54 protein-coding genes and 3 pseudogenes (2 of these 57 running past the window's edge) are annotated in these 56330 nt (G+C 71.1%); 36 read left to right on the top strand and 21 right to left on the bottom strand.

The features are described from left to right. Positions 1 to 83, bottom strand: partial view of a UbiA family prenyltransferase gene (locus tag OG788_RS03730; RefSeq protein ID WP_406369079.1) — the 5' portion only. It extends 790 nt beyond the left edge of the window; only the first 83 of its 873 coding nucleotides appear in the window; it begins with the start codon at positions 81 to 83; the stop codon falls past the left edge of the window. A gap of 144 nt (positions 84 to 227) precedes the next feature. On the opposite strand from OG788_RS03730, the gene OG788_RS03725 reads away from it, so the two are divergent. The 5 genes from OG788_RS03725 to ligD all read left to right on the top strand — a co-directional run bounded on the left by OG788_RS03725 (position 228) and on the right by ligD (position 4599). Next, positions 228 to 1286 carry a type III polyketide synthase gene (locus OG788_RS03725; RefSeq protein ID WP_406369078.1) on the top strand — a complete coding sequence of 353 codons (1059 nt, stop codon included), beginning with the start codon at positions 228 to 230 and terminating at the stop codon, positions 1284 to 1286. Positions 1287 to 1325: 39 nt separating this feature from the next. Beyond that, positions 1326 to 1859 (top strand): isoprenylcysteine carboxyl methyltransferase family protein, encoded by a 534-nt coding sequence (locus OG788_RS03720; RefSeq protein WP_406369077.1) that lies wholly within the window; start codon positions 1326 to 1328, stop codon positions 1857 to 1859. Beyond that, positions 1856 to 2869, top strand: a complete 1014-nt coding sequence (locus OG788_RS03715; RefSeq protein ID WP_406369076.1) for an NAD(P)/FAD-dependent oxidoreductase — start codon at positions 1856 to 1858, stop codon at positions 2867 to 2869. The genes OG788_RS03720 and OG788_RS03715 overlap by 4 nt, the downstream gene beginning before the upstream one ends. A gap of 266 nt (positions 2870 to 3135) precedes the next feature. Next, entirely contained in the window at positions 3136 to 3504 is a 369-nt protein-coding gene (locus tag OG788_RS03710) for a DUF6479 family protein (protein ID WP_406369075.1), read from the top strand. A 189-nt stretch (positions 3505 to 3693) separates the two neighbouring features. Next, on the top strand, positions 3694 to 4599 hold the full coding sequence (gene ligD / locus OG788_RS03705) for a non-homologous end-joining DNA ligase (RefSeq protein ID WP_406369074.1): 906 nt from the start codon (positions 3694 to 3696) through the stop codon (positions 4597 to 4599). A 30-nt stretch (positions 4600 to 4629) separates the two neighbouring features. On the opposite strand, the gene OG788_RS03700 is transcribed toward ligD, so the two are convergent. Genes OG788_RS03700 through OG788_RS03690 form a run of 3 tightly spaced genes read right to left on the bottom strand, consistent with a single transcriptional unit; the run spans position 4630 to position 6489 of the window. Further along, positions 4630 to 5592 (bottom strand): iron-containing redox enzyme family protein, encoded by a 963-nt coding sequence (locus tag OG788_RS03700; protein WP_406369073.1) that lies wholly within the window; start codon positions 5590 to 5592, stop codon positions 4630 to 4632. Positions 5593 to 5624: 32 nt separating this feature from the next. After that, on the bottom strand, positions 5625 to 5834 hold the full coding sequence (locus tag OG788_RS03695) for a CDGSH iron-sulfur domain-containing protein (protein WP_406369072.1): 210 nt from the start codon (positions 5832 to 5834) through the stop codon (positions 5625 to 5627). Continuing rightward, on the bottom strand, positions 5818 to 6489 hold the full coding sequence (locus OG788_RS03690; protein WP_406369071.1) for a HemK2/MTQ2 family protein methyltransferase: 672 nt from the start codon (positions 6487 to 6489) through the stop codon (positions 5818 to 5820). Before OG788_RS03690 ends, OG788_RS03695 begins: the two co-directional genes overlap by 17 nt. Before the next feature lie 132 nt (positions 6490 to 6621). Between OG788_RS03690 and OG788_RS03685 the strand changes: the two genes are divergently transcribed. After that, the gene (locus tag OG788_RS03685; protein ID WP_406369070.1) at positions 6622 to 7158 is read left to right on the top strand and encodes an isochorismatase family cysteine hydrolase; all 537 of its coding nucleotides are present in this window, start codon (positions 6622 to 6624) and stop codon (positions 7156 to 7158) included. A gap of 38 nt (positions 7159 to 7196) precedes the next feature. Here the strand turns inward: OG788_RS03685 and OG788_RS03680 are convergent, their stop codons facing one another. The 4 genes and pseudogenes from OG788_RS03680 to OG788_RS03665 all read right to left on the bottom strand — a co-directional run bounded on the left by OG788_RS03680 (position 7197) and on the right by OG788_RS03665 (position 11967). Then, positions 7197 to 8381: an alcohol dehydrogenase catalytic domain-containing protein gene (locus OG788_RS03680; RefSeq protein ID WP_406369069.1), complete on the bottom strand. Its 1185-nt coding sequence runs from the start codon at positions 8379 to 8381 to the stop codon at positions 7197 to 7199. 866 nt (positions 8382 to 9247) lie between these two features. Beyond that, positions 9248 to 10267, bottom strand: coding sequence for an SDR family NAD(P)-dependent oxidoreductase (locus OG788_RS03675; protein WP_406369068.1), 1020 nt, complete (start codon positions 10265 to 10267; stop codon positions 9248 to 9250). Between the two features lie 130 nt (positions 10268 to 10397). Beyond that, positions 10398 to 11530: pseudogene (locus OG788_RS03670) on the bottom strand (complex I subunit 5 family protein); the annotation flags it as partial. Next, complete coding sequence (locus OG788_RS03665; RefSeq protein WP_406369067.1) at positions 11503 to 11967, bottom strand: monovalent cation/H+ antiporter complex subunit F; 465 nt, start codon at positions 11965 to 11967, stop codon at positions 11503 to 11505. The pseudogene OG788_RS03670 and the gene OG788_RS03665, both read right to left, overlap by 28 nt. A gap of 605 nt (positions 11968 to 12572) precedes the next feature. Here OG788_RS03665 and OG788_RS03660 point away from each other — a divergent pair. The 12 genes and pseudogenes from OG788_RS03660 (at position 12573) to OG788_RS03605 (ending at position 20292) form a co-directional block, all read left to right on the top strand. Then, a complete protein-coding gene (locus OG788_RS03660; RefSeq protein ID WP_406369066.1) occupies positions 12573 to 12848 on the top strand; it encodes a hypothetical protein in 276 nt (91 codons plus the stop codon). Positions 12849 to 12929: 81 nt separating this feature from the next. Then, positions 12930 to 13667, top strand: a pseudogene (locus tag OG788_RS03655) (formate dehydrogenase); the annotation flags it as partial. A gap of 322 nt (positions 13668 to 13989) precedes the next feature. Next, positions 13990 to 14334 (top strand): hypothetical protein, encoded by a 345-nt coding sequence (locus tag OG788_RS03650; protein ID WP_406369065.1) that lies wholly within the window; start codon positions 13990 to 13992, stop codon positions 14332 to 14334. A gap of 99 nt (positions 14335 to 14433) precedes the next feature. Then, a complete protein-coding gene (locus tag OG788_RS03645) occupies positions 14434 to 15399 on the top strand; it encodes an LLM class F420-dependent oxidoreductase (RefSeq protein ID WP_406369064.1) in 966 nt (321 codons plus the stop codon). A 19-nt stretch (positions 15400 to 15418) separates the two neighbouring features. Next, positions 15419 to 16090 (top strand): HAD family hydrolase, encoded by a 672-nt coding sequence (locus tag OG788_RS03640; protein WP_406369063.1) that lies wholly within the window; start codon positions 15419 to 15421, stop codon positions 16088 to 16090. 174 nt (positions 16091 to 16264) lie between these two features. Further along, a complete protein-coding gene (locus OG788_RS03635; RefSeq protein ID WP_406369062.1) occupies positions 16265 to 16636 on the top strand; it encodes a phage holin family protein in 372 nt (123 codons plus the stop codon). Beyond that, positions 16633 to 17103 carry a DUF3618 domain-containing protein gene (locus tag OG788_RS03630; RefSeq protein ID WP_406369061.1) on the top strand — a complete coding sequence of 157 codons (471 nt, stop codon included), beginning with the start codon at positions 16633 to 16635 and terminating at the stop codon, positions 17101 to 17103. Before OG788_RS03635 ends, OG788_RS03630 begins: the two co-directional genes overlap by 4 nt. Positions 17104 to 17362: 259 nt before the next feature. Then, positions 17363 to 17689, top strand: a complete 327-nt coding sequence (locus OG788_RS03625) for a plasmid stabilization protein (protein ID WP_351545163.1) — start codon at positions 17363 to 17365, stop codon at positions 17687 to 17689. A 293-nt stretch (positions 17690 to 17982) separates the two neighbouring features. Further along, on the top strand, positions 17983 to 18492 hold the full coding sequence (locus OG788_RS03620) for a DUF6328 family protein (protein ID WP_406369060.1): 510 nt from the start codon (positions 17983 to 17985) through the stop codon (positions 18490 to 18492). Positions 18493 to 18603: 111 nt separating this feature from the next. Next, positions 18604 to 19227 (top strand): dihydrofolate reductase family protein, encoded by a 624-nt coding sequence (locus OG788_RS03615; protein ID WP_406369059.1) that lies wholly within the window; start codon positions 18604 to 18606, stop codon positions 19225 to 19227. A gap of 448 nt (positions 19228 to 19675) precedes the next feature. Beyond that, positions 19676 to 19915, top strand: coding sequence for a hypothetical protein (locus OG788_RS03610; RefSeq protein WP_406369058.1), 240 nt, complete (start codon positions 19676 to 19678; stop codon positions 19913 to 19915). After that, a complete protein-coding gene (locus OG788_RS03605) occupies positions 19915 to 20292 on the top strand; it encodes a fic family toxin-antitoxin system, toxin component (protein ID WP_406369057.1) in 378 nt (125 codons plus the stop codon). The genes OG788_RS03610 and OG788_RS03605 overlap by 1 nt, the downstream gene beginning before the upstream one ends. 28 nt (positions 20293 to 20320) lie before the next feature. On the opposite strand, the gene OG788_RS03600 is transcribed toward OG788_RS03605, so the two are convergent. Next, positions 20321 to 21109, bottom strand: a complete 789-nt coding sequence (locus tag OG788_RS03600; RefSeq protein WP_406369056.1) for an SAM-dependent methyltransferase — start codon at positions 21107 to 21109, stop codon at positions 20321 to 20323. A 64-nt stretch (positions 21110 to 21173) separates the two neighbouring features. Continuing rightward, positions 21174 to 23330, bottom strand: a complete 2157-nt coding sequence (locus OG788_RS03595) for a CASTOR/POLLUX-related putative ion channel (protein ID WP_406376659.1) — start codon at positions 23328 to 23330, stop codon at positions 21174 to 21176. A gap of 228 nt (positions 23331 to 23558) precedes the next feature. Between OG788_RS03595 and OG788_RS03590 the strand changes: the two genes are divergently transcribed. Next, complete coding sequence (locus OG788_RS03590; RefSeq protein WP_406369055.1) at positions 23559 to 25010, top strand: MFS transporter; 1452 nt, start codon at positions 23559 to 23561, stop codon at positions 25008 to 25010. A 51-nt stretch (positions 25011 to 25061) separates the two neighbouring features. Here OG788_RS03590 and OG788_RS03585 read toward each other — a convergent pair whose 3' ends face one another. Continuing rightward, positions 25062 to 25961, bottom strand: coding sequence for a LysR family transcriptional regulator (locus OG788_RS03585; protein ID WP_406369054.1), 900 nt, complete (start codon positions 25959 to 25961; stop codon positions 25062 to 25064). 137 nt (positions 25962 to 26098) lie between these two features. On the opposite strand from OG788_RS03585, the gene OG788_RS03580 reads away from it, so the two are divergent. From OG788_RS03580 to OG788_RS03570, 3 genes are all read left to right on the top strand, one after another. Then, positions 26099 to 26917 (top strand): inositol monophosphatase family protein, encoded by an 819-nt coding sequence (locus OG788_RS03580; RefSeq protein ID WP_406369053.1) that lies wholly within the window; start codon positions 26099 to 26101, stop codon positions 26915 to 26917. 42 nt (positions 26918 to 26959) lie between these two features. After that, complete coding sequence (locus OG788_RS03575) at positions 26960 to 27556, top strand: NADPH-dependent F420 reductase (protein WP_406369052.1); 597 nt, start codon at positions 26960 to 26962, stop codon at positions 27554 to 27556. A 173-nt stretch (positions 27557 to 27729) separates the two neighbouring features. Continuing rightward, the gene (locus OG788_RS03570; protein ID WP_406369051.1) at positions 27730 to 28683 is read left to right on the top strand and encodes an Ig-like domain-containing protein; all 954 of its coding nucleotides are present in this window, start codon (positions 27730 to 27732) and stop codon (positions 28681 to 28683) included. 18 nt (positions 28684 to 28701) lie between these two features. Here OG788_RS03570 and OG788_RS03565 read toward each other — a convergent pair whose 3' ends face one another. Then, positions 28702 to 29583 (bottom strand): YegS/Rv2252/BmrU family lipid kinase, encoded by an 882-nt coding sequence (locus OG788_RS03565; protein WP_406369050.1) that lies wholly within the window; start codon positions 29581 to 29583, stop codon positions 28702 to 28704. Between the two features lie 134 nt (positions 29584 to 29717). Further along, positions 29718 to 31307 (bottom strand): FAD-binding oxidoreductase, encoded by a 1590-nt coding sequence (locus OG788_RS03560; protein WP_406376658.1) that lies wholly within the window; start codon positions 31305 to 31307, stop codon positions 29718 to 29720. A 74-nt stretch (positions 31308 to 31381) separates the two neighbouring features. On the opposite strand from OG788_RS03560, the gene OG788_RS03555 reads away from it, so the two are divergent. Both OG788_RS03555 and OG788_RS03550 read left to right on the top strand, forming a co-directional pair. Then, the gene (locus OG788_RS03555) at positions 31382 to 31981 is read left to right on the top strand and encodes a TetR/AcrR family transcriptional regulator (RefSeq protein WP_356758351.1); all 600 of its coding nucleotides are present in this window, start codon (positions 31382 to 31384) and stop codon (positions 31979 to 31981) included. After that, on the top strand, positions 31978 to 33576 hold the full coding sequence (locus OG788_RS03550) for a glycerol-3-phosphate dehydrogenase/oxidase (RefSeq protein WP_406369049.1): 1599 nt from the start codon (positions 31978 to 31980) through the stop codon (positions 33574 to 33576). Before OG788_RS03555 ends, OG788_RS03550 begins: the two co-directional genes overlap by 4 nt. A 173-nt stretch (positions 33577 to 33749) precedes the next feature. Here the strand turns inward: OG788_RS03550 and OG788_RS03545 are convergent, their stop codons facing one another. Continuing rightward, on the bottom strand, positions 33750 to 34175 hold the full coding sequence (locus OG788_RS03545; RefSeq protein WP_406369048.1) for a hypothetical protein: 426 nt from the start codon (positions 34173 to 34175) through the stop codon (positions 33750 to 33752). A gap of 239 nt (positions 34176 to 34414) precedes the next feature. Between OG788_RS03545 and OG788_RS03540 the strand changes: the two genes are divergently transcribed. After that, entirely contained in the window at positions 34415 to 35152 is a 738-nt protein-coding gene (locus OG788_RS03540; protein WP_406369047.1) for a YoaK family protein, read from the top strand. A gap of 78 nt (positions 35153 to 35230) precedes the next feature. Here the strand turns inward: OG788_RS03540 and OG788_RS03535 are convergent, their stop codons facing one another. After that, a complete protein-coding gene (locus OG788_RS03535; protein ID WP_406369046.1) occupies positions 35231 to 36625 on the bottom strand; it encodes a PhoX family protein in 1395 nt (464 codons plus the stop codon). A 299-nt stretch (positions 36626 to 36924) separates the two neighbouring features. Between OG788_RS03535 and OG788_RS03530 the strand changes: the two genes are divergently transcribed. Beyond that, positions 36925 to 38646, top strand: a complete 1722-nt coding sequence (locus tag OG788_RS03530; protein WP_406369045.1) for a PASTA domain-containing protein — start codon at positions 36925 to 36927, stop codon at positions 38644 to 38646. A 146-nt stretch (positions 38647 to 38792) separates the two neighbouring features. Beyond that, on the top strand, positions 38793 to 39602 hold the full coding sequence (locus tag OG788_RS03525; protein WP_406369044.1) for a hypothetical protein: 810 nt from the start codon (positions 38793 to 38795) through the stop codon (positions 39600 to 39602). Between the two features lie 27 nt (positions 39603 to 39629). Here the strand turns inward: OG788_RS03525 and OG788_RS03520 are convergent, their stop codons facing one another. Both OG788_RS03520 and OG788_RS03515 read right to left on the bottom strand, forming a co-directional pair. Continuing rightward, positions 39630 to 40487: a ribonuclease BN gene (locus OG788_RS03520; RefSeq protein ID WP_406369043.1), complete on the bottom strand. Its 858-nt coding sequence runs from the start codon at positions 40485 to 40487 to the stop codon at positions 39630 to 39632. A 111-nt stretch (positions 40488 to 40598) separates the two neighbouring features. After that, entirely contained in the window at positions 40599 to 42500 is a 1902-nt protein-coding gene (locus tag OG788_RS03515) for an arabinofuranosidase catalytic domain-containing protein (protein WP_406369042.1), read from the bottom strand. Between the two features lie 495 nt (positions 42501 to 42995). Here OG788_RS03515 and OG788_RS03510 point away from each other — a divergent pair, with 495 nt between their 5' ends. From OG788_RS03510 to OG788_RS03480, 7 genes are read left to right on the top strand one after another with little or no spacing between them, the layout of a single operon-like run. Beyond that, positions 42996 to 45761: a phosphoenolpyruvate synthase gene (locus OG788_RS03510; protein ID WP_406369041.1), complete on the top strand. Its 2766-nt coding sequence runs from the start codon at positions 42996 to 42998 to the stop codon at positions 45759 to 45761. Continuing rightward, positions 45758 to 47410 (top strand): hypothetical protein, encoded by a 1653-nt coding sequence (locus OG788_RS03505; RefSeq protein WP_406369040.1) that lies wholly within the window; start codon positions 45758 to 45760, stop codon positions 47408 to 47410. Before OG788_RS03510 ends, OG788_RS03505 begins: the two co-directional genes overlap by 4 nt. 55 nt (positions 47411 to 47465) lie before the next feature. After that, positions 47466 to 48557: an SDR family oxidoreductase gene (locus OG788_RS03500; RefSeq protein WP_406369039.1), complete on the top strand. Its 1092-nt coding sequence runs from the start codon at positions 47466 to 47468 to the stop codon at positions 48555 to 48557. After that, positions 48554 to 49498, top strand: a complete 945-nt coding sequence (locus OG788_RS03495) for a nucleoside-diphosphate kinase (RefSeq protein ID WP_406369038.1) — start codon at positions 48554 to 48556, stop codon at positions 49496 to 49498. The genes OG788_RS03500 and OG788_RS03495 overlap by 4 nt, the downstream gene beginning before the upstream one ends. 10 nt (positions 49499 to 49508) lie before the next feature. Then, positions 49509 to 50489 carry a ScbA/BarX family gamma-butyrolactone biosynthesis protein gene (locus tag OG788_RS03490; RefSeq protein WP_406369037.1) on the top strand — a complete coding sequence of 327 codons (981 nt, stop codon included), beginning with the start codon at positions 49509 to 49511 and terminating at the stop codon, positions 50487 to 50489. A gap of 46 nt (positions 50490 to 50535) precedes the next feature. Further along, a complete protein-coding gene (locus OG788_RS03485; protein ID WP_406369036.1) occupies positions 50536 to 51435 on the top strand; it encodes a hypothetical protein in 900 nt (299 codons plus the stop codon). Continuing rightward, positions 51432 to 52076 carry a nitroreductase family protein gene (locus OG788_RS03480; protein WP_406369035.1) on the top strand — a complete coding sequence of 215 codons (645 nt, stop codon included), beginning with the start codon at positions 51432 to 51434 and terminating at the stop codon, positions 52074 to 52076. Before OG788_RS03485 ends, OG788_RS03480 begins: the two co-directional genes overlap by 4 nt. A 529-nt stretch (positions 52077 to 52605) precedes the next feature. Here OG788_RS03480 and OG788_RS03475 read toward each other — a convergent pair. Beyond that, entirely contained in the window at positions 52606 to 53148 is a 543-nt protein-coding gene (locus OG788_RS03475) for a type 1 glutamine amidotransferase domain-containing protein (RefSeq protein ID WP_406369034.1), read from the bottom strand. A gap of 413 nt (positions 53149 to 53561) precedes the next feature. Here OG788_RS03475 and OG788_RS03470 point away from each other — a divergent pair, with 413 nt between their 5' ends. After that, positions 53562 to 54299: an ANTAR domain-containing protein gene (locus tag OG788_RS03470; protein ID WP_406369033.1), complete on the top strand. Its 738-nt coding sequence runs from the start codon at positions 53562 to 53564 to the stop codon at positions 54297 to 54299. A gap of 102 nt (positions 54300 to 54401) precedes the next feature. On the opposite strand, the gene OG788_RS03465 is transcribed toward OG788_RS03470, so the two are convergent. From OG788_RS03465 to OG788_RS03455, 3 genes and pseudogenes are all read right to left on the bottom strand, one after another. Next, positions 54402 to 54989 carry a DUF2231 domain-containing protein gene (locus OG788_RS03465; protein ID WP_406369032.1) on the bottom strand — a complete coding sequence of 196 codons (588 nt, stop codon included), beginning with the start codon at positions 54987 to 54989 and terminating at the stop codon, positions 54402 to 54404. 282 nt (positions 54990 to 55271) lie between these two features. Beyond that, positions 55272 to 55462 (bottom strand): annotated as a pseudogene (locus OG788_RS03460) (YhjD/YihY/BrkB family envelope integrity protein); the annotation flags it as partial. 156 nt (positions 55463 to 55618) lie between these two features. Continuing rightward, positions 55619 to 56017 carry a helix-turn-helix transcriptional regulator gene (locus tag OG788_RS03455; protein WP_406369031.1) on the bottom strand — a complete coding sequence of 133 codons (399 nt, stop codon included), beginning with the start codon at positions 56015 to 56017 and terminating at the stop codon, positions 55619 to 55621. A 97-nt stretch (positions 56018 to 56114) separates the two neighbouring features. On the opposite strand from OG788_RS03455, the gene OG788_RS03450 reads away from it, so the two are divergent. Next, positions 56115 to 56330: the beginning of an STAS domain-containing protein gene (locus OG788_RS03450; RefSeq protein WP_406369030.1), read on the top strand. The gene runs 570 nt beyond the window's last position; the window shows 216 of its 786 coding nt (coding positions 1–216); the start codon lies at positions 56115 to 56117; its stop codon lies beyond the right edge, outside the window.

Genomic DNA, 56330 nt, shown 5'->3' with positions numbered 1-56330 from the left:
TGGCACGCTCGCCCCAGACCACCCGCCCGGACGGTCCAGCTCCCAGCCGGGCCACCGGTCGTCGCGTGCTCGGGAGTACCCACCCGGCGATGGTAGGAGGTGTGGTCCACCCGGCTGGAGCGCGCCACGGGGGGAAGGGCCGGACGGGGGATCCCTGGTGGCGGAATGCCGGTCCGGGGAAGGCCTGCTGAGCAGCCCACCCCAGTCGGCGTTCGGACGGGAGCCCTATGACGCGGATCGCCGCCGTTCACGGTGCACTCGCGCCGCACCGCCACACCCAGCCCGAGATCACGGACATGGTGGCCCGCACCTGTCTGCCCGAGGGCTCCGACCGCCGTGTGCTCGACCGGCTGCACCGCAGCGCGAAGGTCGGCACGCGCCATATGACGCTGCCGCTCGAACAGTACGAGGAACTGGACGGGTTCGGCGCCGCGAACGACGTCTTCATCACGGCCGCCACCGACATGGGGGCCAAGGCCGTTCGCGAGGCACTGCGCACGGCCGGTCTGTCCGCGGCGGACGTGGACCTGCTCGTCTTCACCTCCGTCACGGGCATCGCGACACCCTCCATCGACGCCCGGCTCGCGGGCCGCGTCGGACTGCGGCCGGACGTCAAGAGACTGCCGCTGTTCGGCCTGGGGTGCGCCGGGGGTGCCGCCGGCCTCTCCCGGATGCACGACTACCTGCTCGGCCGGCCCGACCACGTGGCGGTGCTGCTGTCGGTCGAGTTGTGCTCGCTCACGTTTCAGCGCGACGACGCCTCCTTGGCCAACCTGGTCGCCACCGGTCTGTTCGGTGACGGCGCCGCCGCGGTCGTGGCCTGTGGCGCGCGCCGCACGGGCGAAGCCGACGGGCCCACGATCGTGGACACGCGCAGCCGGCTGTATCCGGACACCGGCGGCATCATGGGCTGGGACATCAAGGACTCGGGCTTCCAGGTCGTACTGGATCCGGAGATCCCCGACGTGGTGCGCCGATTCCTCGCCGACGACGTGCAGGGATTCCTGGGTGACCACGGACTGAAGCCGAAGGACGTGACCGCATGGGTGTGCCACCCCGGAGGGCCCAAGGTCCTGGAGGCCGTCACCGAGTCCCTCGAACTGCCCGACGGGGCACTTGATGTGACCTGGCGTCACCTGGCGGACGTGGGCAACCTCTCGTCGTCGTCCGTGCTGCACGTGCTGCGCGACACGCTGGCCACCCGCCGCCCGCCCACCGGTACTCCGGGTCTGCTCCTGGCGATGGGTCCGGGCTTCGCATGCGAGCTGGTGCTGCTTCGCTGGTAGGCGACCGGCGTACGACATGGAACGGTGGGACACGGACACATGATCTGGTACGGACTGCTGGTGGCCGCCGTCGCCGCCGAGCGCGTCGGCGAACTCTTCGTCGCCCGCCGCAACGAGCGGTGGAGCCTTGCGCGCGGGGCGGTCGAGGCGGGCCGGGGCCACTACCCGGCGATGGTCGCGCTGCACACCGGGCTGCTGGTCGGCTGCCCGGCCGAGGTGTGGCTGGCCGACAGGCCCTTCGTCCCGGCCCTGGCCTGGCCGATGGTCGCCGTACTGGCCGGCGCCCAGGCGCTGCGCTGGTGGTGCATCGTCACCCTGGGATCCCGATGGAACACCCGGGTGATCGTCGTGCCCGGCCTGCCCCTCGTGGCCCGCGGTCCCTACCGGGTGCTGCGGCACCCGAACTACGTGGCGGTCGTCGCGGAAGGTGTGGCGCTGCCGCTGGTGCACACCGCCTGGGTCACGGCGATCGTCTTCACCCTGGCCAACGCCGCGGTGCTGACCGTGCGCATCCGGTGCGAGAACCGGGCACTGGCCGCCGTTCCCGCCTCGCTCACCTCCGCTGCCGCGTGATCGACGTCCTGGTGGCCGGCGGCGGACCGGCCGGGCTGGCCGCCGCCATTCACTGCGCGCTGTCGGGCATCGACGCCGTGGTCGTCGAACCGCGGACAGCGCCCGTGGACAAGGCCTGCGGGGAAGGGGTCATGCCCAGCGGGGTCGCCCAGCTGCGGGCGCTGGGGATCGAGGTCACCGGCAGGGAATTGCGCGGTATCCGCTACGTCGACGGCGCCGTGAGCGCCGAAGCGCCCTTCCGCGGTGGCAGAGGGCTGGGAATCCGCCGTACGACGTTGCACCAGGCGCTGCACGAGCGCGCCCTCGGTCTCGGCGTGCGGATCGTGCCCGGCAAGGTGGGGGAGGTGTGTCAGACCACGGACACCGTCACCGCGGCCGGTCTCACGGCGCGTTGGCTGATCGCCGCGGACGGCCTGCACTCCGGTGTCCGCCGCGGCCTGGGACTGGAACTGCCGAGCGGAGCGCACCGGCGCTACGGGCTGCGTCGGCACTACCGGGTGGAGCCGTGGACGGACTTCGTGGAGGTCCACTGGTCGGGGCACGGCGAGGCCTATGTGACACCGGTCGCCGACGACCTGGTGGGAGTCGCGGTCCTCAGCCGCATGCGTCGCGGATACGACCGGCATCTGGCCGAATTCCCCGCCCTCACCGCGGCGCTGCGCGGGACCGCCGCGACGGAAGTGCGGGGCGCCGGGCCGCTGCTGCAGCGCGTACGGCGCCGAGTCGCCGGACGCGTCCTGCTCGTCGGCGACGCGGCGGGCTACGTGGACGCCCTCACCGGAGAGGGCATCGCTCTCGGGCTGGCGACCGCGGAGGCCGCCGTCCGCTGCGTCACGGCGGGACGCGCGGGGGAGTACGAGCGGGCATGGGCGCTGCTGACACGGCGTCACCGATTGCTGACCAGAGCTCTGCTGGCCGCCGGCCGCCGTCCCGGCACAGCACGCCTGATCGTTCCCGCGGCATCCCGGATGCCCCCGGTGTTCACGGCCGCCGTCCACGCTCTGCAATAGGGTGTACAGCGGGATCACACGCCGGTCCGGGACGACCGGTCAGGGAACGCCGCTCGCCCCGGCGAGACGCCCGGCGGCGCTTCGGAGGAGCACCCGGTCCGCTGCGGCGGCAAGGCTGACACCGGCGCATGGGGAACTGCCAAGGTGCCCCGTGGGCCTCTGCTCGCCGTGAGTTCGCCGATCGTCGGCCCGTGTCACGGGGCGGCCCCGTACTCCCGTGAGATCGCGGGATGAGTGTGCACTCCAGGGAGGGGTACTCGGCGCCCATGAACGCGACCAACTACGAAATGGCCCTGTCGAACGCGGCCCTCGGCACGCTCGGGGCGTTCCTCGGCGGCCTGGTCCTCGTCGGCGTCCTGGTCTGGGCCGTACGTCTGGGCATCGGGGTACGCCGGCGCCAACCGGATCCGCCCAGGACCGAGGAACACCCCACGATGCCGTCGGGCGGGCCCGTTCATGAAACGGTGGAAGTGCGGGAGCCCGACGAGGTTCCACGGGCAACGGAAGAGAACGAGCGTCTCACTCCGCACCAGCTCCACAGCTCGGGCAGCAAACGTAGCGATGAGCAGACCCGCACGCGCTGGAGCCAGGATGCGAGTGGCTCGTCCGGCAGCGGTGGTCAGCGCGGCGAGTAGGTCTGTGCCGCTTTCCCGGGACGTGCGGGCCGGGGGGCGTAGGCGGTGTCGAATCCGGCGTCGGCGTGGCGGCGGGTGACGATTCCGGCCCGCTCCAGGCGGTCCTGGACCGCCCGTAGGAGGGAATCCGGGGCATCGCCGCAAGGGAGATCTGCCGTGATGAGGTGGGGAGTGAGGAGGCAGACGACGATGACCGCCACACGGGACTTCAACGCCAGTGGCCGTACCGTACGGGTGAGCCGGCCGGACAAGGCGCTGTTCCCCGACGACGGCATCACCAAGGCGGACCTCGCCCGGTACTACCGCACCGTCGCCCACCGGATGCTGCCCCAGCTGCGCGGCCGCCCGCTGATGCTGGAGCGGCATCCGGACGGCATCGGCGGCATGTCGTTCATGCAGAAGGACGTGCCGGAGCACTTCCCCGACTGGATTCACCGGGTCGAACTGCCCAAACGGCAGGGCACCGTCACCTACCTGCTGTGCGACGACACCGCGACCCTCCTCTATCTCGTCGACCAGGGCTGCATCACTCCCCACCGCTTCCTGTCGAGGGCCGACCGCCCGGATCACCCCGACCGGTTGATCTTCGATCTCGATCCAGCCGGCGACGACGTCGCGCAGGTGCGCATCGCGGCCCTGTTGCTGCGCGACCTGCTGGAGCAACTGCGTCTGCCTTCCGCGGTGATGACGACCGGCTCCCGGGGTCTGCACGTCCTCGTTCCGCTCGACCGCAGCGCCTCCTTCGACGACGTACGCGCTTTCGCTCGAGGCGTGGCCGAACACCTCGCCGCGGGCCGTCCCGACACTCTGACGACCGAGGTCCGTAAGGAAGCCCGCAAGAAGAGGTTGTATCTCGACATCCAGCGCAACGCCTACGCCCAGACCGCAGTCGCCCCTTTTGCGGTCCGCGCGCGTCCGGGGGCTCCGGTCGCCGCCCCGGTGACCTGGGCGGAAGTCGAGGCCGGCGACATCGGAGCGCGCAGCTTCACGGTGAACGACATGTCCGCACGCCTCGAGGAGAACCCCTGGCAGAAGGTGTTCCGGCGGGGCCGTTCTCTCGGCCCCGCACGGCGACGGCTCGACGCGCTGCGCTGACCGGAACGCACGTCTCACCGCTGATGCCGGTCAGCCGCCCGAGGTGAGCGGAACACGCAGCGCACTGCGCCGCCGCTGCCAGGCGGACAACAGATGGGCCGCCAGCCGGTCTTCGAGCAGGCCGGTGACCCTCATGCCGAAGGCGACGTCGGGTTCGAGTTCGGGTTCGTCCTCCAACAGGCCGCCGATCACGTCACGACATACGACCTGCTCGTGGACGGCGTCGGCCTCGACGTGCTCGTCGTAGAAGCGTTGCGCGGCCTTGCCCGCGCCGACTCTCCGCAAGGCCGAGGCCAGTCGCCTGGCCCCCGGGGCGGAGGCCACCTCGACTGCGGCGAAATGCCCCACCAGAGCGCCCCGGAGGGCGCGGTGCAAGCCGAGCAGGGACATGAGATTGACGGTGGCGACCGCCTCCGTGGGGGCGACGTCGACGTAGTGGCCGTAGTCCGCGCGCAGCCCGAGGTCCGCCATGAGGTCCGCGAAAAGGCGGGCGTGGACGTCCTCCTCGCGGCCGGCGCCGAACTCGTCGAACTCGATCGCGACCATGGCGGCCTTCGCCCGGCCGTGCAGTCGCGGAATGACCCAGGCGTGCGGATCGGCCTCCTTGAGGTGGTACAGCGAGCGCAGGACGGCGTATTCCTTGAGTTGCCACAGTTGGCCGTCGCGTTGGAGGTAGTGAGTGACGCTGGTGTCGTCGTGTCCGGCCGGTTCCAGAAGAAGGGCTTCGAGTGCCTCTGCGACGTCCGTGCCGGCTGGAACGTCGCCGCGGAGAGCTTTGAGGAAGCGCAGTTCAAGTGACCGTCGCAGGGCCAGCAGTCCGGGGTCCCACTCACGCTCGTCACTCACCTCGTCGAAGCCGCGGTAATGGAGTTCGTACAGCGTGTAGAGAGCGATCTGGAGGTCGTCGGCGTAGGGGTCGGCCTCTTCCAGGGCCTGGGGGAGGGCCGGCAGGGGTGTGCCGTAGCGCAAAGTCGAGGCAAGCGCCCGTGACACCGCGCCCCGTGACGTCGGAAGCGGGGGCCCCTTCACGTCGATTCCCGCCTCGCCCGACGGCGGTGGCTGGTGTCGCACCAGGGGTAGGTGCGGCTGCGGCGGCAGGTGCAGATCGCTGCCCGGAAGCGGCGGGAGATGAGGACCGTGCCGTCTTCCTGGACCACTTCGACCGGGCCCTCGATGAGGAGCGGTCCCTCGCGGTCCACCGTCACGCGGCGAGGTCGCTCAGGTTTGCTGGGCACGGATGACCACCAGCTCTTCCCGGTCGTCGTGCTCATCGGTCAACAGCCCCTGGCGTCGCAGCCACGTTCGGCGCGAGCTCAGCACGGGGCCGAAGGGGACGAAGGCACGGTCAGTGACCGTCGCCTCGAATCCCGCGCGGGTGAGCCGTCGCAGCGTCGGCCGGCTCCCGCAGAGCGCGGAGTGCACGAGCAGGAGCACACCTCCCGGGCGCAGTGCCGCCGGAGCCTCGTCGCAGACGCGGTCCACGAACGCACGGCCGTCCGGGCCGGCCTCCCAGGCACGCGCCGGCGACCGGTGCGGCAGCCGGAGAGCCGGAGACGGTACGTAGGGCGGATTGCTCACCACCAGGTCGTACGTCCGTCCTTGCACAGCTGCGGTGAGATCGCCGTGCCGGACGGTGATGCGACGGCGGCTGAGGAGTGCGTTGAGGCGCGTGGTGAACACGGCGCGCCAATCGATGTCGACGGCGGTGACCCGCGCCCCCAGTCGCGCTGCCCGCAGGGCCAGGGCACCACTGCCGGTGCCCAGGTCGAGCACGTCGGTGGAGGGATCCACGCGCTCCCGCGACAAGGCGTGCATCAGGAGTTCGGTGTCGTGCTGAGGTGCGTAGACACCGGGCAGTGTGATGAGAGGGCTCTCGCCGGACGTCCCCATGGGGCATCTCCGGATCACGTCGTGTCTGATAAATACTGATATGTGCGACTTCGTGATCCGAGTTCCCTCTGGAAGGGGGCTTACGCATGACTGAGGGAAACGGTGCCGCAGCATTGCGTGGGAGTGGAACACATGAGAAAAAAGGCCCTCATTGTCATTGACATGATCAATACCTACGATCATGACGACGCGGACCTATTGATTCCGTCCGTGAAATCCGTGATTCCCCAGGTCGTCAAGTTGATTCGGGCGGCGCGACGCCACAACGTTCCGGTCATCTATGTGAACGACAATTTTGATGAATGGCGGTCGCACCATGGGGAGATAGTGGACAAAGTGCTGTCGAGTCCGCACGCCGATCTGGTGAGTCCCCTCGCCCCCGATGAGGACTCGCTCTTCGTGGTGAAGGCCCGGCACTCGATCTTCTACGAGACGCCGCTCAACTACCTGCTGCTCCAAGAGGGCATCGGCCACATCGTCCTGTGTGGTCAGGTCACCGAGCAGTGCGTGCTCTATTCGGCACTCGACGCGCACATTCGGCATCTGGACGTGACCGTTCCCTACGATGCGGTGGCCCACATCCATGAGGATCTCGCACACGCCGCGCTGCTGATGATGAAGCGGAACATGGATGCCAACAGCCCCGCCGCGCGGAATGTCAGGTTCTGACAGCGGGGGCGGGCTCGCTCCTGCGACCGGAAGTCAGGTCAGGGATGGAGCAGAGTCTTGACCATGGCGTCCTCCTTGGCCTGGAACATCGCGTACGCCTTCGGCGCGTCCTCCAGTGGCATGTCGTGCGTTTTGAACGTGTCGACGCCGAGCGGATCCTCGTCGGTGAGCAGCGGCAGGATGTCCTCCACCCAGCGCCAGACGTTCGCCTGGCCCATCCGCAGCTGGATCTGCTTGTCGAACATGGTCAGCAGCGGCATGGGGCTCGCCGCCCCGCCGTACACGCCCGAGACGGAGACCGTGCCGCCACGCCGGACCAGCGCCATGGCCGCGTGCAGTGCGCTGAGCCGGTCGATGCCGGCTCGTTCCATGAGCCGTTGCCCGACGCCGTCGGGCAGCAGGCCCGTGACCCATTGGGCGGCCTTGGCGAGCGGGGCGCCGTGCGCCTCCATGCCGACGGCGTCGATGACGGCATCGGTGCCGCGGCCGTCGGTCAGGTCCTGGACGGCATCGATCAGGTCCTTGCCCTCGCGGCGTGCGTCGAAGCAGGTGACGCCGTGCGCGGAGGCCCGTGACAGCCGGTCGGGGACGAGGTCGATCCCGACGACCAATCCGGCGCCGCGGTGCCGCGCGATCCTGGTGGCCATGTCTCCGATCGGGCCCAGGCCGAGGACGGTCACCGTGCCGCCCTCCGGCAGGCTCGCGTACTCCACCGCCTGCCAGGCTGTCGGAAGGACGTCGGAGAGATAGACGTAACGGTCGTCCGGCGGGCCGTCCGGCACCTTGACGGGCAGTTTGTCGCCGAAGGGGACCCGCATCAACTCGGCCTGGCCACCGGGTACCTGTCCGTAGAGCTTGGTGTATCCGAAGAGTGACGCGCCGGTGCCCCGCTCGTGGACCTGGGTCGTCTCGCACTGGGAGTGCAGGCCTTGGTCGCACATGAAGCAGTCGCGGCACGAGACGTTGAAGGGGATCACGACACGGTCGCCCGGCGCGAGGGTGTGGACCCGGGGGCCGACCTCTTGGACCACCCCCATCGGTTCATGGCCCAGGATGTCCCCCGGATCGAGATAGGGGCCGAGGAGCTCGTAGAGGTGGAGGTCGGATCCGCAGATGCCGGTGGATGTGATCCGCACGATCACATCGTCGGGCTTCTCGATCCGGGGATCGGGCACGGTTTCCACACGGACGTCCCGCTTGCCGTGCCACGTCAGCGCACGCATGAGGTCTCCTCCGGCCGCTAGGAGTGGGTCACGGCCGAGTTCCCGATGCCCGCTGCGTAACACTTTCTCCTGTATCGGGCTTTCCACAGGGCGGACCTGCCTCGGCCGTCCCACGGCAGCGGTAGGACTCGATTGTTGGAACGGAGGTTGATCAGGAGGGTCCCGCGGCGGCAGAGGCGTCACGCTCGGGGCGGTCGCCAACCGACCATGAGGATCGTGGCGTCGTCCCGCAGCCTGCTCCGCTCCGAGTCGAGGAGGCGATGGATGAGGCGGCGCAGCGTCTCGGGCGCTACTTGCCTCCGGCCTCGCGCGGATCACGAGTCCGCGAAAGGGTCGAGGCCGAACAGCTCCCCATTCTGCATACGGGCTCCGTGACACCGTCCGTGCAGAGCTGGTCGGGCCGCCAACGAGCAAGGGCCTCGTCCACGCCGGCCACGAGTTCCGGCAGGTCGGCGCCCGTGCGCCGGGTAGTGCGGCACGCCCCCAGCAGACCCGATACCAGGTCGTGTCCCCGGGAGTCGAGCATCGCCGCGTGCAGGCTGGTGGCGGTCAGCGCGTGGTCGAAGGCCCGCCTCCCACCTCGTAGACGTGTTCCGGCACGGCTGTCGAGACGGCATCGGCGGAGGTTTCCTTGTAGGCCCGGTTCGACGTGACCATCGATCGCCAGCAGGTCCGCCATCGAACGGCGTGCCACCACCGTCGGAAGTCCCAAGCCGGCATCTGCGGATCGAGAGGAGATTCTCCAGAGCCCCTTCACTCTCGTCCGAGGTCGGCACCGCATCTCCCCTCGACGGGTCTGCCACAGCATCTGCCGTCAAACATCGGCCGAGCCGGTGTGCGCGGCGGGACACGCCACCGGACGTCGGTCATCCGCCGGTCGGGGGACCCGGCGTGCGCTGGTTGTAGCGGCGGGCGGCCCGGTCGTTGAGCACGCTCCCCCAGCCGCGTACCTTCTCCGTCAACGTATGAGCGGGACGGTCGATGTGGTGTCCCTGCACGGTGCCGCGCTCCGCTGTTCCTTCGGCGCCCTCGCCGCCCGGTGCGTCCGGGAGCACTCGCGCGGCGAGACCGCTGAGACGGGTGACCGTGGCGGGCGCCACGCCGTGCGCGATGGATGCGGCACGCGCAGCCGGAGTCAGGACCAGGCGGGTCCGCCGACGCTCCAGAGCCCGCAGAATGCGCTCCGCCGCCCGCTCCGCGTCCATCGAGACCACAGGAGCGCCGGCCAGTGCGGAGAACCAGGCGAATTCCTTGGAGGTACGATCGCCGAACTCGGCCTGGAGGTGTGATCCGGTACGCATCAGTCCGGGATGGACCGTGGTCACGCTGACGTTCTTGTCGGCCGTCTCGGCCCTCAATCCCTCGCCCAGCGCTCCCACGGCGGCCTTGGCACATGAGTAGGGCAGCAGGTGAGGAACGGTGAGCAGACCGCCGACCGAACCGATGAGACACAGACGACCACCGGAGTCACTGCGGTACAGCCGGGGCAGCGCGGCCATCGCCGTGTTCACGGTGCCGCCGAAGATGGTCGCCATGGCGTCCTCGAAGGCTCCGCTGTCGATCGACGCGACCGGGGCCACCTGGATCACGCCCGCGTTGGCGATGACGACGTCCAGGCCGCCTTGCCTGCTGTCCGCCTGCTGGACCATGGCGTCGACCGCGTCGCGGTCGCGTACATCGCACACCGCGGTGGAAACCGTCGCACCGGTCCGCTCCTCGACCCACTCGGCACCGCGCCGCAGTTCGTCCGCGTCGCGTGCCGCCATGGTCACCCGGCAGCCGCGCCGGGCAAGTCGCGCGGACAGCAGCAGTCCCAGCCCCCGCGATCCGCCTGTGACCAGCGCGGAGAGCCCGTCGAGATTCGTCTGTCGTGGGGTCGTCGCCATTTTCGTCACCTCGCACTTGGAAGGCGTTCCGAGTACCCCCGACGGACGCGGGCAGACAGACGACAGGGCGTGATCACGCCAGGAGCCGGGAGCCAGGCGCGGTCGTCCGCGTCGCGGCACGCCCATCGGATCAGCCTGTGAGGATGCCCGGCAGCGCGAGCGCGCCGAGGAGGGCCGTGCCGGCCAGGAGCCAGGCCACGTAGTCGCCGATGTGCCCCGAGTGCAGACGCCGCAGCGGTTTCGTCGAGGTGTACGGCTCCTGACGGGCGGAGCCGCGCACGGCCGCCACGGGCAGCCCCGCGGCGAGCGCGGCGGAGATCAGCCCGAGGAACAGTCCGGCGGGAGTCCAGTGCGGTGGCTCGTGGGTGCCGAACGCGTCATCTACGGACGTGGCGATTCCCGGTGCCACACCCGCCGCGAGCGCTCCGACGAGCAGAGGGTGGGGACAGCCGTCATCGTCGTGGGCACCCGGCGGATACGCCCCCTCGTCTCCGGCCCCGCCTGCTCACCCTTCGTCTCGTACACCGGCTCCTCCTCGGGCCGTTTCCCGGCACCGAGGAACACCCGTGCGGCGACCCGGAGCGCCGCACCCGCAGTGACCGCGGACACGGCGACGAAAACCACGCCGAGGAGGCCACCGGCGGCTTCCTCCGTGACCGCCTTGCCGAGGCCTGTCGCGAAGGGAGGCAGTCCGGAGAGCGCCAGCGCACCGGCCACCCACAGCCCGCCGACCCATCTCAACTCCTTCGCGGGACCGTGCAGTTCGTGTTCATCGACGCTGCCGTAACGATCGCGGAGGATGCCCGCGCAGGCGAAGAGGGCGGCCTTGGTCCCGCGTGGCCCACGATGTAGACGGCGATCCCACCGGTCGCCTCGTGGCTCAGCAGGCCGATGCCGATGAGAAAGAGCCCGGTGTGGGCGACGGTCGAGTAGGCCAGAAGCCGCTTCACATGCCGTTGCTGCCAGCACATCACGGCGCCGATCAGCGCGGTCAGCACGCCGATCGTGACCAGGACGCGTTCGGCGTCGGCCGCGGGGATGCCGCCCGGCCCGGCGAAGATCGTGTGATAGGCCCGGCCACACACCGTACGCGCCGAGCTCCACCATGACGCCGGACAGCAGCATGCACACGGGAGTCGGCGCGACGGCGTGCGCGTCGGGCAGCCAGAAGTGGAACGGGACGGCGGCGGCCTTGACCAGCAGCCCGGTCAGTACCAGGACGAACGCGCACAGGGTCAGGGCATCGGGACCGCCGAGGGCGTTCGGGCCTCGCTCGACTCCCGGTAGGCGCCGGACAGGGTCCGCGAGGCGATCACGTTTCCCGCGGCGAGCAGCACACCGACCACCACGAGCTTCACCGCCGCCCGGCCCGGACCGGTCGCCACACACGACGCGACCACGACTGGCACGGTGGCGGCGGCCGTCAGCACGGTCGCCGCCCGTGCCGGCGGCGGGGTCTCACCCAGATCGTCGGCCAGCAGCCGCGCGTAGACGAGCGTGCCGACCGGGCCCAGTACGGCGAGGACCAGCGCGAGATCGGTGTAGGACGGGCGGCCGTAGCCCTGGGCGGGCAGCAGCATCACCAGACACATCACCGAGGTGCCGAAGTTCTGGGCGAGAACCCTGCGCCCGAGCGGTCCGGTCGCCACACCCCACACGACCGGGACGAGACCGGTCACCAGGAGTGCGGATGCGCACATGAGCCACGCGTTCACCGTCGGCTCACCGCCCGGCGCGCCGCCACGGCGGCGATCGCTCCCAGCAGCGCGCATCCCAGTCCGACGAACAGCTCCAGCGGGTCGACCGTGCTGATGAGGACGAGCCACAGAGCCGACAGCGCCCCTTGCCATACGAGGATCTCGGCGGCCAGGGGCGCCCAGCCTTCGTGCCGTCATGCGAGGGCCGCGGGGCTGTCCGCCGCAGGGGACTCCGTGATGTACAAGGTGGTCTCGTCGTCGTACAGGAGCCGGGTTCATCCGGTGCCCGGTCGGACCTCGGGCATTCCCGGTGGCGCGGGAAACACCTTGCAGGAAATCAGCTCCAAGGAGTGCCAAGCGGAGGATCGCCCGTTCCCACGCCTCACCGCAGGGACGAAAGGACCTGTCTGGCCCGGAGAGGGGAGACGGCCGACAGGCGCCGCCGGGCGCCCGGTCCGAGAACGGCTGTCCACCCCCGGGGCAACGTCCTGTGCCAGGGCTGACCAGCCCCGGGAGGTCGGCGGCGATCATCGGCATCAACGTCGGCGAGAGGGGTACTTGCGCGTCACGCGAGGTCCGGCGCGATGACACGAGGAAGCGAGAAGGCCGTGAACGATCGCCACCCGCAAGGCCCTGGGAACGGTGGGGGACCGACACCGAAACCGCTGCCCAGGGACCTGCCCGACCAGCAGGCCGCAGCCGATGAGGACCCGTGGGACGTCGTCGGCGAGGAGATGCAGTCGGCCCTCGACGAGCGGGCCGACGCGGAGAGCCCGGATACGGAGATACCGGATACGGACGAGGCCGGCACCGGCCGGAAGGGCGCCCCGCATTCCGGCAGTCCACATCCGGAGCATCCGGTGCCCGATGAACCCGCCGACTGACGCTCCTCGGCGCGCTGCCAGTGCCCACGCAGGTGACGCTGGCTGGGACGCCCGAGGAACCCGCCACGGGAAAGGACTTTGATGGGTGTGCGTACGTGGGTCAGCGAATGGCCCGTCTCCCGTCAGCTGACCGGATCGGACCCGCTGGGCCGTGGCCGGGCCGCCATGTCGCCCCGTGCGCGGCGGCGGAGGCCGCGCACCGACACCGCCGAACGGGTCGTTTCCTCGATCTGTCCCTACTGCGCGGTCGAATGCGGCCAGCAGATCTACGTGAACGGCGACAAGGTCGTCCAGATCGAGGGCTACCCGGCCTCACCCATCAGCCGGGGCCGCCTCTGCCCGAAGGGATCCGCCACCCTCCAGCTCACCACCGGCTCCGCCCGTCGCCATGAGGTCCTGTACCGGCGCCCGTACGACACCGAATGGGAGCCGCTCGACCTGGAGACGGCGATGGACATGGTGGCCGACGGGGTGGTCGAGACCCGGCGCCGCACCTGGGAGTGGGAGAAGGACGGTGTGCGTACCGCCCGCACGCTCGGCATCGCGAGCCTCGGCGGCGCGACCCTCGGCAACGAAGAGAACTACCTGATCAAAAAGCTGCTCACCAGCCTCGGCGTCGTCCAGGTGGAGAGCCAGGCGAGGGTCTGCCACAGCTCCACCGTCGCGGGCCTGGGCACCTCCTTTGGCCGCGGCGGCGCGACCACTTTCATGCAGGACCTCCAGCACGCCGACTGCATCGTCATCCAGGGGTCGAACTACGCCGAGGCGCACCCGGTCGGCTTCCAGTGGGTCATGGAGGTCAAGAAGCGAGGTGCCCGGACCCGCCCGCCTCGCGGCGGTGCTCGCGGCAACGGCCGAGACCGAGGCGGCCGCGGTGGCCGAACGACGCCTGGGCATGGTGGCCGAGACCTGGCGCGAAGGACGCGCGGGCTCACTCATGGGGACCGCTCGTGCCCTGAGCCTGGCGGGCGCCGCGACCGCCGCGCTGGCCGGCCACCGCAGCCGAACGGCCGCCGTGGCGGCGGGCTCGCGCTGCTCGCCGGTTCGGCCTGCACCCGCTTCGGGGTGTTCGCGGCGGGCATCGCCTCCGCGGAGGACCCGAAGTACACCGTCGTACCCCAGCGGAAAGGAGAGTGACCCGATGGTCACCGTGTCCCTGACCGGAGCGTCCGAGGAGGACATCGCCGCCGTCTTCGATGTCCTGCGGACGGCGTTCCCCATCGACCGGCCCCGCGACGACGTCCCCCACGAGCAGCCGGGCGACCGCCCTCCCGTGTGGACCTCGGAGTTCGAGCCCACCGAGGAACGCATCCCCACCGGTGAGGCCCCGCTGGAGGGTTCGGTCAGCGCCACGCTGCAGGGCGGGTACGTCGCCGTGGACCAGCTGTGTGAAGCCCTGAACGGCGCGTTCGCCGTACACGAACAGGGCACGGCCTCGGGAGACCAGGAAAAGGAGGTCGACCTGCGACTTCGAGCGAAGCGTTAGTGAAACAGAAGACCGCGCGGTGCGGCCACTCGGGATCAGGCCCGCAGAGGCGATCTCCGGCTCACCCGGGCGGTGTCCGGCCACGAGGAGGAGAGTGACATGGTGCAGATCGGCTACACGATGATGACCGAGCAGGCCGGCCCGCGTGAGCTCGTCGGTCACGTGGTCGGGGCCGAGCGCGCCGGCTTCGACTTCTCCGTCACGTCCGACCACTACTTCCCCTGGCTCGAATCCCAGGGACACGCCCCGTACGCATGGAGCGTGCTCGGCGCCGCCGCGCAGGCCACGGAGCGCATTCCCCTGATGACGTACGTGACGTGTCCGACGACTCGCTACCACCCCGCGGTCGTCGCTCAGAAGGCGGCCACCATGCAACTCCTCTCCCAGGGGCGCTTCCGCCTGGGACTCGGTTCAGGGGAGAACCTCAACGAGCATGTGGTGGGCGGGGGATGGCCCGCCGCGCATGTCCGGCTGGAGATGCTGGAGGAGGCCGTGGACATCATCCGCTCGCTCTTCGCGGGCGGCTGCGTCAGCCACCACGGTGTCCACTTCGACGTCGAGAACGCCGAACTGTGGGATCTTCCCGACACGCCCCCGCCGATCGGCGTCGCCGTCTCCGGCGGGCGCTCGTGCGAACTCGCCGGTCACCTCGCCGACTTGCTGATCGCCACGGAACCGAAGCCCGGCCTGGTCTCCGAGTTCGACCGGCACGGCGGCGCGGGCAAGCCCAAGGTCGGGCAGCTGCCCATCTGTTACGACACGGACCGCGACGCGGCCGTCGCCCGCGCCCACGACCAGTTCCGCTGGTTCGGCGGCGGCTGGCCGGTCAACTCCGAACTGCCCGGACCCGACGGATTCGCCGGTGCCACCCAGTTCGTACGCCCCGAGGACGTGGCCGAGTCCATCCCGTGCGGCGACGACGTGGACTCCGTCGCGGAGGCTGTACGCCGCTTCGTCGACGCGGGGTTCACCGAGGTTGCGCTCATCCAGATCGGCGGCGATCAACAGGAGCCGTACCTGGAATGGGCCGAGCAGAAGCTGCTCCCCGCCCTACGGGAACTGTGAGAGTGCGAGGACACCCGCGATGACCACGAAACGCGCCGCGATCTTCGATGTCGACGGAACGCTCGTCGACACCAACCACCTGCACGTCGTCACCTGGTGGGAGGCCTTCCGCCAGGCCGGCCACCATGTGCCCATGCGCGAGATCCACCGGGCCGTGGGCCTCAGCAGCGGCGACCTGATCGAGCACCTGCTCGGCAAGGACCGCGACCCCGAGGACGACGAACAGTTCACCGCGGCCCACCACGCCCTCTACGCGACGTACTTCGACCGGTTGCCGGCGTTGGACGCGGCCGACGAGCTGCTGCGCGCCCTGGCGGCGCGAGGGTGGGAGATCGTCCTGGCGACCTCGGCAGGCGGCGCGGAACTCTCCGCGCTCCGCCGCGCCATCGGAGCGGACGACGTCATCCTCGGGGCGGCCAGTGCGGACGACGTAGCCGAGGGAAAACCCGCCCCCGACCCCGTCGAGCAGGCCCGGCAGCTCGCCGGTGTACCGAGCGGGCGAGCGGTGTTCGTAGGCGACACCGTCTGGGACATGAAGGCCGCCGTACGCGACGGGGTGATGTCCCTCGCGGTCCTGTCGGGCGGTATTCCGCGGGCGGACCTGGAGTCGGCCGGCGCCCACGCCGTGTATCAAGACCCCGCCGACCTCCTCGACCGGTTGGACACCAGCGTCTTCGCGGACCGGGAATGACGGGAACTGCCCTGGACGGCCCGGTTCGGGGTACTCGCTTCCTGACGGGTTGCCGGAGCACATCGCGTGTCCCGGCCCGAGTCGAGAGACAGGCAGGAGGTGATGGCCGTGTCGAGCGTGCGGCCGCAGGTCGATGGAACCGGCGAGCGGGCACCGGGGGCGGAGTCGGATCAGGTGGGTGAGCTGGTACAGCGGGCCTCGCAGCAGCTGACCGAGCTGGTGCGGGGCGAACTCCGTCTGGCGCAGGCGGAGATGAGGGAGAAGGGCAGACGGTACGGGAGGAGCGGCGGACTCTTCGGCGGTGCGGGGGTGGTCGGCTTTCTGATGCTGGAAGCCCTCGTGGCCACCGCGATCGCCGCGCTGGCCGTATCGCTGCCCGTGTGGGCCGCGGCGCTGATCATCACCGTGGCGCTGGGCGTCGTCGCCGCGGTCATGGCCCTGCGGGGGAAGAGGCAGGTCGGCCGGGCGGCGCCGCCCACGCCGGAGCAGGCGATCGAGAACGTGAAGGCCGATGTGGCCGAGATCAAGAGGAGTGCCCACCGATGAGCAAACCGTTCGACGACGAGCAGACAGCCCCCACGCCGGCCGAGGTGCGTGAGCAGGTCGAGCAGACCCGCGCCGAGCTCGGGGAGACGGTGCAGGCGCTGGCGGACAAGACCGATGTCAAGGCCCGGGCCAAGGAGAGGACCGCCGAGGTGAAGGAGAAGACGGCCGAGGTCGCGGAGCAGGCCGCGGCCAAGGCGGGGGAGCTGAAGGCCAAGGCCGTCCGGGCCGCGCACTCGGTCCAGGACAAGGTGCCCGACCCGGTCAAGGACAAGGCCTCCCAGGCCGCGGACCAGGTGCGCGACAAGGCCACGCAGGCCGGCGGCCTGTGGGAGGAGAAGGCACCCGAATCCCTGCGGCAGCAGGCGGCACAGGGTGTCCGGGTGGCCCGTGACAACCGCACGCTGATTCTGGCGGCCGCCGGCGCCGCCACCGTCGTGTGGCTGGCGGTGCGCCACAAGAAGGCGTGAAAGGCGGCCTCGTACGGGCGCCTTCGAGCGGGTGGGCCGCCCTGCATTCCGCGGGGGCCCACCCGTCGGCACGGGTGGCCGGCCGGGCCGGAGGTGAGGCAGGCGACGTCCCGCTTCCTGTAAGGCGCCCGATGGGCCGGACGGAAGCGTCCCCGGTCCCGTGGGGACCCAATTCCGGGCGTGGCCGTGAGTCCCCCGGTGGTGGGGGTACTCGAGTGTTCACGTACGACGCACACAGCGGACAGGGAAGGGGCGTGCCATGCCGGCCGGGTCGAACAGCAAACGCGAGAGGCAGTACGAACACATCAAGGAGAGCGCACAGGAACGCGGAGAGTCGACGAGCCGGGCGAAGGAGATCGCCGCGCGCACCGTGAACAAGGAGCGGGCCAGGGCCGGTGAGTCGAAGACCGCGAGCAAGGCGTCCCTCCGCGACCCGAAGTCGGCCTCCCAGCGCGGTGGCGAGCGATCGCATTCCGGCGCGCAAGGACCCACCAAGGACCAGCTGTACGAGGAGGCCAGGAAGCGAAAGGTCCACGGCCGCTCGTCCATGAGCAAGCAGCAGCTGAAGAACGCACTGGGCCGCTGATCAACGCACTCCGACCACGGCGACCTTCCACGGTGGCGGCTGCGCGATGGACGCGGCGCTTCCCGTGCCGGGGAGTTCGGTTTCGGAACGGCACGCTCGAACGCTCCGCGTGCCGCAGCCCGTACGCGTGAGCGGGATCGCCCCGCGGCTCCGGGCCGGTGGCCGAGGGACCGGTGGATCGTGTACGCGGGCGGACCCGTGAGACGAGGGCGCGGCGCCCGGAGGACGAGAGCGCGACACCCGGGGGACACGAGCGCGGCCCGCATACGAGCGGCCAGGAGAGGGGACCGCCGATGCGGACCGATACACAGCCGGACGGGCGCGACGAGTCCGCCCATGAGCGCGCCGACCGGATGTGGGGTGACCTGCTGCAAGAGATCCGTGTCGCGCAGACCGGCGTGCAGATCCTTTTCGGCTTCCTGCTGACCGTGGTGTTCCAGCCGACCTACCGGCAGCTCTCACAGGCGGACCAGACCCTGTACATGGTCACGATCGTCCTCGGGGCGACGGCCATCGGAACCCTGATCGCACCCGTGGCGTTCCACCGGATCGTGTCCGGGCAGCGCATCAAACCGCAGGCCGTCCTCTGGGCCTCCCGGCTCACCATGCTCGGCCTGTTCCTCCTGCTGGTCACCATGACGTCCTCCCTCCTGCTGGTCCTGCGCACGGCCACCCGGGACGACGGATACGTGCCGTGGATCGTCGCGGGCGTCGCCGCGCTGTACATTTTTTCCTGGTTCGTCATCCCCATGGTGATCCGGTTGAGGAAGTCGGCCGACACGGACGCAGGTGCGGAGGACTGAACCGGACGGCGCCCGCATCGAGGCGGCCAGGGACTCTGGAGGCCGGCGTCGCCTCGCGCCCACGCGGCAGAGGACGTACGCGTTTCGAGGGCCGAGGAAGGGCGGAGCACGGTGAAGTTGATTCTGCAGGAGTTCCTGTCGCTCGACGGTGTGGCGCAGGGCCCCGGGTCCCCGGATGAGGACACCAGCGACGGCTTCACGCGAGGTGGCTGGCTGGTGCCGCACCTCGACGACGCGTTCATGAGGATCGTCACGGGCTGGATCGGCGACGCGGACGCGTTCCTGTTCGGGCGCCGGACGTACGTCAACTTCGCACGCGACTGGCCGGAGATGAACGACCCGGACGATCCCGTCGCGCGCAAGCTCAACGGCCTGCCGAAGTACGTGGCCTCGAGGACTCTGACCGAGGCCGGCTGGGCGCCGACCACCATCCTCTCCGGCGACGTGCCGGCTCAGGTCGCCGAGGTGAAGCGGCAGCCCGGACGGGAGCTGCAGATCCACGGCAGCGCCCGCCTAGGTGCGTCGCTGCTGGCCGCCGGGCTCGTCGACGAGGTACGGCTGATGATCGCGCCGGTGGTCGTGGGCGGTGGCCGGCGGCTCTTCCCCGAAAGCGGCGCCGCGACGGGACTGCGCCTGTTGAGCAGCGAGACGACACCGAACGGAGTCACGGCCCAGGTGTACGAGCCGACGGGGCTGCCTCGGTACGGGACCTACGACGCGGGCGCGTCGTCCTGAGCGGAGGCGCTGCAAAGAGGGCCACGACCTGATCCCGGCCCCGGGTGAGACGGCTTGCGCGGCTGCCTCACCCGTGCGGCTGCCCGATTGCATCGTTGTCGAATGCGGAGGGCGTCTGGGATCAGCGGTTGCGGATGGCGCTGGTGGTGAAGAAGCCGGTGGCCGCGGCGGCGACGAGTGCGCAGACAGACAACAGCATGGTTCGACGCATGGGGCGTCCTCTCGGGTAATCGTGAGCAGGTGCTTTGCACAACGCCGCTCATGCCTTCGGGGGCTCGCCGCTGCCTCATACGCCACCCGCATGGACGCGATTGTCGGTGGGCGTCGCCTGCGCCGGGACGTTGATGCCGCCGGCGTCGAGCCGGTCCAGGGCCTGCCGTCGCATGCGGCAGGGAGGTGGGGGGAGCGAGCACTCCACAGCCGTGGTAACGGCTGTTACCATGCTGCTATGGCGAGGACACAAGTAGGCGCGAGGATCGACGAAGACGTCCTGGAGCTTGCCAAGGCCAGGGCCAAGGACCGCGGGCAGAGTGTCGGCGAATATCTGTCCCAGCTGGTCCTGGAGGACGCCGACGGCCTGCGTGCCCGGGGCCTGGACGCCGCCCGCCGCTTCCTCGACGAGCACCAGGACGTTTTCGACGAGGTCGAAGACGGCGGGCAGGCCGCCACGGAGGCGCACGCAGCGTAATGGACCTCTACATCGACGTCCCCTGGATCCTTCAGGTCGCCGAGATCGCCGGGGCGGGGGACCCGGCCCCCGACGACTACGGGGTGCCGGTGGCCGCGGTCGCCTGCCACAAGGCACAGCTGCTGGAACAGTCGGTGTACGACGGCGCCTATGCCCGCGCGGCCGCCTTGGTGCATGTCCTCGGCCGGTGCCGGTGGCTGGAGCGCTCCAACATGGCTGTCGCGGCGGCAACAGGCGTGATGTATCTGGAGGCCTCGGGCATCCCGGTGAAACCCACCCGGGACGACGCCGTCGCGCTGCGCGACCTGCTCCGTGACCCCGCCTGCACCGCCGCGGGGATCGCCGTCCTGCTGCGCTCCTGGCCTGCGGTCACCTGATCGGCAGGCCCCTTCAGGCCGAGCCGGCTCAGAGGACCCGGGCCACTCCCGCGTAGATGCCGCTGCCTTCCGGTGCCGGCGCCTCGGCCGACGTGAACCACTCCGTCGCCGTCACCAGGCCGGGCGTCACGAGATCGAGGCCGTCGAAGAAGCGCCGCACCTCCGCACGGGTGCGGAAGCCGAGTTGGATGCCGCCCTTGGCGTACTCGGCGGTGACCTGTGCGGAGAGCTCCGGATACAGGTCGGAGGAGGCGTGCGACAACACCAGGTAACTGCCCGAGGGCAGCGTCTCGACCAGATTGCGGACGATGCCGTGGGCGTCCTGCTCGTCGGGGATGAAATGCATCAGCGCTATCAGGGACAGAGCGATCGGCCGGCTGAAGTCCAGGATGTGCCGGGCGTGTTGGACGATGTCCTGCGGGCGCCGTACATCCGCCTGGATGTAGTCGGTGGCTCCCTCGGACCGGCTGACCAGCAGCGCCTCGGCGTGACGCAGCACGATCGGGTCGTTGTCGGTGTAGACGACCTTCGCCGTCGGCGTGATGTCCTGGACGATCTGGTGGAGGTTGGGCTTGGTGGGAATGCCGGTGCCGATGTCCAGGAACTGGTCGACGCCGTGCTCCGCGAGCCAGGCGGACGCCCGGTGCATGAAGGCACGATTCTGCCTCGCCGCGTCCTTCGCCTCGGGCGGCAGCTGCTCTCCCACCGCCTCGTCGACCGGATAGTTGTCCTTGCCGCCCAGGAGCCAGTCGTAGACCCGCGCGGGATGCGCCTTACTGGTGTCGAGCGGTGGAAACGACTGCGGGTCGATCGTCATGGCTGCTCCCATCGCACCACGGAAACGCGGCAGGCCGAGTGTTTGATCATTCTACTCGGAGGTCTCATGTGGTCTGTGCGGTACGGGAGTTGGACGTGGACCGGTCGGAACCGTCGTGCGGGTGGCCGACGTTGCCGCCGCCACGGATGGATTCGGCCGCCACGACGACCACTTGGTCCTCCGCACTCCACTCGTGGCGCTCACCCTTGTGCGGGTTGAGACGGACACCATGGTCGGGAGAGGACGACCACCGGTCGTGACGGCGGTAGCCGATCGCGCATTCGCCGCGGTCGCGCGCCGCGGCCACCACGGTCGCGAAAGTCGCCGTCGTGCCCACGCGGACGTAGTGTCCGGCCGGACGCAGGCTGATACCACTGCCCTCGGCGGAGAACAGTTCGTCGAACACGGCGGCCAGATGAGGGCTCTGTGCGATCTGTGCCATGAGCAGGCCGGTCAGTTCCCCGCTGACGATCACGTCGGAGCCGGGGTCGAGCGGGGCCAGCGCGCGGTTGCGGTCGTCGGTCAGCTCGGTGACCACCCGCACGCTGTGCCCGGTGCGCTGTTCCAGCAGCCTGAGGCTCAGCAGAGTGACCAGGGTCCAGTCGTCGGGGTGGTCGGGTCCGGCGCCCGGATCGGGACCGAGAACGAGGACCGCGTCGTAGAGGGCGAGGTCGAGTCCGAGGAGGGACTCGGGCCGCGACAGGGCGGACGACCGGTGACGCACCTTCAGGCGGCCGTCGTCCGGTGCGCGAGGCTCCGGCTCCCGAGCCGGCGCGGGGACGGCCCTGCCGGTCCCGGGTACGGGGCTTTCGGTCCCGGGTACGGCGCTGTCGGTTCCGGGTACGGGGCTTTCGGTCCCGGGTACGGCGCTGTCGGTTCCGGGTACGGGGCTTTCGGTCCCGGGTACGGGGCTTTCGGTCCCGAGGACGGCGCTGTCGGTCCCGGGGACGACTCCTTCGGTGAGGACGTCCAGTACCGAACCGGGGCGCGCGGTGTCCCGCAACTGGCCGATGACCAGGGGGGCCCGCCGGTTCCAGCCCAGCAGGAGCAGCCGGGAGGCGTCCCCGGTGGACGGCGCGGCGGTGGCGCGGGCCGACGGGTCGACGAGGTGACGACAGTCGAGGGCGCCCGCGGAGGTGTCGTCGCGCGAGACGACGATCAGGCGGCTGCCCGGCTCGATGACGGTCCGGGGGCAGGGGTTGAGCACCGTACGTCCCTCCGCGGTGAGCAGCCCGACCACACACGAGGTGGCATGACCCAGCAGGGCCGCGCCGAAGGGCCGTCCCTGGAACGCGGTGGCGTCGGCGAGGTGGAACTCGTCGCCGGCGAAGTCCAGGAGATCGCGCAGGACGAGGGAGAGTCCGGGGCGTCCGGCGCACTGCGCGATCAGCCGGGCGGTGACGGTGTCCGACTCCAGCACCGTGCCGCGCGGCCCGGCAGCCAGCCGTGCGGGCGCCCGGAAACGGTCGTCGCGCACCGCCGCCAGTACGGGCGGGCCCGCGCCCTCCTCCCCGACGACCGTGCGCAGCGCCAGGAGTACGCGCAGCACCTCGGCGTCGCCCGTGGCCTCGCCGGACGGCAGCACCAGCACCGTACGCGCCGTCCCCGGACTGACCAGGGCCAGCACAGCGGGGTCGCTCGCGGGCCCGCTGCGGCAGACGACGCGACCGCGGCCGGCCGCACCGAGGTGAGCCGCGAGGGCCCGCTCCATCTCCGACTTGTCCCGGTCGGCGAGCACGACCACCGCGCGCGGTCGCGGCGCGGCCTGGGCGGCCACCAACTCGGCCACCACCGTGAACACCTGGTCCGACCAGCCGAGCACCACGGCATGCCCGTGCTCCAGCACGGTCGACCGCCCCCGGCTCAGCTCCGTCAACCGCTTCTCCAGACCCGTGGTGATCACACCGACCAGAGTCGAGACGCAGAGCAGGGCCACCAGGCCGAGCACCGCCGCCAGCACCATCCGCAACGGCGTCCCGGTCACGTCACCCAGCCGCAGTGTCCGGGCGCTCGTCCGCCACACCGCCGTCAGCCGCCCCGGAAGCGACCGCGGCGAGCCGGGATCCGTCCACACCAGCAGCGCGCTCACCGGAACGACGACAGCCAGGCAGGAGACCACCAGCCAGCCCATCAGCGTGCCCGTACTGCGCGCCAGCGTACGGTCGAACCGGTACCGCACCCGGCCCCGGAACGACACCGGCCGCCGCCCCTCCCGCTCCACTCCCACCCCCACACCGAACTCGGCACAGCCGCACCCGGCCGCCCCGCTCACCGGCCCGGATACCGGCGGACCGCGCTTGCACAGTGCGGCTTCCGCCGAGGGGACACGCGGCTTTCACACGTCGATTCATTCTTTCGGGCAACCGCTGTCGATCACGGGGGCCTCGGTTGCGGGGCCCCGCGGGCGCACGCAGGCTGAAGAAGGAACCCGTGGCAGGGGATGATCGTCGTGAGCGGATCCGCAGGCCGGAGGCCCGGGCTGTTCTCGCGCCGGGACCGTGCGGTCATCGCCGCCGCCTCGATCGCGATGCTGCTCGTGCAGATGGACTGGTTCGCGCTGAACCTGATGCTGCCCGTGATCGCCCGCGACTTCGGGACGCCGACCACGGACCTGCAGTGGCTGGTGAGCGGCTACATGCTGACCCTCGGGGCCCTGATGATCGTCGGGGGGCGGGCCGCCGACATCCACGGTCGAAGACGGGTCATCGTATGGGGGCTGACGGGCTTCGCCGTGCTGTCGGTGGTGTGCAGCGCCGCGCAGAACGCGGCGTGGCTGACCGCGGGACGGGTCGTGCAGGGGATGACGGCGGCCCTGATCCTCCCGGTCGCGGTGGCGGTGGTGACCTCCCACTTCCGCGACGACCGTCAGGGCCGGGCCGTCGGGACGGTTCTCGCCTTCAGCGCCATCGGCACCGCGCTGGGGCCTTTCGTCGGCGGGGCGTTCGCCGAGCTCGTCAGCTGGCGGGCGGTGTTTCTGCTCAACGTGCCGTTCTGCGCGCTGGCGGCGCTGCTGATGCTGCGGTACGTGAAGGAATCGAGGGACGAAGGGGCCGCACGGGGGATGGACCTGCCGGGTGCGGTCACCCTCGCCGGCGGCCTGACCGCGGCCATGCTCGCCGTCGACCAGGGAGCGCGCTGGGGCTGGGGCTCGGTGGCCACGGTGGCGTGCTTCGCCGTCGGCGCCGTGTTGCTGTGGCTGTTCGTGGTGCTCGAGCGGCGTACGGCGGAACCCTTGATCGACCTGGCCCTGCTGCACAACAGGCCGTTCGTCACGGTGACGGCGGCCGGAACGGTGTCGAATGTCGTGTACTGCCTCACGGCGGTGCTGGCCGCGCTGTATCTGCAGCAGGCACGCGGGCTGTCGCCCCTGGAATCGGGACTGGTCTTCCTGGCGCTGTCGGCGGGCGACGGCGCGGCGAGCTACTGGTCCGGACACCTGGCGCGCCGGTGGCGGGCGGAGGTACTGATGGCGGCGGGGCTGCTCATCAGCGGAACCGCCCTGTTCGCGTTGACCTGGGCGCATTCCCTGGCGCTCTACACCGCCGTGTTCGCGGTCGTGGGCGTGGGCATCGGGCTCGGCTGGGCACTCACCAACGCGGCGACCCAGTCGTACGTGTCCGCCGGGCGACTGGCGGCGGCGTCGGGACTGGTGCTGACGTCGCTGGTGTTGTGGGGCGCGGTGGCCGTGACGGTGGCCGCGACCGCGCTGGAGGCGATCAGCGGATCCGCCGGCGGAGCGGCGTCCGACGGTCCGGCGATCGAGGAACTGCTCCGGGCGGCCGCCGCCCTGTCCGTGGCCGGTGCCGGGCTGCTCGTGCCACTCATCCGCTCCAACAGGGTGACACCAGCCCAGGAGTCCAGGACGGCGGAGACCGAGACAGCTCCGGAACTTCGCTCCTGAGGCGCACGTCGTCCGTCGCGGCCGCCGTCCGCGATGTTTTTGCGCCGGGTCCTACTGACTTGTTGTCAGCGCGGTCCGTGCCAGTGTGCGCAGCCAGGTGTGGGCGCGGTCGGTGTCGTAGCGCTGATGCCACGACAGGTAGATCGGTGCCGGCGGCAGTTCGAGCGGCAGGGGGAGCACGACCAGGCCGAGGTCCGCGACAGCCGAGCGCGTGGTGGCTTCGGGGGCGGTGACCAGGAGATCGGAGCTGCGGGCGAACTCGAAGGCGGCAGCTTCCGTGGGCACGGTCGCCACCACGTGACGGGTGAGGCCGAGGTGTGTGAGGGCGTCGTCGAGGGCGTTGCTGAGGGTTCCACGTCGCGAGATGTTGATGTGCTCGGCGGCGGCGTACCGCTCGGCGGTGACGGCTTTGAAGCGGGTGAGCGGGTGCCCCTGCCCGACGGCGATGACGGCGCGGGTCTCGCCCACCTTCTCGGCACGGACGTCCGGTGCGCCTGGGCGGTTCGCGTTCGCTTCCAGGTCGACCTCGCCGCGTCGCAGCTCGGGGGTGTCGATGCTCGATTCCGGGACGAAGCGCAAGCGCACGCCCGGCGCCTGGCCGCGCACGGCCGCGAGCAGTGCGGGGCCGCTCAGGGCGACGAGCGAGTCGTGCCAGCGGAGGGTGAAGGTGCGCTCCAGCGTCGCCAGATCGAGTTCGCGGCTCGGTGCCAGGACTCCCTGGACCTGGTGCAGCAACGCGTGCACCTGTTCCCGAACGGCGATCGCATACGGCGTCGGGGTCATCGTGCGTCCGGTGCGCACCAGGATCTGATCCCCGGTCGTGCGCCGGATCCGGCCCAGGCTGCGGCTCATCGCGGGCGCGGTGACGTGCAGGCGCGCGGCCGCCCCGGCCACGCTGCCCTCCTCCAGCAGTGCATCGAGCGCGGCGAGCAGGTTCAAATCCAGTTGCATGAGAGTAATCCTAGCCATGCTTTACATGCATTTGAAGTTAATCGAGCCGCTCTATACCTTCGAGACCAGAGAGCAGGACGGAACGCACAGCCTGGCCCGACCAGCCTCATCACCCCTCCTCACACGGGAGCACCGCCATGTCCGAAACGCTTCAGACCACTGACGTCGCCGCCTCCGACGCCGCCCTTCTCACCCAGACCACGATCGCCGTGCGCGCGGCCGGTTCGGCGCTGCGCGAGCGCTTCGGCGACGTGGTCCGCCACCAGACCCGCGACGAGCTGATGAGGGCGCTCGCCGCCAACGACGACGCGGCCCTCGACATCCTGCGCCCTCGCCTCACGCGCCTGCGTCCCGAGGCCCGCTGGGTAGAGGAGGAGCTCGACGGCGGCGCCCTGCCGTCCGGCGAGTGGTGGGTCGTGGATCCGGCGGAAGGCAACGTCAACCACCTGCACGCGCTGCCGGAGTGGGCGGTGACCGCCACCCTCGTGCGCGACAACCAGCCGGTCCTCACCGTGGTCCACCTGCCGCTGACCGGCGAGACCTACACGGCGCTCGCCGGCGGCGGGGCCCACCTCGACGACCGGCCCCTGCACGTCTCCGACACCGCCGGCCTCGGCCTGAGCCTCGTGGCCACCAGCCAGGCCCGGCCGGACGAGGACGAGTCGGTCGTGCGGCGCGTCGGCTCCTCGATCACCGCGATGCTCTTCGACGCGCTCGTCGTCCGGACCGCCGTGCCCGCGACCCTGCACCTGGTGAACGTGGCCGCCGGCCGGGTCGACGCCTTCTGGCAGTTCGCGGGCGCCCGCGCGGACCTGCTGCCCGGGGCGCTGCTCGTCACCGAGGCCGGCGGCCGGATCTCCGACGCCGAGGGCCGCCCCTGGACCCCTGCGAGCGACAGCTTCCTGGCCGCCGCACCCGGTGTGCACGCCGAGGCCGTCGCCACGCTCTCGCGCTGATCGCGCTCCACGACCTGCAAGTACGGAAAGGACCACATCATCATGACCACGATCGCAGTTCTCGGAAACGGCCGCGTCGGTGGCAACCTGGCCAACGCCCTTACCCAGGCAGGGCATGAGGTGACGGTGGCGGGCCGCGCGCCGGGCACCGCCGCCGCTGCTGTCCGGACGGCGCAGATCGTCATCAACGCCACCCCGGGCGACGGCTCTCTGGACCGACTCGCCGCCCTGCGCGAGGAATTGCGGGGCAAGATCCTCGTCGACGTCTCCAACGCCACCGTCGACGGACCGGACGGACTGCCCGCCGACCTGCTCTACCCCGGCTCGAGCCTCGCCGAGCAACTCCAGGAAGCGCTCCCCGAAACGCGCGTCGTCAAGACGCTCAACACGATGCTCTTCCCGGTGATGACCGCGCCCGCCGTACTCACCCAGGCGCCCAGCGTCTTCCTCTCCGGCGAGGACCCGGAAGCCAAGCAGGCGGTCCGTGAACTGCTCGTGGGCCTCGGCTGGCGCGAGGAGTGGATCACCGATCTCGGTGGGATCCGGACCGCGCGTGCCACCGAGGCGGCGATCCTGTTTGTCCCGCACGTGATCCGGTCCAGAGGCTTCGTGCCCTTCGCGATCTCGGTCGCCGTGTGACGGGGCTCGCGGGTTCGTGGAGCGGCGCAGCGGATGACCCCGCCTGCCCCGGGTTTTGAATCACGCTTTACGCGGCACCCGCAACCGTGGACGGACTCACGTAGTCCAACAGAGCAGTGAGGCAGGCACGATGGTGAGCCGGGGTAGATGTGAAGCGACGTAGCGGTATATCGATGGCACTCGTCATGGTCGCGGTGCTGGCGGGCACCAGCGCCTGCGGTGGGGGGACACCGAAGGCGAGTTCCGACGACGGAAAGGGTGCGTCCCGGAAGGCGACGGCGAGTGCGAAGCCGTCACCTTCGAAACCCAAGGGGCCGCCGATGCTGCTGGAGACGATCACTCCGCAGACCGGCGCCAAGGTCGGCGTCGCGATGCCGATCTCGGTGATCTTCACCAACCCGGTGGCCGAGAAGGCCCGGGCCGGCGTCGAGAAGCACATGAAGGTCACGGCTTCCCAGCCGACGACGGGCGCGTGGCACTGGTTCGGGGACCGGCGCGCAGACTGGCGGCCCAAGGAGTACTGGGCTTCCGGTACGAAGGTGAAGGTCGTCGCCGACATGAAGGGCGTCACCAACGGCAACGGCCGCTACGGCGTACGTTCCTACACGCACGATTTCACCGTCGGCGACGACGTCAGGGCGGACGTGTCCGTCACCGGTCACACACTGAAGGTCCAGAAGAACGGCCAGCCGGTGCGCACTCTGTCGATCAACGCGGGGAGCGCCGAGTACCCCACGTGGAACGGCACGATGGCGGTGATCGACAAGCAGGAGAAGGTCCACATGACCTCGTGCAGCGTCGGCATCAGCTGCACCAAGGGCGACCCGAACTACTACGACCTGACCCTTCCCTGGGACGTGCACCTCACCCAGTCCGGCACCTACGTCCACTACTCGACGGGTGACCCGAACCCCGGCAGTGGCAGTGCCCGGGGTTCGCACGGCTGCGTCCACCTGTCGATCACCGACGCCAAGTGGTTCTACGGCCAGGTCAAGCAGGGCGACCCGGTGACCGTCACGGGCTCCCCGCGGGCGAAGGCCTCCCCGGACAACGGCTATGCCGCGTTCAACCTGAGCTGGGAGCAGTGGCTGGCGGGCAGCGCGAGCGGAGCCACCAGCGCGGGGTGACGTGCGGGTCCGTGGCGGTCAGATCAGCATGGCCAGATCGCCCGGTCGCACCCGCGCGGTGACGGGGAGGGTGGCCTCCACCTCCCCGTCGGCGCCGTAGGGCACGGGGCGGTCCGCCTCGATGCGGATCTCCCGGCCCCGCAGGATCACGACCTCGGGCCGCTCGGTGTGGGCGCCGGTCTTGAGCTCGTTCATCAGGGTGAAGAACAGACGGCGCGGGGCCTCCCGGATCATGACGATGTCCAGCAGGCCGTCGTCGATGCGGGCGGCGGGGGCGATGATGCGCCCGGAGCCGTAGTAGGCCGAGTTGGCGGCCACGACGGTGTAACCGCGGTGGCGGTGTTCCTTGCCGTCGACAGTGACGCGGTACGACGCCGGGCGCCAGCCGGTGACGGCGCGCAGCCCTCCGGCGTAGTAGGAGGCGGCACCGCGGAGCACACGGGCCTGGTTGGCGTGCTGGTTGGCGAGCGCGTCGACGCCCGCGTACACGCTGCCCAGAACCACGCTGCGGGGGTGCACCGCCGATTCCACCTCGATGGTGTCGACGCGTCGCGGCTTGTTGTGGAGCAGGACGCGGGCCAGGTCCTCGGCCGCGGTGGGCAGTCGGAGTGCCCGGGCGAAGTCGTTGCCGCGGCCCGCCGGAACCAGGCCGAGGACGGTGTCCGTCCCGCTGAGGGCACCGCCGATGCCGCCGGCGATCCCGTCACCGCCGACGGCGAGCACGATCCGGCCCTGTTCCCCGGCGCGGAGTGCGAGCTCCTGAGCGTGGGCGAGGCTGCGGCTGTACTCGGTGTCCAGCCCGGCTCCGGCCTCCCGCAGCAGCCGGGCGACCTGGAGCAGCGCCGCCGCCCCGGTGGAGCCACCCGCGGTGGGATTGACGACGGCGGTGAACTGTCGCATCGGTGTGCCTCCGGGCGGTGAGGGTGGGACGGAACGGGGAGGGGGCGGAGTCTGAGCACGGCAACGGCGGGTGAGCCGGAGCTGGATGACGGTCCGGCGGCCCCACGGCCGCCGGACGACGTGCGGGGTGGGAGTCAGTCCGAGGGCAGCAGGATCCCGGGATTGAGCAGGCCGTCGGGGTCCAGTCGCCGCTTGACCGCCCGCAGGGCCTCGATGCCCAGCGGCCCGGTCTCCTGGACGTACGAGTCGCGGTGGTCCGTTCCCACTCCGTGGTGGTGGCTGATCGTTCCTCCCGCGCTCAGGACGGCCTCGTTGGCGGCCTGCTTGGCCGGTGCCCAGTGGGCCACGGCGTCCTCGCCCTGGGCGGAGACCACGGTGAAGTAGAGCGAGGCGCCGTTCTCGTAGACGTGCGAGATGTGGCACATGACCAGGGGCGGGGTTCCCGCCGCGGAGAGCGTCTCGGTCAGTGCGGTGCGCACGGCGGCGTAGAGCTCGGGGACGCGCGACCAGAAGGTGGCGGTCTCCAGGGTCTCGGCGAAGGCCCCCGCGTCGAGCAGGGAGTCCCGCAGATAGGGCGCCGAGTAGCGGCCGTGCGCCCACCGTTCGCCGGGCTCGGCTCCGAGGTAGGTGCCGCCGGCGGCGCGCAGGACCTCGGCGGCCCGTTCACGGCGATGGGCCGTGTCCTCCTCGGTCCCCTCGTAGCCGGCGATCGCGGTGCATCCGGCGTCCGCCGGTACCTCGGCCGAACCGATGGCATCGGGCTGGGCGAGACCGACGAACGTCTCTGTCTCGTCGGACAGCCGCAGCACCGTGGGGCGCGGTCCGTCCTGGGCGAGCCGGCGCAGCGCGGTGGCGCCTTCCTCGAAGGAGGCGAAGCGCCACCCTTCGTAGATACGGGTCCGCGGCAGCGGCCTGATCCGCACGGTGACGGCGGTGATGACGCCGAACGCGCCCTCGGAGCCGAGGATCAGTTGCCGCAGATCGGGTCCGGCAGCCGATCGGGGCGCGCGGCCCACGTCCAGGGTGCCCTCCGGGGTGGCGACGGTGAGGCCGAGGACCATCTCGTCGAAGCGGCCGTATCCCGCGGAGGCCTGTCCGCTGGAGCGGGCTGCGGCGAATCCGCCGATGGTGGCCCACTCGTAGGACTGGGGGAAGTGCCCGAGGGTGAACCCGTGCTCGGCCAGCAGCGCCTCCGCGTCGGGGGCGCGCAGGCCCGGCTGGAGCGTGGCGGTGCGGGAGACGGGGTCGATGCCGATCAGGCCGTTCATGCGGCGCAGGTCGAGGGCGACGAAGGCGCTCCGCTCGGGGGCGAGGCCGCCGACGACGGAGGTACCGCCACCGAAGGGGACGACGGCGAGGCCGTGCGCGGCGCAGGCGCGCAGCACGGCGAGCACCTCGTCGTGAGTGGCGGGCAGGACGACGGCCGCGGGGGCGTCCCCGGCGTCGCCCGCGCGGATCTTCAGCAGGTCCGGCGTGGACTTCCCGCGGGTGTGCCTGATCCGGCTCTCCGCGTCGGTGTGCACATGGGCCTCGCCGCCGACGGCGTCGGCCAGCGCCCGCAGGGCGGGAGCGGGGGGCGGCTCGGGGAGGGAGATCTCCTCGAGCGTGTGTGTGCCGGTGTCCCGCGGTTTGACGCCGAGCAGATCCCGCAGCAGTCCGGTCACCGAGTCGGGCAGGGGTGCCGCCTTGGCGGGGTCGCCCCAGCCGCTCCACAGCATGTCCATGAACGTTGTCCTCATCGGTCGGTTGGTGACGCGCCGTCTCCCGCACGGCCGCACAGGGCGTTACACTGTGACACATGACGCCTATTCGTCACAACCACTCGGACAGTGATCCGGTCCTCGACGCCGTGCGCGACTGCGTGCTGGCGGTCGGAGTCCGGCGCACGACCCTGACCGACGTGGCCCGCCGCGCCGGCGTCTCGCGGATGACGCTGTACCGCCGCTGGCCCGATGTGCGCTCGCTGGTCGGTGATCTGATGACCCGTGAGTGGGTCGACGTGGCGACGCGGGCCATGCCGCAGCCGCAGCCGGACCGGGAGACGCGCGCCCTGATCGTGGACGGGCTGGTCGCCGGGGTCGAGGCCTTCCGGGCCCACCCGCTCTTCCGCAAGATCATCGACGTCGACCCCGAACTTCTGCTGCCCTACGTACTGGACCGCCGCGGAGCCAGCCAGGAAGCCCTCCTCGGCCTGCTCGCCGACGCCCTGACAGAGGGCCACGCCGACGGGTCGGTACGGCAGGCCCCCACGAGGCGGCAGGCCCGTGCCGTGCTGCTCGTGGTCCAGTCCTTCACCCTGTCGCTGCGGACCATGACCGACGAGGACGACCCCGAACTGACCAGCACCGCCTTCCTCGACGAGCTGCGCACCCTTCTGGAGAGGACCCTCACGCCATGAGCCCCACAAGCAGTCCGTCCGGACCCGCCGCCCCGCCTTCCGGATCGTCGCTCTCCGCCGCCCGCCGCCGCCGCGAACTGACCGAGGCCGTGGGCGGCGACGTGGTGGACGTCCTGGTCGTCGGACTCGGCGCCACCGGCTCCGGGGTCGCCCTGGACGCCGCCGCGCGCGGCCTCAGCGTCGTCGCCGTCGACGCCCACGACCTCGCCTTCGGCACCTCGCGCTGGAGTTCCAAGCTCATCCACGGCGGACTGCGCTACCTGGCGTCCGGGCAACTCGACGTCGCCCACGAGAGCGCGGTCGAGCGCGGCGTCCTGATGGGCCGCACGGCTCCTCATCTGGTCCGCGCCCAGCCCTTCGTGCTGCCCCTGACGCCCTTGGTGTCGCGCGGCCAGGCCTCGCTTGCCTGGGCCGGATTCCGGGCCGGCGACACCCTGCGCCTCGCGGCCCGCACCTCCCGCGCCACCCTGCCCGCACCGCGCCGCCTCTCCGCGGTGGAGGCCCGTCACCTGGCGCCGTCCGTGCGCCCCGGCGGCCTGCGCGGCGGCCTGCTGTCCTGGGACGGCAGGGTGACCGACGACGCCCGGCTCGTCACCGCGCTCGCCCGCAGCGCCGCGGCCCACGGCGCGAAGATCCTCACCAGGGTCAGGGCCCTGGAGGTCGGCGGGACCGGTGCGCGTGTCCGCGACGAACTCACCGGAGAACAGGGCGAGATCAGGGCCCGCGCGGTGATCAACGCGTCCGGAGTGTGGGCCGGCGACCTGGTCGACGGCATCCGCATCCGGCCCTCGCGCGGAACCCATCTGGTCCTGCGCGGCGACCTGTTCGGGCATCTGCCCGCCGGCCTGCACATCCCGATCCCGGGCGAGACCAATCGATTCGTCCTCGTCCTGCCGCAGGACGACGGCCGCGTGTACGTCGGTCTGACCGACGAGCCCGTCGACGGGGACATACCCGACGTTCCGGAGGTGCCCGAGTCGGACGTCGGCTTCCTGCTGGATGTCCTCGGCTCCGCCCTGGACACTCCGGTGAGGCGCGACGACGTCGTCGGGGCCTTCGCGGGGCTGCGCCCCCTGCTGGACACGGCGCCGACGCGGTCGGGAGAGGCCGCCCGTACCTCGGACATCTCGCGCCGGCACGCCGTCCTCACCTCGGGCGAAGGCGTGATCACCGTCGTCGGCGGCAAGCTCACCACCTATCGGCGCATGGCGCAGGACGCCGTCGACGCGGCGGTCGAGGCGCGCAGCCTGCGCGCCGGTCCCTCGACCACCGCCTCCCTGCCGCTGGTCGGCGCCGCCGCCCCGCACCGGCTCGGCTCACTGGGCGCACCCGGCCACCTGATCCGTCGCTACGGCACCGAGGCCCCCGCCGTCCACGCGCTCGGCACCCGCGACCCCCACTGGAACGAGCCCGTGGTGCCCGGCCACCCCGTCACGCGCGCCGCCCTGCTGTGGGCCGCGCTGCACGAGGGTGCCCTGGACGAAGCCGACCTCCTGGACCGGCGTACCCGCATCGGCCTGGTGCCGCAGGACCGCGAAGCGGCTGTGGCCGCCGCCCGGGAAGCGCTCGAGGTGTCCGCCGACCAGCCTGCCTGACGCATCGTCACAGACGGCTCCGCGCGGACGGCTCCGCGCGGGGCCCGGGCGGCTGCCTGTTCTCCGGCTGGCAGGCCGGTCGTGCGGCGGCCGCCACCGCGACCTGACGGCGCGCCGGGGAGGACCGGGCAGCCGGCTCCCCGGCGCCGCACACCGGGTGCACACCCGGCAAGCTAGTCCGCTGTCACCCCCCAGTAGCCCATGTGCGTGGGCTCACCGTCCGCGTACAGCACCGTGCACCTGCCCTGTGCCCGGCCGGGGAACTCCAATCGCTCGGCGTCCAGGGCGCCGTCCCACTCGGCGAAGGTCGGGCGTCCGCCGGGTGCGAAAGCCCGTATCTCCTCGTCGGTCAGGGGGCGCATGTACGGGCCGTCGTTGGACTGGTCGGTGGCGTCGATCAGTTCGGGCTGGTCCAGAACCGTGCCCGTGCCACCGGTGAAGATGTACTCGTGCCACTCAGGGTCCTGCCACAGTTCTTCCACCGTCCGGCCGGGGAAGCCGTGGTCGTCCTCGGACAGTTGCTCCTCCTGAGCCCGGCGGAACGCGGCCGCCAGGTCCGGCTCGTACGGGCCCGTGTGTGTCCAGCAGTTGCCGCCCATGCCGGTGCCTTTCCCCTCAACTCGTCGATCAGCCGGCGAGCAGCCTAGGAGACGGCACTGACAGTGGGCCGGACACCTCGTAGCTCGTCCGACGCCACAGACCGAAGCGCGGGCCGAACGCAAGGGGACAGGGCAGCACGCCGACGGGGAGCTGCGCGGCACCGTCCATTGGCGGCATGGCCGGCGCGTGTCGGCCCGGAGACCGCCGTCGGGGCCCCGACGTTCACGAGACTGACCTCATGAGTGAAGAATCCGGAGCCCCGCCGTCGGCGGAACGACGCGAACGTCAGCAGACCGTCGTGATGGCCACCCTCACCGTCCTGGCGGGCGCGGTCGACGCGGTCAGCTTCCTGACCATGGGGCATGTCTTCACCGCGCTGGCCACGGGCAACCTGCTCTTCCTGTCCTTCGCCGTCGCCGGCGAAGGACAGGTGCCGGTGGCACGCCCCGCGATCGCCCTGCTCGCCTTCGTCCTGGGGGCCGCGGCCGGAGCCCTGACCACCAGCGGACTCGTCGCACGGCACCGGCACTGGTTCGCGGCCGCCCTGGCCGTGGAAGGGGTGCTCCTGGCGCTCGCGGGTGCGACAGCTCTGTGGCGGCACGGTTCCGGCTCGCTCGCCGAGGACCCGGACAACCTGGTCATCGCCATGGTCGGCTTCGCCATGGGGCTTCGCGCGGACACCGCCCTGCGCGCGGCTGTTCCCGGCATGCCCACGCTGCTGGTCCAGGTGTCCCTGGTCCGCCTCGTCCACGGCCTCACCGGGGCCGTTCCCGCGACCCCGCAGCGGGGGGCGAACCGGGTCCGGCTCGTCGCGACCGTCGCCGGCATCTTCGCGGGCGGCGCGCTCGGCACGCTCATCACGCCGTGGGGTACGGGTCATGCGCTGCTCGCCATCGCGGCCGCGGTCCTGATCGTCGCCGCGCTCAACGTGCTCCTGGCGCGGTATCACCTGCTCGCGCCGGAGCTCATCGGCTGAACTTCCTTCCGGGACAGCCCCGCCCCGCGACGGTGCCACGCACCGTCGCGGGGCGGTTGCCGTTTCCACGGACGGAACCTAGCCGTGCCAGGGGCCCGTCACCGCGAACGTCGTCCCGGGCGTGTAGCAGTTCACGTACATCGTGCCGCCGTCCGGGGAGAAGGTGACGCCCGCGAACTCGCCCCACTCCGGGGCCTGTGGCGTGCCGATGTTCTGGGCGCCGCGCGCCAGGGCGTACACCTCTCCGCGCCGTGTCACCCCGAAGACGTGCTGCGCGCCGTTGCCGTCCTCGCAGACCATGAGGCCGCCACCGGGGGCGAGGCAGATGTTGTCGGGGGACTCGCCGGGAAGCTGGACGTCGGTGCCGGGGCCGAAGACGATCACCAGCGTGAGGCGGCGAGCCGACGGGTCGTACCGCCAGACCTGGCCGTAGTGGTCGGCCGAGGACCCGTCGGCACTGCGGGCGAAGGAGGAGACGAAATACACGCATCCGCCGCCCCAGTAGCAGCCCTCCAGTTTCTGCCCGTGCGTGATGCCCTTCGGGCCGAAGTCCTGGAGACGGACGGGGGTCTGGGCCGCCAGGGGGTCCGGGACGTCCACCCATTCGATGCCATGGAAGGCCGTGCCGGTCTCCTGGACGGAGGAGAGGTCCGCCACGCCGGGGACGCGCATCGCCTGGAGCCGGCCGCCGGCCCGCAGTGAACCTGTCCCCCCTCGCGGTCTGTTGGGCAGGAAGCGGTAGAAGAGGCCGAAGGGCGAGAGGAACGCGTCCTCGGTCTCGTACACCACTCCCCGCCCCGGGTCGACGGCGATCGCCTCGTGCTGGAAGCGCCCCATGGCGGTGAGGGGAACGGCTCCGGTGCTGTGCGGGTCCACCGGGTCGACCTCGAAGATGAAGCCGTGGTCCTTGGTGTAGCCGTTGGTCCCGGCCTTGTCCTCGGTCTCCTCGCAGGTGAGCCAGGTACCCCAAGGCGTGGGCCCACCGGCGCAGTTGACGGCCGTGCCGGCGATGGCCACGCGCTCAGAGAGGACGTTCCCCTGCCGGTCGAGTGACAGGGACGTACAGCCGCCCTTGCCCATCGGGTCGTACGTGAGGCCCTCGACGGTCGGGACCGGGATCGTCGCGGTGACCCGGTTCTCGTGATTGCGGACCAGGTGGACGCGTCCGCGGCCGTCCCGGGAATGCCCCGCGAAGGCGGCCATGCCGTCGTGGTTGCTGGGCACCAGGCCCTCGCCGGAGCGGAGCCGGTCGCCCTCGCGCGAGAGGACGCGGTAGCGGAAGCCCTTCGGAAGGTCGAGCAGTCCGTTCGGGTCGGGGACCAGGGGGCCGTAGCCACGGTGGCCGAGGCTCTGTGCGGCGGCGGTGCCCGCGAACAGTTCGGAGAGATTTCCCGCGAACGCGAGGGAGCCGCCTAACGCCGCGGTCCGGGCGATCATCTGACGCCTCGTCGTGGAACGGCTGTTTTCGGGCATGGGACAACCTTCCTGCTGGCGGACAGGACTGTGACCCAGCTGTGTCTAGCACGCGGTGGAGTCCGCCGGAACCACGCACGTCGTACGTGTCACTCCTGTCGCTGGGGTTTCGGCGGGGAGACGCTGTCGCTCCCGCGAGTCGGCCGGCCGGGAGTGCCGTCTTCCCCTCCCGGGAGCGGCGATTGCTGCCGCGATTGCCGAGATGGAGCCGGGGTGAGAGCATCTGTGCAGGTCACAGCCATGCATCGGTTCATGGAGCAGTGTTTCTGCCGAAGATCGGCAGCGGTTATTCTCCGCGTATGTCCCCAACCGCTGCGCAGCGTCTGCTCGGTGACGACCCGCGCACCGCCGAGGTGGCCGCCCGCGAGGTCGTCCCCCTTCCCCTCCGCAGGGCGCAGGCCCTCCTCCGTACCCTTCGGCCCGGTGAGAGGGTGCTGGCCCTCTATCACCAAGGACTGGGATACGCCGCGCTCACCGAGGGCGCGCTCATTCTCTTGAGCGGAGAGTCGCCCTCGCGCGTCGCGAGGCCTCTGGTGATTCTGCGCCCCGCCTACGGCGGAGCGTCGCGCGTGGACGTGGACGCGAACGGGCTGGCGATCAGTCTGTGGGGGTCGCTGATCGACACGGCCGGCGAACTCCTGCAGGGGACCGGAACGAAGGTGTCCGGCTCGCCCGCCGATGACTCGCGCTGGGCCCCGGTCGTCGCCGGCGAGCGGATCTCGTTGCCCGACGACCACAAGAAGGCCCTGCTCGCGGAACTCGAACCCGGCGAATCCGTGCGGGCTCTCTACCATTGCGGCTGGGGCTACGCCGCACTCACCGGGAACGGACTCGTCCTTCTCCGCAACCTGATAGCGCCCAAGGCGACCCGGGTGCCCGAACCGGTGGCGATCCTTCGCCGCGAGTCCGGCATCCTCGACTCCGCCGTGATCGTCGTCGACGGCAAGGTGTACAAACTCCACGGGTCCCAGCTCGACCCGAAGGGGGAACTTCTCGCTGAGTCGGGAGAACTCCTGCCGACCGACTCCGCCCTGCGCCCCCGTGGCAGGGCACGCCTGTCGACCTGGGTCCGCAGACGCCCCGTCCTCGCCGCCCTGGTCGCGGCAGCGCTGGCTTCCGCCGCCTGGAACGCGGGACAGGAGACACCGGCGCGGGCCGGGGCCGACCACTCCGTCGTCGTGCCGGACTTCAAGGGCGCGGCCCTCACCACGGCCGTCGCGGACGCACGCCGCCGGTCCTGGCACAAGGTGACGACGGCCGACGCCTCCTCGTCCTTCCGCCCTGTGCCCGCCTCGGCGCCCGGCTGGCGGGTCTGCTTCCAGTCGCCCTCTCACGCTGAGACGGTTCGGCCGTCCGCACGAGCGCTGACGCTCTACGCGGTCCCCGAGAAGGAGGCCTGCCCGGCGCATCTGTACGCCCCGCGACGGATCGTCATGCCGGACCTCGTCGGCGGGAGATTCGACGAGGCCTCACGTCTCCTCGGCGACCTGGGCCTCGAGCACCCGGCCACCTGGCACGCGTATACGGGGCGGCACGTGGACGCCGGGTCGCGTGACCTGGACGACTGGCGGGTGTGCCGCCAGCAGCCGGATCCCGACCGCGAGGTCTCGCTGCCCACCCGACCCGGCCTCTGGCTGATCGGCCCCGGTGACCCGTGCACCGAACCCAGCCCGACGCCCACACCGAAGCCCACGCCGAAGCCCAAACCCAAGCCGAAGCCGAAGCCTGAGCCGAAACCGCAGCCGCGCACCGGGGGTACGAGCGGCTCCACCTCGGCAGATGGCACGTCAGGTGGCACGTCAGGTGGCACGTCCGCCGGTGGTACCAGCGGGGGCGGTTCCACGGGCGGCTCCTCCGGGACCTCGGGCGGAACCACCGGCGGCACCGGCAGCGGGTCCGGCATCCAGTTCGGGCAGTACTGCTCTCCGGTGGGCGCCATCGCGACCACGGCAGACGGGCGACCCGCGAAGTGCTTCATGGGCAGGGACGGCCGGGCTCGATGGGGCTACAACTCCGGCTGACACGGGCCGACACCGTGCGGGAGCCCTCGATGTTGCCGGATACCGGCAGTCCAGCGGGGGTTCTACGCTTCCGAGCCGCACCCTGACGACCGATCGGCGGCGTGTGGCTGACTGGCCCGGAGCGAAGAGAGCGTGGGGGAGCGGCCGTGCGGACGGTGGACAGGTGGGCGTCGGCGCGGAGCCGGGGGCAGGCGTGGCGGCATGCGGTGGCCTGGGCACTGCTCGGGTCGGCCTTGCTGGCGGTTGCCTCGGGTCTGACCGTCGCCGTTCCCGAGCGCGTCGCCACGGAGAGGGCGTTCCTGGCGGCCCGGCCCTGTGACAGCGACAGAGCGGCACCGGACACCGCGAACTGCCTGCGCACGATTCGTGGGACGGTGCTCTCCGCCGAGAACGCCAAGAGCGGCAAGGCGACGGTCTTCCGGGTGCGGCTGCGGCCGCCGGTTCCGGCCCCTGCCGATCAGGCGCTCGACCTCGACGCGCACGGCGATCTGTCGGAACTCGTCAAGCCGGGCGAGGAGGTGGAGGTCACCGCCTGGCGGAACGTCCAGGTGTCCGTCAGCCACGACGGGGTCCACGAGACGCTTCCCGGGCTGCCGGACGAGGATGCCACCGTCGTCGTCGGATTCGCTCTGGTCTGTGCCTGGTCGGCGGCCCTGGCCTTCATCGCCGCTTTCGGCGCCGTCCGGCGGGCACACCGCGCCGCCAGGGGCCGCCCCGTCGTTCCCCGGGTCCCGTTCGGCGTGGCGAAATGCGTCGGCGTGGTCGTCCCGCCCTTTGTCGTGGCGCTCTGCGCCGGACGTATCTGGGACACATGGACGGCCGTGGTCATGACGGTGATCGTCTCGGCACTGATAGCCGTGCCGGTGACGATTCTCGCTCTGCGCTGGGACCGGGAGCCGTCCCCGGCACCGCTGCCCGACCAGCGGCCCGGCGCCGAGCTCAGCCGGTCCGACTGACGGGGCGCGGGACGCGATTCCCGGGTGTCAACGCCCTCGATGCCTGGCCCGCACCCTCAGCGCCTTTGCCATGGTGGGCAGTTCCTCGTGCACCAGTCGCCCCAGCAGTGCACCGTCGAAGACGACGACGCCCACTCCGACCAGCCAGGACTGGACGACGAGGACGGTACCGAAAGGACCGTAGGTGACGGCGCTGGAGGCGATCAGGGGTGAGAAGACGAGACGCGAGAAGACCCGCAGTCCGAGCAGCCCGAGCGCCGTCAGGGCCGCGCCGGGCAGCAGGGCGCTCAGGGCGATCCGTCCGCCGAGCAGCATCCACTGGGACCACCAGAAGAACAGGACGGCGCTCAGTGTCGCGGTCAGTGTTCCGGCGGCCGAGTGGCGCCACAGTGTGGTCGTCGCGGTCACGTAGAGGGTCCCGATGAGAACGGCGAGCCACAGCACCTGCCGCCATCTCGCGTACCAGCGGGCCGGAGGCAGGTCCCAGACCTTCTCGTAGCCGGTCTGGACGGCCGCCCCGAAGCTGAGTCCGAAGACGGCGAGCGCGGCGAGGCCGAAGGCGGTCGTGGTCTGCAGTACCTGACCGGGGCGCGCGAACAACTGCGCCACCTGCTGCCTGGCGTCCCGCGATACGCCGAGTCCGTCACCCAGCCACTGAGCGAACCCCCGCCCGTGCGCCGGGTCGGCGGCGGAGACGACGATCAGGAGGGGTACCAGCGTGAGGAACCCGAGCGCCGCGAAGCCGAGCGACCTCTGCCCCAGTTCGATCTCCTTGCTCCGCCGCCATCCCCGGCCGGCCGGGGAATCGCGCAGCACGCGACAGAGCCGTACCCGCGCGGGCGGGTGGTCCTCGGGATCGGCGGGAGGGGGAGCCTTCTTCGGCATGCACGTCGACTATCACAGATCGCGACCTGACCGACAGCCTTGCGAGTGGGGCATATCGGCCCCGGCCGGACGTCGCGTGTCCGGCCGGGGCCGAGGGCGGGCGAGATGTGGTCAGCCGAGGGCGAACTTCTGGGCCGCGGATCCGTTGCAGTCCCAGATCCGCAGGCGGGTGCCGTTGGCCGTGGCGCCGTCGGGGGAGTCCAGACAGCGACCCGACTGGGGGTTGCGCAGGGAACCGTCGGCCTGTTGCTCCCAGATCTGGCCCCCGGCTCCGTTGCAGTCCCACAGCTCGACCTGGGTGCCGTTCGCGGTGCCGTTGCCGATGATGTCGAGGCAGCGGCCCAGTGTGTGCAGCCGGCCGTCGGTGCTGCGGAACCAGTGCTGGTCGACCGCGTACGACTGACAGCCCCACAGCTGTACGGCGGTGGCGTTGGACCCGTTGTCGTCCCCGGCCACGTCGGCGCAGGTGCCGCCAGGTCCTGTGACGGGCGCGCCCGCGTTGACGGCGAACCTCTGGGCGGCGGATCCGTTGCAGTCCCAGATCCGCAGGCGGGTGCCGTTGGCCGTGGCGCCGTCGGGGGAGTCCAGGCAGCGACCCGACTGCGGGTTGAACAGCGAGCCGTCGGCGCGCTGCACCCACTTCTGGCCTCCCACCCCGTTGCAGTCCCACAGTTCGACCTGGGTGCCGTTCGCGGTGCCGTTGCCGATGATGTCCAGGCAGCGGCCGATGGTGGCGAGGGACCCGTTGGCGTTGTGTGTCCAGTGCTGGTCCTCGGCGTAGGACTGGCAGTTCCACAGACCGACGGCGGCACCGTTGACTCCGGTGTCGTCGGCGGTGACGTCGACGCACTGGGTTCCGGGGCCGGTGACGGTGCCTTGCGGGCCGTTCGGGACGTCGGTCCGGCCCGCGTAGCCGACCGAGACGATGTTGGCCTGTACGGCGTTCTCGGCGGCGTCGGTAGGATAGCCCGACACCATGGCGCCCTCGAAGAACGTCCCCATGTTCCAGTTGCTGTTGTCGCCGCCGGTGCCCAGGATGATGCCTCCCTCCTGCTGCATCGGCCGGTAGCCGCCCCGCGAGGGCAGCGCCCCGTCCCACCAGGTCGTCAGGCCGCCCGATTGCGCGTTGCCTCCCTTCAAGGCGTAGGTGGTCTGTCCGTTGTTCTTGAGGACGGCCGTCACGTACGTGCTGTTGTTGCCCTTGTTCGCGGTGTTGGAGCCGTTGTCGCCCTGGAACATGCCGTTCTCCAGGTCGGCTTCGACCCAGGGGCCGGATCCGCTGCAGGGAGCGAAGTAGCAGGTGGTGGCGATGGAAACGGCGTCCATGTGGCCGTTGCCGGTGTCGGCCGGGGTGGCCTCCGCGTTGCCGTAGTCGAAGCAGCAGGCGGAACCGACGTGGGTGCCGCTGGCGACCATGTAGACGCCCTCAGGCCGGCCGTTCACGGCGACACCGGACGCGGCACCGTGCGAGCGGTACCCGACGCCGGGCGAGACCCAGATCCCGTACACCTTGTGGCCGCCCGCCGTGACCGACAGCTCACCGGCGTCCGCGCCTCGGTCGGCACCCATTCCGGCCGTGCCCGCCGGGCCGAGGAACAGGTCGTTGTGGCGGGACGTCTGGTCGTACACCTTGGAGATGGTGCATGTGCTGTTCGCGCAGAAGGTGTCCTGCCCGGCGGCGTTCGCGTAGCCGCCGGCCGACAGCGGCCCGATGTCGGTGGTCGCGCCGTCGGAGGCGCGGGTGACTTGGTAGAGCGGGCCGTTGTACGCCGAGAACAGCGCACGGGTCGTGCTGTGCGCGGCGACGCACGGGGTGCCCGCGGCCGCGTAGATGTCGCAGGGCTGTGATCCCGCGGCCTGGGCGACACCGGTCAGGCCGCCCAGGAACGTCACCAGGAGGCCGAGGACGGCGGCGACGGACAGCAGGGCGCGACGCGGTCGGCGTGGTCGGTGAAACGGCCCGGACGCCGGAGACGGGAAGAGACGCGAGGAGGCAGATCTTCTTCTGCGCATATGTGCTCCCAAGTGGAGGATGGAGCTACAACTCGCCCTCGGGGCAGCCGAGTTCAGGCTGCCTGACGACTGTGACGGAAGTTACGCGCGCTGGTCGATTGCGTCAATATTTGTTGCTTTTGTTTTTGGTCAGGCCTTCGTCGTGTCCGAACGTGTGGCTTTGGGGCGGCCGGTGGCCCGTGCGGTGCCCTTTCGCGCCCGCAACCTCCTTGTGGTGCAGGGGTGTCGGTGCGGTGTGGGCATATGCGGTGGTGCCGCCGGGTGTCACCGGCCGCGGTCCGGCCCCGCGTCCGGAGCCGGGCGGACCCGCTGTGACCGGATCATCCCGTTCCGTGTCGAGGTCCTGGCGGCCGTCGTGAACGGCGGCGGGCCGTCGGAAATTGAAAAGGTGACGACGACCGAAAAGCGCCCATGGTTGTCCACCGGAGTGTTTTGGATCTGCCCGCTGTGAAACTCTCGGTCGAGGCCGAGCAACACCCTGGGAAGGAATACGCGTTGTCGCCCACCACGGGATCCGAACGCCGGTCCCTGCACGTTCTCACACCGTCCAGCGACGAATCCGTGACCGCCGAATGGGCTGGTGGAAAAGGGAAGAACCTGCACACCCTGACGATTTCCGGATTTCAAGTACCGCGCTGGTCGATCCTCGGGCTGGACGTATTCGCGGAATTCTGCCGGGGCAGCGGACTGGACGACCACCTGGCGCGACTGCTCGCGGACGGCCGGGAGCCCGACGCCCGGCAGGCCGCCGCGGAGATCGCCCATCTGATCGAGGCCGCGCCGCTCGACGACCGCGTCGTCGATGCCATCGGGCTGGCCTACGGGCTGGCCGGCGGCGGCGCGGTGGCCGTCCGCTCGTCCGGCGCCCAGGAAGACGGCGCACAGCACTCCTTCGCCGGTCAGTTCGACAGCTTCCTCAACGTCCGAGGACTCGACGAGGTCATCACCCACGTCCGCCGCTGCTGGGCCTCCGGATTCTCCGAACGCTCCCTGCGCTACCGCGCGCAGCGCCGGCTGCCGCCCGACGCCGGTGGCGTCGCCGTCGTCGTCCAGCGCATGGTGGCCGCCGAGCGCAGCGGTGTGCTGTTCACCGCCGACCCGATGACGGGCCGCACCGACCGGCATGTGGTGAGCGCCGTCCACGGACTGGGGGAGGGGCTGGTCTCGGGCGCGGTCGACGCCGACACCGTCGTCCTCGACGCCTCCACCGGCGAGCCGCTGACCACGGTGATCGGTGACAAGCAGGAGCGCTACGACGCCGGATCGGGACCCGGCTGCCAGGTGTCACCCGTCGCCGACGAGGACCGGGCCGCGATGTGCCTGTCCGCCGCCGAACTGGCCCGGCTGCACGAGGCCGGTGCCCGTGTCACCGCACAGTACGGTGCCCCCCAGGACATCGAGTGGGCCATCGCCGAGGGCACCCTGTGGATCCTGCAGAGCCGCCCGGTCACCACCCTCGCCCCGGCCGCGGACCCCGCGTCCCAGGCCGTCGGAGACCTGCGGATCTGGGACAACTCCAACATCATCGAGAGTTTCAGCGGCATCGTGTCACCGCTCACCTACAGCTTCGCCGCCGACACCTACGCGAAGGTATACGACAGCTATGCCCGCGCCCTGGGCGTCCGCGGCGAGCAGCTGCGCGAGGTGCAGGAGTGGACCCCGCACCTGCTGGGCTATGTCCACGGACGGGTCTACTACAACCTGTTCCACTGGTACCGCATGGTGCGCCTGGCCCCGCTGTACCCGCTCAACCGGCGCGTCCTGGAGAAATCCCTCGGCGTCGCGGAGAGCATTTCCGACGAGGTCGCCGACACACTCCATCCGTTCACGCCCCGGCCCGGGATACGTGGCCGGTTCGCGCGACTCACCCGCACGCTGATCTTCGTCGGGCGATTCCTCGCCATCCGGAAATCCATCGAGATGTTTCACCGAGATTTCTATCGGGCGTACGCGGTATTCAACAATGTCGACTACGACGCGCTCCCCGGTGACGAGACGTACCGCCGTTTCCGGCGACTGCAGCGGGAACTCATCGAGAAATGGGGTCCGATGCAGACCCTGGACGCGACGATCCTGCTCTCCGTGGGACTGCTGGCCCTGCTCACCCGCCGATGGCTTCCGGCGGCGCCCGAGTGGTTCACCTGGGCCGCGGCGGCGCCCGGCGGCGTCCTGGAGTCCGCCGAACCGGTCTGGGCACTGCGCGAGTTGGCCTCTCGGGCGCGCGCCGACGCCGAGATCCTGCGGCTGCTGGAAAGCACCCCCGATTCCGAGGCGCACCGCGCGCTGCGCGACGCGGGCCACATCCGGTTCCTGGCGGCCGTCGACGCGTACATCGCCGATTACGGGTACCGCAGTCCCGACGAACTCAAACTGGAGGTCCCCGACCTGCGCGAGAACCCGGCAGGGCTGTTCACCCTGCTGCGCGACGCACTGCCGGACACCACCGGCGGCGGCCAGGCCGACCGCGGCGGCGAGGCCGACGCCTACCTCGACGAGCATCTGCGCGGCACGCGCCGCCTGCTGTACGAGCGGGTCCGGGGGAAGGCCAGGGCGGCGCTCGCCGACCGGGAACGCCTGAGGTTCTGCCGCACGCGCGCCTTCGGGGCGGCCAAGCGCATGCTGCGCGCCCTCGGCCGCGATCTGGAGCGCGCCGGCGCCATCGACGCCTGGGACGACGTGTTCCTGCTGCGTCTCGAGGAGATCCGGGGCGCCTACGAGGGCATGATCGCCCACACCGAACTGCGGGACCTGGTCGCGCTGCGCCGCGGGCGACTCGCCGCCGACGCCGCGCTGCACGCCCCGTCCCGCTTCACCACCCGCGGCGCTCCGTACTGGTCGGGCAACCTGGAGCGGGCCGGCTGGACCGACGGCCCGGCCGCCCGCACCGGCGTCCGCGAGCTGCGAGGCGTCCCCTGCTGCACAGGCGTCGCCGAAGGGCCCGCGGCCGTCACCGACACCCCGCGCGACATCGGCGGCGGCATCCTGGTCACCTACCGAACCGACCCGGGATGGGTGACCGCGCTGTCCTCCGCCGCCGCCCTCGTCATCGAACGCGGCAGCCCGCTCACCCATGTGGCCGTAGTGGCAAGGGAGTTGGGCATCCCGACCGTGGTGCAGGTCAAGGGCGCCACCACCGAGATCCGCACCGGCACCCGGTTGCGCGTCGACGGCGCCGCCGGGACGGTCACCGTACTCGCCGAACCTCCCGGCGACAGCACGACCGCCGCCGCGGAAAGCGTCCGAACGGAGACACATCAGTGATCCTCACCGAGGACCGACTGCAGGACCTGCTCGACAAAGCCCTCGCCGAACTGTCGCACGGCACCGAGTGGGCCGTGACCCTGGAAGGATCCATCGCGGAAGGATTCGGCAACCCCTCCTCCGACATCGACTTCCTCCTCGTAGGCCGCTCCGACGACGACCTGCCGACCATGCCGTCGCTGCTGTTCGTGGACGGCCGGCGGGTGGAGATCCGCACCCGCTCGCTGCGCCAGCTCGCCGACCAGCTGAGCGCGGTGGAGGAAGGGGCCGAACGGCCCGGCCGGCTCTCCGAGGACCTCCTCAACCGCTGCCAGCGGGTCCTGCACAGCCACCCGCTGCGCGGCCACGCCCTGGTCGAGGAGGTGAAGGCGATGCTGCCCGCCGAGCGGTTCCGCCGGATCGCCGCCGGCTGGTGGGCGCACCGGGCCCGTCAGTCCCTGCGGCACGCGACGGCGCTGCTGTGCCTCGGCGCGGGCGACGAGGCCGTCGACTGGACCCGCGCCGGACTCGTCCAGGCCGTCAAGTCCTGGGCGGCCGGCCTGGGTGAGACCTATCTCGAGCCCAAGTGGCTGTCCATGCAACTGGACCGGACCGGCCGGACCGACATACGCGACCGCTACTGGGAGCTGGAGAGCGCCGCTCCCCGGCCCGGCGACGCCGAGGCCGCCCAGGACCACCTGGCCGCCTGCCTCGCCTTCGCCGAGGACCTCGGACTCACCGGCGTCCCCCGAGGGCCCGAGCGGCTCACCGTCGAACGCGTGGCGGGGGTGAGCACCTGGCAGACCGGCGAACGCGTCCACGTCATCCGCGGCCGGCGCGACGTGTTCGCCCTGGGCGACGACGCCGGAGCCGTCTGGCGCTCCCTCGTCCTGGGCCGGCCGCTGCCCCGCGTGCGGGCCATGGCCGCCGACACCGGCGTCGCCGACCCCGGCGCGCTGCTGGCCGCCTTCCTGCGCTACGGGCTGATCCGCCTCGCCTGGAAGGGCGGCGGCACCGTCACCCCCGCGCTGCCGCTCGCCGCCCCGTCCGGTCCCGTGACCCCGCCGCCCTCCACCGCACAGCCGCTGCTGTCGGTGCGCGGCGCGACCGTCGGCGGACCCCGCGCCATCGACCTCATGCCTCTGCCCGCCGACCGGTTCGCCGCCGCAGCGATGGCCCTCGTGTGGTCCAACGTGGTCGTCGAGAACGCCGTCGAGGATGTCACCGGCGCCCTCCAGCGCGGACAGTGGCGGGTCGCCGAACTCACCGCGCGCCGCGCCGTGCACGCCGCGCTGCGCGGACTGTTCAGCGCCCACGGAGTCCACCCGCTGCCCGCCGACTCCGACCTCGTACGCCGAACGGACCTGCTTCCCCCCGTCACCGCGCCGATCGCGGCGTACGCCGGAGAACTGCTGCGGCGCGGCGTGGACTCGGCGGAGCACGGTGACGCACTGCTCGCGGAGCTGCGCTCCTACATCGCCCTGGTACGCGGCGCCGTGGGCGCCGACTCCTTCCCGCTCTCCTTCGACTCCGCGGACACCTGGCGGGCGACTCTGCAGCTCGGCCACGACTGGCTGCGCGTCGGCGCCCATCTCGGCGCGGAGCTGCCCATCGAAGAGGCCCGCGACCTGCTGGCCGGCCAAGGAGCCCAGCCCCATCAGGCCCTGTGACACCACCGGGCCCCCCACCGCACCCCGTCCGACGTTCCGCTCGGAGGTTCCATCGATGTCCGATCCGATGACGGTCCTGGTGACCGGCGCCAGCGGCTTCGTGGGCGCGGAGGTGACCGCCCGGCTCACCGCCGCGGGCCACACCGTGCTGGCGCTGCTCCACCGCAACGGCGACCTCGTCCGCAACAACGGCAGAAGGCTCACCCCCGGCCCGGGCTCGCTGACCCGGCTCACCGGCGACATCACCCACCCGGGCCTCGCCCTGACCGGCGCCGACCGGCGGCTCGCCGCCACGGCCGACCGGATCGTGCACTGCGCCGCCGTCACCGACTTCGGACTCCCGCAGGACCGCTACGACCGCATCAACGTCGAAGGCACCCGAAACCTCCTCGCCCTGGCCCTGGCGAACCGAACCCCACTGGTGCACGTCAGCACCGCCTACGTGTCCGGGGAACGTGACGGCACCGCCCGCGAGGACGAACTCGACCTCGGCCAGCGTCCCGGCAACGGCTACGAGAAGAGCAAACTGGCCGGAGAGACCCTGGTCCGCAAGGCCGCGGCGGACGGCCTGCCCGTGACCGTGGTGCGCCCCACCATCGTCACCGGCGCCACCCGCACCGGCCGCGTCCGCGACCTCAAGACCATCTATCCCGTGCTCCGCGTCCTCACCAGGGGCCTGGTGCGTACCGTGCCCGGCCACCACGACGCCGTCCTCGACCTCGTTCCGGTGGACCGCGTCGCCGACCTGGTGACCGAGGCCGCCACCCGTTTCCAGGACGCCGAGGGCCACACCCTGCACGCCGTCGGCCACGAGCTGACCCTGCGGGACATGTCCGACGTCCTCGCCGAGTACCCGTCCTTGCAGGTGCCGCGGTTCGTCCCCCCTTCCGCCTTCTCCGCCTCGGCCCTGCCCGACCGCGAACGCCCCTACTACGACCGGGTCGTCTCCCTGTACGCCCCCTACTTCCGGCGGCGTGTCCACTTCGACGACACACACGCCGCGGCGTTCAGCCGCCGTCCGGCCCCGTCCCGCGGACGGCCCTACCTGCGCCGCCTTCTCGACCACTGCCTCGCGACCGGCTACCTCGGCCCGGCCCCGCGCAAGGAGCCGGCCGCCGCCCGACACGACGGGAGCACCCACCGATGACCGCCGCCCACCTCGCCGAACCCCCGCACGGCATACCCGTCTCGCCCCTGCTGACATGCCACCCCGACAAGCGACTGCTGTACGGCGCCGACACCTACTACCAGGAGGGCCACGGACAACTCGCCGCCCTCACCGACGACATCACCGGTTTCGCCCACCGGCACGCCGTGCTGCTGCTGAAGCCGGACGCCGTCGTGGCCCGCAGGCTGGACGCGGCCGTGGACTGGCTGTCCGGAGCGGGCTTCAGGATCGTCGGCGCGGCGGTCACGCGGCTGACCCGCACCATGATCCGCTCCCTGTGGTATTTCCAGTGGAACCTCGCCACCCCCTACCGCAGGCGGCTGGCCGCGCTCTTCCTCGAGGACGCCGACGCCCTCGTCCTGCTCGTCCGCCCCGAACACGCCCTGGACATCCCCGCCTCGGTCGAGCTCACCCGGCTCAAGGGGCCCACGGACCCGGACGCCCGCCGGCCCGGCCAGCTGCGGCACCTCCTCGGCCGCTACAGCTACCTGCTGAACCTGGCGCACACCGCCGACGAACCCGCCGACGTCCTGCGTGAGCTGGCCGTCCACTTCGACGACGCCGCACGCGACCGCCTGTTCCGCTCCGCCCTCGCGGACGAGGACCGCACCGCGGACGCACGGGAACTGACCGGCCGCCTGTACGCCGCCACCAAGCCCCGGGACCTCGACTTCGACCCCGCCGTGGCACGGCTGCGCGACGCCCTGCCCCGGCACCGGGGCGCCGGCCCGGCGGCCACCCCGCGCATGCTCCTGGAGACCGCGTGGGAGCAGGGGATCGACCTCGACCCGTGGGACGCCGTCATCGTCGGATCCACGGTGCTCCCCATGCGGGAGCCCGGCCGCGCACCTGTACTCGACGGCGCCGATGTCGGCACCTGGCGCCGCCACCTGGACACCGTCCGCGCGACCCCGAGCTGAGGAGCGGCCCGTGCAGTTCACCCGAATACTCCCCAAGGAACTGGTGCACCGCTCCGCGTCCGCGGAGGTCTTCCTGACCGACGCCGAGCGCCACAGCGAGGACGAGATACGGCTCGCCGCGCGATTCCCCCGCCGCCACGCCTTCTACGACGACACACTCGGCCCCCGTACCCACCACGACCCCTTCCTGCTGCTGGAGGCGTGCAGGCAGGGAATCTTCGTGGTGGCCCACCGCTACCTCGACGTCCCCCTGGGACGGAAGTTCCTGCTGCGGTCGGTCGAGTTCGCGGTGCCGGACCCGGCGGCCCTCGTCCGCGGCGACCGGCCCACCGAGGCGGTCGTCACCACGCGGGTCGAGCACCGGTTCCGTACCCGGACCGGAGTGACCGGCCTGCGGCTGCGCTTCGCCCTGACCCTCGGCGCACGCGAGGCCCTGCTGGCCCGCATCGACTACTCCTGGATGCCCCCGGAGGACTGGACGCGTCTGCGGGCCGGACAGCGCGGCGCGCTCGGCCTGCCCGATGTGCCCGTCGCACTGCGCGGACCACGCGTCGAACCGGCCCTGGTCGGACGGCGTGCCCCGGCCAACACGGTGATCTCCCCACCGCGTGTCGCGAGCGACGGCACGCACACGGCACACCTGGTCGCCGAGACCACGCACCCGACCCTGTACGACCACTGGGTGGACCATGTGCCCGGCATGCTCGAGCTGGAGGCCTTCCGCCAGCTCGCCCTGCCCGCGGCCGTCGCCGCGGGCCGCGTCCGCACCCCATCGGCCCTGCCGGTCGCCCTCACCGCCCGGTTCCGCTGCTTCGCCGAGATGGACCTGCCGCTGGAGTGCCGGACCGCTCCGGTCCTGCCCGGCGCCGACATCGAGTGCGCTCTGCGCCAGCACGGCGCCGTGGCCGCCGAGGCCCGCATCAGGCTCGCCGACCCGGTCACGTCCGGGTGGGCGCGCGCCCTCGCGGCGGCGGCCCACGATGCCGCATGAGCCCCGCCCCGACTCCCCGGCCCCACCCGACCGGAGAGCCGTCGCCGTGACCACCGTCGCCGTCCCCCAGGTGCCCGCCAGACTGGGCCGCTTCGTGCTGCGGATGTTCCGTCCGCACATCTACGTCACCTACGGACTGCTGTGGGTCCTCGCCCTGGAGGGTTCGGCGTCGGCCGCGACCGGCACGGCCTGGCGGCCGTCCGGCGCCACCTGGGTCCGGGTCGTCAGCGTCGTACTGGTGCTGCTGTTCCTGCGGATGCTGGACGAGCAGAAGGACCTCGCCCACGATCGTGTCCACCACCCCGACCGGCCGCTCGTCACCGGCGCGATCACCGCGGCCGAACTACGTGGCGCGATGGCGGTGATCGCCGTCGTGGTGACGGTCCTGAACGCGGCCCGGTCCGCCTCGGCCGCCCTGCTGATCCTCGCGTCCCTCGCCTACGGGCTGTTCCTCGCCGTGCTGGAACGGCTGTCGCCCGCGGTACGCGACCGGCAGCTGCTCAACCTGGCGATCACCTACCCGGTGCAGGTGCTCCTCGGCGGTTATGTCTACGGCTCGCTCGTCGCCGCGGGGACCGTCACCGCAGACTGGCGCGGTGCCGCGCTGCTCGCCCTGTGCGCCGGTGTCTTCCTGCACTTCGAGTTCGCCCGCAAGACGTCCTGGGAGGCGCCACCCGGGGCCCGCATGTACTCGGTCGACCTCGGCCCGCGCCGCAGCGCCCTGGTCACCGCGGGCTTCGCGGCCGGGGCGGTCGGTTTCCAGGTTCTGCTGTTCGCGCCGCAGGGCCCGCTCCGGCTGCTGCCGTGCCTGGCCGCCGTCCTGCCCGCCTGGGGCACCCGGCGGTTCCTGGCCGCCGGCCGCGGCGGGTGGCCCGTGCCGGTGGCCATGGGCTTCGTCGTGATCACCTACCTCGCGCTGGCCGTCGGGGCCGTGTTGCCGCTGTGACCGACGAACCTCCGTTGTCCTGCGAGGAGTTGCTGACCACCACACGATGTGTGCGGCGTGGCCTGGACCTGGACCGCGCGGTGGACCCGGACCTGGTCAAGGACTGTCTGCGCGTCGCCCTGCAGGCACCCAACGGCAACAACCGGCAGAACTGGCGCTGGATCCTGCTCACCGACCCGCGGATCCGTGCGGACGTCGCCGAGGTGTACCGCGCCGCGTTCCACGACCGCAACGCCGCGACACTGGAGCCGCTCGCGGAGGTGCCCGAGGCGACGCGGTCCGTGATCACCGACGCGCGTGCGCTGGCCGACCGGCTGCACCGCGTGCCCGTCCTGGTGATCCCCTGCATCGAAGTGCCCGACGGCCGGCTGCCGACGGGCAACCAAGCAGGTGTGTGGGCGTCGTTGCTGCCCGCGGCCTGGAACTACGCGCTGGCCGCTCGCAGCCGCGGTCTGGTCACCGCCTGGACGGCGGTTCACCTGGACCGCGAGCGGGAGGTCGCCGACCTGCTGGGTCTGCCGCCCACCGTCCGGCAGGGCGCGCTGCTGCCGACGGCCCACCCGCTGCGCGGCACGTTCCGGCCGGGGCCGCGGCTGCCGCTCGAGCAGGTCCTGCACCACGACGGCTGGCAGGGCGGGTGAACCGGCTTACGATCGGCATCAATTGGGCCAGCTCGCTCGTACTCAGGGAAGAATGCGGAACGGCAGGGCGCCGTCGTTCGGGTGACGTGATCCCACCACTCCGTGCCTGGGTGCCCGCCCGTCCCGGCGGCACCCTCAGCCGAGCCGACCGGCCAGAGGACGCGCCCGTGGACAAATAACTGGACGTCGTCGAACTGCTCAGGCTCGAGACCCTGGCCCGCGTCGTCCGGGCCGCCGTATCCCGCGGCGCCCACACGACCGCACCCCGGCACCGACAACGCCTCAAGAACTCGGGGTGGGTCCTGTGGCCACCGTGATCGCCCGAACCCGCGACGTCGTGCGCAAGGCCACCGGCAGCCCTGAGCAGGCGGTGTCCGAGTCGTCAGTGGCCCAAACGGATCGCCCCCACCGCGGTCAGCCACTCACGGGCAGGGGTGGACCCTCGCGAACCGGACTCCACCTGGGGCGCTGCGCAGCCGCGAATTCGTCACCGGTGCAAGGCGAAAGAGAGAAGTGTCCGGGGACTCGCTCACGCGGCCGCGCGGTCGAACTCGCGGAGAAGGGCCTTGCAGAACGCCTTCAAGTCGTCCGGCTTGCGGCTGGTGACAAGGGTGTTGGGGCCGCCGTCACAAACCTTGACCGGCTCGTCCACCCAGTTTCCGCCAGCATTGCTGATGTCGGTGCGCAGGCTCGGCCACGAGGTGAGATCGCGGCCGTGCAGCACATCGGCCTCGACGAGGATCCACGGTGCGTGACAGATCGCCGCCACCGGCTTGCCCGCCTCGAAGAACTCCTTCACGAAGGCCACGGCCGCCTCGTCCAGGCGCAGTTGATCGGGGTTGGCTACGCCACCGGGCAGAACAAGGCCGTCGAACTCGGCCACGGATACGTCCCGCACCAGTTGGTCGACGGCGAAGGTGTCCCCCTTGTCGAGATGCTGGAAGGCCCGCACTTCTCCCCGTTCAGTGGAGACGAGGACGGGGGTGCCGCCGACATCCGCCACGGCGGCCCATGGCTCGGTCAGTTCGATCTGCTCGACGCCTTCCGGCGCCACAAGGAATGCGATACGCATGCGGGTGAATCCTCTCCGTGCTGGACGGTCGCGGTCGATCCGCCGCCTGAGGGCGACATTCGGTCCAAGGAGCAGGACGTGAGTCCCTTCCCCCGACGCTCGTATCGAACCCCGGGCTCAGCCGTAGGCGAGTTTCACCCCCGGACCGGTCCAAACGTGTTCTTCCACGTCCGGCACAGGGGTCGCGGCCCTGGTCTGCCGGTGACCGAGCCCGTGACGGACGAAGAGGCGCGCCGTCGGCCCTCGTGCGATCGGACTCTCCAGCCCCCACGAATCCGCCAAACGGCCGAAGGGCCCAGTGGCGGGGCGATTCGGAGGTGTACTTCTCCCGTGCGAGGGGACCCCACCGAGTGCCTTGCCCGGCCACTCGAGCTGCGCCGCACGAAAGAAAATTCGATTCTATGGCGATGAATATGAGCCCCACCTTCCACGGACACCCGACGGTTCCCACCTTGTTGGACCTGGCCGACGCTCCGGTGCGCGAGGAGAACTGCGAGAGCGTCCTTCAGCGGCTCGCAGAAGCCGCGGCCCTGCTGCCCGGCGTGGAGTCGGCCGCATGCTTCCTCACGGACGCGGAGGGGACCATCACCCACGGCGCGGCCAGCGACGGCATCGCGCTGCAGCTGAATTCCGTCCAGGCCGATTTGACCGAAGGGCCAGGGCTGGACAGTTGCCGCACGGCCAAGCCGCTGGCCAATGTATCCATGGACCACCCGCACACCCGGACGCGGTGGCCCCGGTTCGCCTCGCACGCAGCGGGCGTCGGAGTCACCGCTGTCACGGCGGTGCCCATGCGATACCTCGACCGCAACCTGGGCGCCCTCAACCTGTACCACCGGCACCGCGCGCAGTCGACCGTGGACGCGCGCGCGGGCCGGCTGCTCGCCGACGCCGCAGCGATCGGTCTGTCGCACCGCGCCCTTCTCGATGATCTCCGCTCTCGGGAAAGGCAGTTGCGCGTCGCGCTCGAGAGCCGCGTCATCATCGAACAGGCCAAGGGGTTGCTCGCCGAACGACTCAACTGCACCGTCGACGATGCCTTCGACCTGCTGCGCCACCACGCCCGAAGCCACCAGGTCATACTCGCCGACGTGGCCCGCGCCGTGGTTCACGACCCGACGGAGGGGCCTTTCCCCGCCCGCCGATCCTGAGGAGCGCCGCCGACGGGCGTCCGGACCTCCGCGGCCGGCCCGGCCTGTCCGTGCGCACTGTGGCAGGGCTCCCGGATCCGTCGCCGCAGCCCCGCAGCCTGCTCAGTCAAAGGTGAGATGTGGCAGGGGCTCCGACCGCTGCCGGTAGGCGACGTGGCCGCCCAGAGCACCGCTCACAGCAACTGCCGTCAGCCCGCCCAACGACCACAGTCTGCCCTTTGTCGAGTGGCCGCGGAGCCGGGCTGTCAAGGACACGGTGTAGAAGGCCACCGCAGCAACATTCGATGCCGCGTGGACCAGGCCGACCCGGGCCTGTTCGGGCGGCAGGTCTGCCCAGTCGACCCAGCCGGCGATCGCTGCGGGGGCGATACCGGCCAAACCGACGACCGTCAGGGTCGTAGGCGCACGCCGACCGGCCGGCACGATGTCCAGTACGGCGGCCGACAACCAGCAACCGATCGGGACGTGCACCAGAAGAGGATGCACAGGATGGCCCAGCGGCCTGCCGTGCAGCAGGTCGCGCGCCTTGCCCAGGGGGAGTGAACGGATCCTGCGCTGAAGGGCTCGGATCGCCGGGTCCGCACCGTCCGAGCGTTCGATGCGGTCCAGGGCCTTCAGCCACCAGGCCGAAGCGGTCTCCAGGGCCGGAGCCTTCTCGTTCGACGCGGGTGTGGGGGTGTATGTGTTCATGGACAACGGGTACCCGCCATCGCCTCGCCGTTTCACTGTGGCTCCGTATGTACTCGGATGGCCTCAGTCGGCTGTCCTCCGTGTTCTGGCACTTCTTGACGCTGAGCGAGTGCCCCGCTGGAGCCCTCAACCGCTCGATGGGCGCCGCTGTCGGCACCCGCACCCGCGCCGCCCAGCGCTACACCCAGACCGTTGAGCATCCCGGCCGGCGCGCCGGCCGTGCAGGCCGGGGGCCGGGTGTAGGGCTCGGCCCCGGGTGGCAGGGGCGCCGGCGATCGCCCGAGGCAGGCCTCCGGCGATGGCCCGCTGGCGCACCGCTTCCGCGTCGAACTTCAGGCCGAGGGGGATCGCCAGGTGCTGATCCACAGTCACACCAGGAAGGCGATGACGCCGGCCATGGTGCCGTAGGTCTTGTCGTACGAGGCGAAATGGGCCCCGTGGAACGCGAATCCGGCGGAGGCGATCATCCACATCCCAGGGACGGGATTATGGCGAGGAGGGAGCCGTGGCCGTAACCGCCCCTGGAACTGCTCCACACGCTGGTCAGGACGTCGCGGGCCGAGCCGGGAGGGCACGCTTCCAGGAGCGACCGCATTCCGGCGGCCGAGTCGGTGACCTGCGGCAGGCATTCAAGAGGTCGCCGTGTTGTCGTCGCGCGCGAACACTCCTGAGCGATCGTGATCGGACGAGGGGTGGGCTCGCCGCTTGCGCCGGGATTCTGGGGCGCCTTCTCGCTGGTCGAGGACCGCAAGCAGGCCGGCCACGCTCAGTCCCGAGTCGGCGGGGTGCCGAAGGCCGGTCCCCGGTTGGATGCGGTACCGGTTCGTGCGTCCCCGCCGCGTGTGGGCGAGATAGCCCCCCTGCTCCAGATCGGAAATGATCTTCTGGACGGCGCGTTCGGTGAGCCGGCACCGTGCCGCGATGTCACGGATGCGCGTTCCCTGGCCTCCTGAGTCGATAGCGGCGAGGACTCTTGCGTGGCTGGTCAGAAAGGTCCAACCACTGTGTCCATCGGGTACCTCAGTCATGCTTCAAGAGTAGACCTCATGTTCACGTATCCAAAAGGGTGAAATACATTTCATGTATCTCTTGACGTACGAACCGGCGGGGGTGACGCTAGATGCCATGCGAGAACATTCGTTTTCTCCCCCGCCGGGAATCGGGGACGGAGCCGCCTCCGAAGCACTGGTCTGCGGTACCAGGACGGGAGTTCGCACGCCTGCGTTGCTGGAGACGGCCGCGTACCCAGGTGGTCGACGGACGCTGGTCACCGTTGCCGGTGAGATCGACATCGACTGCGTGCAGCAGCTCCAGCGGAGCCTGTGCGATGCACTGGCCCAG

It is taken from the genome of Streptomyces sp. NBC_00647, from assembly GCF_045207245.1.
Classification (GTDB): Bacteria; Actinomycetota; Actinomycetes; order Streptomycetales; family Streptomycetaceae; genus Streptomyces.
Note: the sequence above shows the minus strand (reverse complement) of the source record. Positions and strands in the feature narration are given on the sequence as shown.

Coding starts and splice junctions, on each gene's coding strand:
- OG788_RS03570 (WP_406369051.1), top strand. CDS start 27,730: ATGGCACTCGTCATGGTCGCGGTGCTGGCGGGCACCAGCGCCTGCGGT.
- OG788_RS03625 (WP_351545163.1), top strand. CDS start 17,363: ATGCCGGCCGGGTCGAACAGCAAACGCGAGAGGCAGTACGAACACATC.
- OG788_RS03690 (WP_406369071.1), bottom strand. CDS start 6,489: ATGGGGACGTCCGGCGAGAGCCCTCTCATCACACTGCCCGGTGTCTAC.
- OG788_RS03455 (WP_406369031.1), bottom strand. CDS start 56,017: ATGACTGAGGTACCCGATGGACACAGTGGTTGGACCTTTCTGACCAGC.
- OG788_RS03725 (WP_406369078.1), top strand. CDS start 228: ATGACGCGGATCGCCGCCGTTCACGGTGCACTCGCGCCGCACCGCCAC.
- OG788_RS03710 (WP_406369075.1), top strand. CDS start 3,136: ATGAACGCGACCAACTACGAAATGGCCCTGTCGAACGCGGCCCTCGGC.
- OG788_RS03640 (WP_406369063.1), top strand. CDS start 15,419: ATGACCACGAAACGCGCCGCGATCTTCGATGTCGACGGAACGCTCGTC.
- OG788_RS03540 (WP_406369047.1), top strand. CDS start 34,415: ATGAGTGAAGAATCCGGAGCCCCGCCGTCGGCGGAACGACGCGAACGT.
- OG788_RS03560 (WP_406376658.1), bottom strand. CDS start 31,307: ATGGACATGCTGTGGAGCGGCTGGGGCGACCCCGCCAAGGCGGCACCC.
- OG788_RS03620 (WP_406369060.1), top strand. CDS start 17,983: ATGCGGACCGATACACAGCCGGACGGGCGCGACGAGTCCGCCCATGAG.
- OG788_RS03680 (WP_406369069.1), bottom strand. CDS start 8,381: ATGCGTGCGCTGACGTGGCACGGCAAGCGGGACGTCCGTGTGGAAACC.
- OG788_RS03580 (WP_406369053.1), top strand. CDS start 26,099: ATGTCCGAAACGCTTCAGACCACTGACGTCGCCGCCTCCGACGCCGCC.
- OG788_RS03665 (WP_406369067.1), bottom strand. CDS start 11,967: ATGTGCGCATCCGCACTCCTGGTGACCGGTCTCGTCCCGGTCGTGTGG.
- OG788_RS03475 (WP_406369034.1), bottom strand. CDS start 53,148: ATGCGTATCGCATTCCTTGTGGCGCCGGAAGGCGTCGAGCAGATCGAA.
- OG788_RS03610 (WP_406369058.1), top strand. CDS start 19,676: ATGGCGAGGACACAAGTAGGCGCGAGGATCGACGAAGACGTCCTGGAG.
- OG788_RS03555 (WP_356758351.1), top strand. CDS start 31,382: ATGACGCCTATTCGTCACAACCACTCGGACAGTGATCCGGTCCTCGAC.
- OG788_RS03645 (WP_406369064.1), top strand. CDS start 14,434: ATGGTGCAGATCGGCTACACGATGATGACCGAGCAGGCCGGCCCGCGT.
- OG788_RS03720 (WP_406369077.1), top strand. CDS start 1,326: ATGATCTGGTACGGACTGCTGGTGGCCGCCGTCGCCGCCGAGCGCGTC.
- OG788_RS03650 (WP_406369065.1), top strand. CDS start 13,990: ATGGTCACCGTGTCCCTGACCGGAGCGTCCGAGGAGGACATCGCCGCC.
- OG788_RS03465 (WP_406369032.1), bottom strand. CDS start 54,989: ATGAACACATACACCCCCACACCCGCGTCGAACGAGAAGGCTCCGGCC.
- OG788_RS03575 (WP_406369052.1), top strand. CDS start 26,960: ATGACCACGATCGCAGTTCTCGGAAACGGCCGCGTCGGTGGCAACCTG.
- OG788_RS03500 (WP_406369039.1), top strand. CDS start 47,466: ATGTCCGATCCGATGACGGTCCTGGTGACCGGCGCCAGCGGCTTCGTG.
- OG788_RS03605 (WP_406369057.1), top strand. CDS start 19,915: ATGGACCTCTACATCGACGTCCCCTGGATCCTTCAGGTCGCCGAGATC.
- OG788_RS03470 (WP_406369033.1), top strand. CDS start 53,562: ATGAGCCCCACCTTCCACGGACACCCGACGGTTCCCACCTTGTTGGAC.
- OG788_RS03675 (WP_406369068.1), bottom strand. CDS start 10,267: ATGGCGACGACCCCACGACAGACGAATCTCGACGGGCTCTCCGCGCTG.
- OG788_RS03565 (WP_406369050.1), bottom strand. CDS start 29,583: ATGCGACAGTTCACCGCCGTCGTCAATCCCACCGCGGGTGGCTCCACC.
- OG788_RS03545 (WP_406369048.1), bottom strand. CDS start 34,175: ATGGGCGGCAACTGCTGGACACACACGGGCCCGTACGAGCCGGACCTG.
- OG788_RS03585 (WP_406369054.1), bottom strand. CDS start 25,961: ATGCAACTGGATTTGAACCTGCTCGCCGCGCTCGATGCACTGCTGGAG.
- OG788_RS03550 (WP_406369049.1), top strand. CDS start 31,978: ATGAGCCCCACAAGCAGTCCGTCCGGACCCGCCGCCCCGCCTTCCGGA.
- OG788_RS03630 (WP_406369061.1), top strand. CDS start 16,633: ATGAGCAAACCGTTCGACGACGAGCAGACAGCCCCCACGCCGGCCGAG.
- OG788_RS03600 (WP_406369056.1), bottom strand. CDS start 21,109: ATGACGATCGACCCGCAGTCGTTTCCACCGCTCGACACCAGTAAGGCG.
- OG788_RS03685 (WP_406369070.1), top strand. CDS start 6,622: ATGAGAAAAAAGGCCCTCATTGTCATTGACATGATCAATACCTACGAT.
- OG788_RS03520 (WP_406369043.1), bottom strand. CDS start 40,487: ATGCCGAAGAAGGCTCCCCCTCCCGCCGATCCCGAGGACCACCCGCCC.
- OG788_RS03515 (WP_406369042.1), bottom strand. CDS start 42,500: ATGCGCAGAAGAAGATCTGCCTCCTCGCGTCTCTTCCCGTCTCCGGCG.
- OG788_RS03495 (WP_406369038.1), top strand. CDS start 48,554: ATGACCGCCGCCCACCTCGCCGAACCCCCGCACGGCATACCCGTCTCG.
- ligD (WP_406369074.1), top strand. CDS start 3,694: ATGACCGCCACACGGGACTTCAACGCCAGTGGCCGTACCGTACGGGTG.
- OG788_RS03535 (WP_406369046.1), bottom strand. CDS start 36,625: ATGCCCGAAAACAGCCGTTCCACGACGAGGCGTCAGATGATCGCCCGG.
- OG788_RS03530 (WP_406369045.1), top strand. CDS start 36,925: ATGTCCCCAACCGCTGCGCAGCGTCTGCTCGGTGACGACCCGCGCACC.